Source organism: Gardnerella sp. DNF01144, from assembly GCF_049244245.1.
Lineage (GTDB): Bacteria > Actinomycetota > Actinomycetes > Actinomycetales > Bifidobacteriaceae > Bifidobacterium > Bifidobacterium piotii.
Genome location: NZ_CP058390.1, coordinates 173,014 through 230,684, shown reverse-complemented (window position 1 = coordinate 230,684; position 57,671 = coordinate 173,014). Strand labels below are relative to the sequence as shown.

Annotated in this window: 43 protein-coding genes, 3 tRNA genes, 1 other RNA gene and 2 pseudogenes (1 of these 49 running past the window's edge); 17 read left to right on the top strand and 32 right to left on the bottom strand. The window is 39.9% G+C overall.

Annotated elements, in window-relative coordinates:
- Nucleotides 1-334, top strand: the end of a protein-coding gene (locus tag HXT36_RS00875; RefSeq protein WP_421778874.1) for a Panacea domain-containing protein. It extends 749 nt beyond the left edge of the window; only the last 334 of its 1,083 coding nucleotides appear in the window; its start codon lies off the left edge, out of view; its stop codon occupies nt 332-334.
- Nucleotides 335-430: 96 nt separating this feature from the next.
- Here HXT36_RS00875 and ssrA read toward each other — a convergent pair.
- The 8 genes and pseudogenes from ssrA to guaA all read right to left on the bottom strand — a co-directional run bounded on the left by ssrA (nt 431) and on the right by guaA (nt 8,336).
- Nucleotides 431-827: a transfer-messenger RNA gene (ssrA, locus tag HXT36_RS00870) on the bottom strand.
- Nucleotides 828-972: 145 nt separating this feature from the next.
- The gene (locus tag HXT36_RS00865; protein ID WP_421778872.1) at nt 973-2,655 is read right to left on the bottom strand and encodes an alpha-amylase; all 1,683 of its coding nucleotides are present in this window, start codon (nt 2,653-2,655) and stop codon (nt 973-975) included.
- Nucleotides 2,656-2,895: 240 nt separating this feature from the next.
- Entirely contained in the window at nt 2,896-3,579 is a 684-nt protein-coding gene (locus HXT36_RS00860; RefSeq protein ID WP_004132507.1) for a peptidase E, read from the bottom strand.
- 264 nt (nt 3,580-3,843) lie between these two features.
- Nucleotides 3,844-4,893, bottom strand: coding sequence for a hypothetical protein (locus HXT36_RS00855; RefSeq protein WP_421778870.1), 1,050 nt, complete (start codon nt 4,891-4,893; stop codon nt 3,844-3,846).
- The gene (locus tag HXT36_RS00850) at nt 4,893-5,969 is read right to left on the bottom strand and encodes a YaaC family protein (RefSeq protein ID WP_004132509.1); all 1,077 of its coding nucleotides are present in this window, start codon (nt 5,967-5,969) and stop codon (nt 4,893-4,895) included. The genes HXT36_RS00855 and HXT36_RS00850 overlap by 1 nt, the downstream gene beginning before the upstream one ends.
- A gap of 206 nt (nt 5,970-6,175) precedes the next feature.
- Nucleotides 6,176-6,388: pseudogene (locus HXT36_RS00845) on the bottom strand (endonuclease); the annotation flags it as partial.
- Nucleotides 6,384-6,578: pseudogene (gene mobC / locus HXT36_RS00840) on the bottom strand (plasmid mobilization relaxosome protein MobC); the annotation flags it as partial. The pseudogenes mobC and HXT36_RS00845, both read right to left, overlap by 5 nt.
- 195 nt (nt 6,579-6,773) lie before the next feature.
- Entirely contained in the window at nt 6,774-8,336 is a 1,563-nt protein-coding gene (gene guaA / locus HXT36_RS00835; RefSeq protein ID WP_004130224.1) for a glutamine-hydrolyzing GMP synthase, read from the bottom strand.
- A 373-nt stretch (nt 8,337-8,709) separates the two neighbouring features.
- On the opposite strand from guaA, the gene HXT36_RS00830 reads away from it, so the two are divergent.
- The 3 genes from HXT36_RS00830 to HXT36_RS00820 all read left to right on the top strand — a co-directional run bounded on the left by HXT36_RS00830 (nt 8,710) and on the right by HXT36_RS00820 (nt 14,539).
- On the top strand, nt 8,710-11,187 hold the full coding sequence (locus HXT36_RS00830; protein ID WP_116438546.1) for a phosphoketolase: 2,478 nt from the start codon (nt 8,710-8,712) through the stop codon (nt 11,185-11,187).
- 286 nt (nt 11,188-11,473) lie between these two features.
- Nucleotides 11,474-13,132 (top strand): phosphate acetyltransferase, encoded by a 1,659-nt coding sequence (gene pta / locus HXT36_RS00825; RefSeq protein WP_016831852.1) that lies wholly within the window; start codon nt 11,474-11,476, stop codon nt 13,130-13,132.
- A gap of 177 nt (nt 13,133-13,309) precedes the next feature.
- On the top strand, nt 13,310-14,539 hold the full coding sequence (locus HXT36_RS00820) for an acetate/propionate family kinase (RefSeq protein ID WP_004574964.1): 1,230 nt from the start codon (nt 13,310-13,312) through the stop codon (nt 14,537-14,539).
- Nucleotides 14,540-14,654: 115 nt separating this feature from the next.
- On the opposite strand, the gene aroA is transcribed toward HXT36_RS00820, so the two are convergent.
- The 5 genes from aroA to HXT36_RS00795 all read right to left on the bottom strand — a co-directional run bounded on the left by aroA (nt 14,655) and on the right by HXT36_RS00795 (nt 19,679).
- The gene (aroA, locus tag HXT36_RS00815; RefSeq protein ID WP_421778866.1) at nt 14,655-16,034 is read right to left on the bottom strand and encodes a 3-phosphoshikimate 1-carboxyvinyltransferase; all 1,380 of its coding nucleotides are present in this window, start codon (nt 16,032-16,034) and stop codon (nt 14,655-14,657) included.
- A gap of 50 nt (nt 16,035-16,084) precedes the next feature.
- Nucleotides 16,085-16,978, bottom strand: a complete 894-nt coding sequence (locus HXT36_RS00810; RefSeq protein ID WP_032817998.1) for an energy-coupling factor transporter transmembrane component T family protein — start codon at nt 16,976-16,978, stop codon at nt 16,085-16,087.
- A gap of 2 nt (nt 16,979-16,980) precedes the next feature.
- The gene (locus HXT36_RS00805) at nt 16,981-18,546 is read right to left on the bottom strand and encodes an ABC transporter ATP-binding protein (RefSeq protein ID WP_421778864.1); all 1,566 of its coding nucleotides are present in this window, start codon (nt 18,544-18,546) and stop codon (nt 16,981-16,983) included.
- A gap of 199 nt (nt 18,547-18,745) precedes the next feature.
- The gene (locus HXT36_RS00800; protein ID WP_016635674.1) at nt 18,746-19,348 is read right to left on the bottom strand and encodes an ECF transporter S component; all 603 of its coding nucleotides are present in this window, start codon (nt 19,346-19,348) and stop codon (nt 18,746-18,748) included.
- A gap of 257 nt (nt 19,349-19,605) precedes the next feature.
- A tRNA-Pro gene (locus HXT36_RS00795) sits at nt 19,606-19,679 on the bottom strand.
- 135 nt (nt 19,680-19,814) lie between these two features.
- Between HXT36_RS00795 and HXT36_RS00790 the strand changes: the two genes are divergently transcribed.
- Complete coding sequence (locus HXT36_RS00790; RefSeq protein WP_421778862.1) at nt 19,815-20,867, top strand: ABC transporter permease; 1,053 nt, start codon at nt 19,815-19,817, stop codon at nt 20,865-20,867.
- A gap of 137 nt (nt 20,868-21,004) precedes the next feature.
- On the opposite strand, the gene glgX is transcribed toward HXT36_RS00790, so the two are convergent.
- Nucleotides 21,005-23,128 (bottom strand): glycogen debranching protein GlgX, encoded by a 2,124-nt coding sequence (gene glgX / locus HXT36_RS00785; protein ID WP_016786800.1) that lies wholly within the window; start codon nt 23,126-23,128, stop codon nt 21,005-21,007.
- A gap of 224 nt (nt 23,129-23,352) precedes the next feature.
- On the opposite strand from glgX, the gene HXT36_RS00780 reads away from it, so the two are divergent.
- The 5 genes from HXT36_RS00780 (at nt 23,353) to HXT36_RS00760 (ending at nt 29,180) form a co-directional block, all read left to right on the top strand.
- A complete protein-coding gene (locus HXT36_RS00780) occupies nt 23,353-23,805 on the top strand; it encodes a YraN family protein (RefSeq protein ID WP_421778860.1) in 453 nt (150 codons plus the stop codon).
- Nucleotides 23,805-25,490 carry a YifB family Mg chelatase-like AAA ATPase gene (locus HXT36_RS00775; RefSeq protein WP_421778858.1) on the top strand — a complete coding sequence of 562 codons (1,686 nt, stop codon included), beginning with the start codon at nt 23,805-23,807 and terminating at the stop codon, nt 25,488-25,490. Before HXT36_RS00780 ends, HXT36_RS00775 begins: the two co-directional genes overlap by 1 nt.
- The gene (locus HXT36_RS00770; RefSeq protein WP_119529439.1) at nt 25,487-27,022 is read left to right on the top strand and encodes a DNA-processing protein DprA; all 1,536 of its coding nucleotides are present in this window, start codon (nt 25,487-25,489) and stop codon (nt 27,020-27,022) included. Before HXT36_RS00775 ends, HXT36_RS00770 begins: the two co-directional genes overlap by 4 nt.
- 61 nt (nt 27,023-27,083) lie before the next feature.
- A complete protein-coding gene (locus HXT36_RS00765; protein WP_421778856.1) occupies nt 27,084-29,027 on the top strand; it encodes an FAD-binding protein in 1,944 nt (647 codons plus the stop codon).
- 66 nt (nt 29,028-29,093) lie between these two features.
- Nucleotides 29,094-29,180 (top strand) — tRNA-Leu (locus HXT36_RS00760).
- A gap of 103 nt (nt 29,181-29,283) precedes the next feature.
- On the opposite strand, the gene HXT36_RS00755 is transcribed toward HXT36_RS00760, so the two are convergent.
- The 8 genes from HXT36_RS00755 to HXT36_RS00720 all read right to left on the bottom strand — a co-directional run bounded on the left by HXT36_RS00755 (nt 29,284) and on the right by HXT36_RS00720 (nt 39,603).
- A complete protein-coding gene (locus tag HXT36_RS00755; protein ID WP_421778854.1) occupies nt 29,284-30,141 on the bottom strand; it encodes a Nif3-like dinuclear metal center hexameric protein in 858 nt (285 codons plus the stop codon).
- Between the two features lie 58 nt (nt 30,142-30,199).
- Nucleotides 30,200-33,226: a DNA polymerase I gene (polA, locus tag HXT36_RS00750; RefSeq protein ID WP_016799040.1), complete on the bottom strand. Its 3,027-nt coding sequence runs from the start codon at nt 33,224-33,226 to the stop codon at nt 30,200-30,202.
- Nucleotides 33,227-33,322: 96 nt separating this feature from the next.
- Nucleotides 33,323-34,111: an ANTAR domain-containing response regulator gene (locus HXT36_RS00745; RefSeq protein WP_421778852.1), complete on the bottom strand. Its 789-nt coding sequence runs from the start codon at nt 34,109-34,111 to the stop codon at nt 33,323-33,325.
- A gap of 214 nt (nt 34,112-34,325) precedes the next feature.
- Nucleotides 34,326-35,426, bottom strand: a complete 1,101-nt coding sequence (menA, locus tag HXT36_RS00740) for a 1,4-dihydroxy-2-naphthoate octaprenyltransferase (protein WP_421778851.1) — start codon at nt 35,424-35,426, stop codon at nt 34,326-34,328.
- A gap of 56 nt (nt 35,427-35,482) precedes the next feature.
- The gene (locus HXT36_RS00735) at nt 35,483-36,256 is read right to left on the bottom strand and encodes an energy-coupling factor transporter transmembrane component T family protein (protein ID WP_421778850.1); all 774 of its coding nucleotides are present in this window, start codon (nt 36,254-36,256) and stop codon (nt 35,483-35,485) included.
- 14 nt (nt 36,257-36,270) lie between these two features.
- Entirely contained in the window at nt 36,271-38,115 is a 1,845-nt protein-coding gene (locus tag HXT36_RS00730) for an ABC transporter ATP-binding protein (protein ID WP_421778849.1), read from the bottom strand.
- Nucleotides 38,116-38,240: 125 nt separating this feature from the next.
- Nucleotides 38,241-38,822, bottom strand: a complete 582-nt coding sequence (locus HXT36_RS00725; RefSeq protein ID WP_415688190.1) for a tryptophan transporter — start codon at nt 38,820-38,822, stop codon at nt 38,241-38,243.
- A 151-nt stretch (nt 38,823-38,973) separates the two neighbouring features.
- Entirely contained in the window at nt 38,974-39,603 is a 630-nt protein-coding gene (locus tag HXT36_RS00720; RefSeq protein WP_115757230.1) for a tryptophan transporter, read from the bottom strand.
- 591 nt (nt 39,604-40,194) lie between these two features.
- Between HXT36_RS00720 and HXT36_RS00715 the strand changes: the two genes are divergently transcribed.
- Nucleotides 40,195-40,267 (top strand) — tRNA-Arg (locus HXT36_RS00715).
- 66 nt (nt 40,268-40,333) lie between these two features.
- On the opposite strand, the gene HXT36_RS00710 is transcribed toward HXT36_RS00715, so the two are convergent.
- Entirely contained in the window at nt 40,334-43,015 is a 2,682-nt protein-coding gene (locus HXT36_RS00710; RefSeq protein ID WP_018641228.1) for an ATP-binding cassette domain-containing protein, read from the bottom strand.
- A gap of 434 nt (nt 43,016-43,449) precedes the next feature.
- Entirely contained in the window at nt 43,450-44,817 is a 1,368-nt protein-coding gene (locus HXT36_RS00705; RefSeq protein ID WP_004132538.1) for a dipeptidase, read from the bottom strand.
- Nucleotides 44,818-44,933: 116 nt separating this feature from the next.
- Here HXT36_RS00705 and HXT36_RS00700 point away from each other — a divergent pair, with 116 nt between their 5' ends.
- Both HXT36_RS00700 and HXT36_RS00695 read left to right on the top strand, forming a co-directional pair.
- A complete protein-coding gene (locus HXT36_RS00700; RefSeq protein ID WP_421778848.1) occupies nt 44,934-45,590 on the top strand; it encodes a DUF3043 domain-containing protein in 657 nt (218 codons plus the stop codon).
- A 172-nt stretch (nt 45,591-45,762) separates the two neighbouring features.
- Nucleotides 45,763-46,548 (top strand): DUF4191 domain-containing protein, encoded by a 786-nt coding sequence (locus HXT36_RS00695; RefSeq protein ID WP_248901087.1) that lies wholly within the window; start codon nt 45,763-45,765, stop codon nt 46,546-46,548.
- 113 nt (nt 46,549-46,661) lie between these two features.
- On the opposite strand, the gene HXT36_RS00690 is transcribed toward HXT36_RS00695, so the two are convergent.
- Genes HXT36_RS00690 through HXT36_RS00680 form a run of 3 tightly spaced genes read right to left on the bottom strand, consistent with a single transcriptional unit; the run spans nt 46,662 to nt 48,768 of the window.
- Nucleotides 46,662-47,207, bottom strand: a complete 546-nt coding sequence (locus HXT36_RS00690) for a low molecular weight protein-tyrosine-phosphatase (RefSeq protein WP_004130272.1) — start codon at nt 47,205-47,207, stop codon at nt 46,662-46,664.
- 18 nt (nt 47,208-47,225) lie between these two features.
- Nucleotides 47,226-47,849 (bottom strand): dihydrofolate reductase, encoded by a 624-nt coding sequence (locus HXT36_RS00685; RefSeq protein ID WP_421778847.1) that lies wholly within the window; start codon nt 47,847-47,849, stop codon nt 47,226-47,228.
- Between the two features lie 46 nt (nt 47,850-47,895).
- The gene (locus tag HXT36_RS00680; protein ID WP_016805278.1) at nt 47,896-48,768 is read right to left on the bottom strand and encodes a thymidylate synthase; all 873 of its coding nucleotides are present in this window, start codon (nt 48,766-48,768) and stop codon (nt 47,896-47,898) included.
- Nucleotides 48,769-48,884: 116 nt separating this feature from the next.
- Between HXT36_RS00680 and HXT36_RS00675 the strand changes: the two genes are divergently transcribed.
- Both HXT36_RS00675 and HXT36_RS00670 read left to right on the top strand, forming a co-directional pair.
- A complete protein-coding gene (locus HXT36_RS00675; protein ID WP_032813037.1) occupies nt 48,885-49,304 on the top strand; it encodes an OsmC family protein in 420 nt (139 codons plus the stop codon).
- A gap of 177 nt (nt 49,305-49,481) precedes the next feature.
- The gene (locus tag HXT36_RS00670) at nt 49,482-50,720 is read left to right on the top strand and encodes a glycosyltransferase (protein WP_415696489.1); all 1,239 of its coding nucleotides are present in this window, start codon (nt 49,482-49,484) and stop codon (nt 50,718-50,720) included.
- 105 nt (nt 50,721-50,825) lie between these two features.
- Here HXT36_RS00670 and HXT36_RS00665 read toward each other — a convergent pair whose 3' ends face one another.
- From HXT36_RS00665 to HXT36_RS00655, 3 genes are all read right to left on the bottom strand, one after another.
- A complete protein-coding gene (locus HXT36_RS00665; protein WP_016635970.1) occupies nt 50,826-51,869 on the bottom strand; it encodes a universal stress protein in 1,044 nt (347 codons plus the stop codon).
- 211 nt (nt 51,870-52,080) lie between these two features.
- A complete protein-coding gene (locus HXT36_RS00660) occupies nt 52,081-52,845 on the bottom strand; it encodes a C40 family peptidase (protein WP_421778846.1) in 765 nt (254 codons plus the stop codon).
- Nucleotides 52,846-52,948: 103 nt separating this feature from the next.
- Complete coding sequence (locus HXT36_RS00655) at nt 52,949-53,938, bottom strand: CHAP domain-containing protein (protein WP_421778844.1); 990 nt, start codon at nt 53,936-53,938, stop codon at nt 52,949-52,951.
- A 157-nt stretch (nt 53,939-54,095) separates the two neighbouring features.
- Between HXT36_RS00655 and HXT36_RS00650 the strand changes: the two genes are divergently transcribed.
- Nucleotides 54,096-54,350 (top strand): hypothetical protein, encoded by a 255-nt coding sequence (locus tag HXT36_RS00650; protein WP_032813038.1) that lies wholly within the window; start codon nt 54,096-54,098, stop codon nt 54,348-54,350.
- A gap of 35 nt (nt 54,351-54,385) precedes the next feature.
- On the opposite strand, the gene HXT36_RS00645 is transcribed toward HXT36_RS00650, so the two are convergent.
- Nucleotides 54,386-55,825: a sensor histidine kinase gene (locus HXT36_RS00645; RefSeq protein WP_421778842.1), complete on the bottom strand. Its 1,440-nt coding sequence runs from the start codon at nt 55,823-55,825 to the stop codon at nt 54,386-54,388.
- A 154-nt stretch (nt 55,826-55,979) separates the two neighbouring features.
- Between HXT36_RS00645 and phoU the strand changes: the two genes are divergently transcribed.
- Nucleotides 55,980-56,660, top strand: a complete 681-nt coding sequence (phoU, locus tag HXT36_RS00640; RefSeq protein WP_415701796.1) for a phosphate signaling complex protein PhoU — start codon at nt 55,980-55,982, stop codon at nt 56,658-56,660.
- A 135-nt stretch (nt 56,661-56,795) separates the two neighbouring features.
- Here the strand turns inward: phoU and HXT36_RS00635 are convergent, their stop codons facing one another.
- The gene (locus HXT36_RS00635; RefSeq protein WP_004130287.1) at nt 56,796-57,536 is read right to left on the bottom strand and encodes a phosphoglyceromutase; all 741 of its coding nucleotides are present in this window, start codon (nt 57,534-57,536) and stop codon (nt 56,796-56,798) included.
- Nucleotides 57,537-57,671 lie beyond the last annotated feature (135 nt).

Sequence of the window (57,671 nt, the reverse complement as noted above, 5' to 3'; positions counted from 1 at the left end):
TAAACGCCAAAACTTTCAACATAACCTAGAAGCAGTAAAACAACAAAACACGGCTCAAAACACGAGTACAAACAGCAACACAAACAACACTAGTAGTAACACGACTCAAAACACAACTAGTAAAAGTAGTAGTAAAACTAGTAACACGACTACAAACAGTGGAAACACTGCAAACAACGCAAAGGCTACGCCTAGCGGAATGGCTACACACAGAACGAACACTACAACTAGCAGGAATCCTGCGACTAGCGCAAAGAGTGAAGCCAGCAAAAAATCTGCATCCAGTAGAAAATCTTCAGCCAGCAAAAAGTCCGCAAAAAACGAAGCTAGTTAACGCATTTTGCGCGACTTTACAGCAATTCATGATATGTTAAACAATAGAACAACAACAAAAAAAAACGCCACTGTTTGAGCAGTGGCGTTATTGCGTTTGTGGAGTCGCGGGGAATTGAACCCCGGTCCGGAAACCGTACCCTCGGTCTTCTACGTGCGTAGTCTGCTGGCCATTCGGCAGTTTTTCTGCCCCCATGTTATCGCAGACAATTCATGGCGAGCATATCTACAGTAAAAGTCCCTGAACTACCCTGCAGCTCGGCAATTCAAGCAAGTCTTCTAATGACGTTTAGCACCACTCCGAAGACATGAGTGGGTAAACGGAGCAGCTGCTCACTGGTTAATCCTGGCGCGAAGCTCAGGCAGCGAGAGCGAACTCAGTGCGATTAGATTTAGCACTTATTCTTTTGCGAAAGGACGTTTACGAGTGGACTTTCGCATTCTCGGCACGCTTCCCCGCGGCGAACAGATCACCGTCGAAACCGATCGACCCCTTTTGATTTATCAAACTATCAATTAAATACTGGCTAAAGCCAGAATAATCATTATAAATAAACGTTTTAACAGAGTCAACCTGTTTTAAAATATTGATTTATTTCAGACTAATCTAAAGACTAATCTAAAGACTAATCCAATAAATCACTTACCTTTAGTCTCACCTGTTTTAACACCATCACTATTGCCTTTGGCAAGCTTCTTCGATTTTTCAACAAATCTTCTACTAACAACAAACGTACAAATTGACACAACAAACACGCAAATAAATATTGTAACGTTTCTAGCTCTAGCATTTACAAGGCTTTTTACAGCATTAGCATGAAGAGCAACAGCAGATTCCGCATTAATAGTGGTCTCTACTTTGCCGCCACTAACGCTCACAGTTTTAGTGCAATCTTTAGACTCATAAACATTGCAATATTCACCATCTGGCAAGTCAGTTTTATAACTCACTTTTTGCGGATTTTCCGTGTTGTTAATCGCAAGAAAACCCTTGTTTCCTCTGCTAAATGCAACGTTATTATCGTCGTCATCTTGCCAATTAGTAACCTTAGTGCCTCTAACAGCGTTGTAGAATCCAATCATTCCGCGAATCGAAGTTAGCCTTTGCGTGCATTGCCACTTAGAATCCTTCGCACAACTCACATCAGGAATCGAAGTTTGCGTAGCTCCAGGCGCTCCCTCATCTCGTTTTGTAAACTCATAACCCGAAAACACATTTGGAGTTCCGTACGGGTACGCCAACATAAACGCGTTTGCAAGCTCATACTTTTTGCCATCTTTATACGTCAAAACTCTGCTTGCATTGTCTCGCTCAGTATCCCAATTTGTAACAAAAATCGCAGCCTTTTTGCTTGGAATCAGCTTATCTGTAATATGTTTAAGATTCTCAATAGACCCATAAAAATAGTTTCTAAGCCTATAGGAGTACTCAAATTCGTTCACTTCACCAGTTTGCAGATACTGGTCTGGCTGAATTCTAGGGTCTTGCTCTGGGAACCCTATTGTTTCTTGCATCCACCAAATCTTATCTGGCGTTGTTCCAGCAGCCTCTGCAGCCGCAGCTTTTATGCCTTTTACATCTTGCGGAGACATGTGTTTTGCTGCATCAACTCTAAACCCAGCAACTCCAAGCTTTAGCATATGCGTAAAGTACTCTCCCAAAGTTTTTTGCACATGAGGATTAGAAGTGTCTAAATCCAACAGACCAACAAGTCGATGCGTCCAAACGATTTCTGCTTTTCTATACGTGTTTATATCTTCTGTTGACTTGTGAAAATCATCTTTTGTGTACCCTGCATCTGGGAACGATTGATTTGCAGCATCATATTTGCTTCCACCAACGCCAAGTGTGTCTTTGTTTGCAAAACCAGTTGTGTGGTTTATTACTGCATCTGCAATAATTCCAACACCCGAAGCTTTGCAAGTTGTAATCATCTTTTTAAACTCGTCTTCTGTGCCGAGTTTTGAATTTAGCTTATAGCTTACAGGTTGATAACTTGTCCACCATTGATCGCCCTTAATATGATCTTGCGGAGGTGAAACTTGCACGTATTTTACGCCCTCTGGGCCGTACGTTTTTTTGCATTCCTTGGCTATGCTTTTCCAATTTTGCTGGAATGCTGTTACGATTACGCCTTTTTCTGTAATTTTTTGAGATGATTTTACGCCAGCACTTGCAATCGCTGGGCTGCTTGCGACTACTGCTCCCGCCAAAATAGTAGCAGCACAAGATGTTATAGCCGCAACTCTTGCCAACACAAACTTTAACTTTACAAGCGCCTTTTTATTGAAGCTCGTAAATACTTCTATGCCGTGGATCATCGTTGTTCCTTTCTGCAAGAATTGCGGCTTTGCTTTGTTCTTACTTCACTCCTTATATATAGGACTATATTAGGACTATATTAGGCTCATCTATTCCCATTCTTCTTTTCCAAACGTACGATATATCCCAAACCATTCAAAATACTATGTTCTATTTTTTCTAATCTCACTAAATCCATCTAATTATAGGACGTTTTCAAATTTTTAGTCCCGTCTCAGTCCCAGTATCGGAGAATTTTTTTAAAATAAAACTTCTTTACTCAAACCTTTATCACTCCAAGAAAGTTTATATGCGTTCTTATTATGGTTAGATTTAATAACATTGATCTCGTAATTATCCCAAATAACTGCTACTTGATTCTCTATTGCTATAGCATCTGCTATCTGTCCAGAATAGAATTCATCAAAACCTACTCTTTCTGGCTCATCATAATGAGGACAATGTAAATAAGGAATAATGCCTAAGCCTTTAACCCATTTATGTTTTGGGTTTTCTACATCTTCTATAAATTCACTATCACTATGACCTGCAATAAACCAACATATAGAGCCTGCACTTAAGCCTGAGAGTATCTTTCCGCTTTTATAAGCTTTAATTAGTGCCTTATCTACAGAATATTTTCTCCAAACTTGCATCATATAAGCAGTATTTCCACCACCAACATAAATTATGTCTGCATTTTCTATCTTTTGATTAACCTCTTCCTTGTTTACTTTTGCGTTAGATAAATACAATGTATCAGTTTTACATCCCAAGCTCTCATATAAATTACTTATGGTTTCTATATAAGCATCAGCATCTTTACTCGCTGTAGGAATAAATAAAAAATGCGGGTTTTCTTTATTTGATGACTCAACAATAAATTTATCTATATCGTACGTTTGATTTTGATATACTTCTCCTCCTCCAATTGCTATAATCATAAATTTCCTCCTATGTTTAAAATCTGTTTCTTTAGTAAAAATCTTAAAATCCTTATATTTAAATAACTAACCAAATCCCCAATATAACAATTAAGATTTTCAAAAATTCTTATATAACATCCGTACTTACAACTTTAATACTACATAGCTTTGCAAATTAAATAAGGTAATTCCTACGCTAATCCTACATCTTCTTTCCACACTCTTTTTCTCAAGTAGCTTCCAAGTTTTTCTTCAATCAAATGTCATAGTATAAATTCTTTCTTACCTACCATATTTGTCTCTATCATACAATGATTCTATATAATTATAGGGATTCATTTCTTCATCAATCACACTAATTTTACACTCTAGAGTTGATCCATTTTCATTCATATAACTATGTCGAACCGCTGTACAATAACCAAATTCTTTTTTATTATATAAATTTTCCTCAATTACAACTAAATTACTCACAGCAGGATCTTTCTTCAAACCTGGGTAAATAATAAATTCCCTTCCTTCTCTAAGCATATTAGAAAAATTAGATTTAATAGAGATAACATTTTCTTCCCCTACTACTCCAATCTTTATCCCTTTAAATGCCATAGCTAAAAAGTCCGTGCTAATATCGATTATAGTTTTAATAGAATATAAAAGATAGAAAAACCTCAACACCCCTCTGCTATCTCGCTGAGAATATGGTTCATTATAACCTCGTAAATCTTTTAAACTGTTAGGGACATTTTTATATCCAGATTTATCAATATCGTTACCTACTGCATATAATAATTGGATTATTTGCTCAACCCCTATCTCATTTAATAGAGATTCATATTTAATTATTTCTTTCTCATAAATTCGTCTAAGATTACTTCTCTTCCAATAATTGAAGACGTCCTTAAAAATTTCTGTGTCTATGATGGTCGAAACATCTAAATCAGTCGAGTATGGAAGTTTAAAGTTGTATTTAGATGTTGGACTTAGTGCTACTTTTAAGTTTTCAGGTAAATTTCCTATCGATTTTAAACTTTGCTCATAAAAGTATTTCATAACATTATGTAACTGTTTGAATATTTCAAGCTCTTTTTGATTTAACGGGGTAACAGATCGTAGAAAATTATCTTTCGAATCAGTTTGTTTACTTAATTCATTCATTATTAATACAATATAAAAATCAGATTCATTTCGTATCCCTTGGAGAAGCAAAGATTGATTCGAAAAATATTCCCCAGTCTCCTTCATTTTTGAAATTTGTTCTTGAAGATCTTTAGAGAGATTTAGACTTGTAATATCTTGACATAGTTTAAACATATATTCTAGATAAGTACTCATCAATGTAACCTCCTCAAATTTAATTCCGCTTCAATTAGTTCTCTTATATCTTCTTCACTTAAATTTTTACACTTGTCCTCATTTAAGTCGAAGTGCATGTTATACATATTTTTTTCACCTGTTAATAAATCTAGCATTAAATTTGGAAGCTGTCGTCTAGATACTCTAATAAGCTTCTCTACAAAATTTCTTTCTCCACTATTATCTCTTTCTACAAATGGATTCCAAAATTCTGGGTTATATCTACATAACATTCCCAGCATAAATAACAACATTAAGAATAATGAAAAATATGGAAAAGAAATTTGTTTACCATCTTTCGTATAACCAGCAAGAAAAAAACTTTCTCCCATGGTTGTTACTTCATGTAGCTTCTGACCATGAATTTTCTTTCTAATAATCAATTCATTATTTCTATTTTTTTCGAAAGGAAAATAACTTTTACTAAAGTCTGGAATTGATTTTAATAGGGTCGTTACTTGTGTCTCATTAAAAATATCTAGATTAACTCTATACTGAACTTCATTATCTAATATAATTTCTTTTATTGGTATCGCATGAATATTCTCTTGTCCATAAAGATCTGAAAAGTCATTTGATAACTCAACAATCGAACCAGCAATTTCTTCAAAAGACCATTCGATATTAGATGAGAATTCTTGTTTATAAGGATTATACTCATTTATAAATATTGATAATCCACCAGTTTTATTATCATTGATATTTAATGTTACGTCTCCAATTTTATCTATTCCTGAAAGTTTTCTTAACTTCATTCCATGATTTGTAATTTTTAATAATTTACCATATACTAGACACAGAGTTCCATGAATCAGATTAGTAGAACCATAATATATTAATAAAGGAGAAACTTGTAAACTAGACTTTCTTGAAAGACTAAAATATTCATAAGCTTGTGATAAAGATCCAGAGATTATATTTATTAAATCATCTGATGGCTGGCTATTATGATTTTTACTGAAATATTTTTTTATATTTTCTGGGTAAGTATATTTTAATAAATTCTCCCAAATTTCAACTTCTGGTTGTTCTGAATAAATTCTTTTTATTTTCATTATTTTCCATCATTTTTATCAAACATTAACCTCAAGTTATTACATATTATTATATCAGATAAAATCTTTATTTCATTTAAAAAGTGTTGTATCTCTACTAAACCTTAGTTTAATTACTAGTCTTTTTTATGATAGGACTATTACAAAGTCCATTTTCATCCTTTAAAAAATAATAAATAAGCTTTTATGAAATTAAACTTTCATAAAATAAAATATTGTACTAGATTTCCAGACAAAACTGCAACTTTAGTATCATTATCCTCTCGTGTTTTCATAAATTGAATTTGGGCAGTAGATGGGTAGCATTTGAATGAAGATACCAAAATTTTTTAATCAATTTTTTCACTTTTAGTTGTATAGTCTATTGCCAAATTTAGAGTTGATTTTATAGGATGTATTTTTGTAATTGCTGTACTAATCACTAGATCTTTCTTTTGATCTATTAAGAAGTATGGAATGAATCTGCCATATTTCTTTTGATAATTTTTCTATTTTTTCTCTAATATAATCAATATCTTTCTTATAAATTACTCCCGTTGTATTGGTTACTTTTGCAATCTGGTTTATGTTATTTGTTACATTTGAAAGTAGCCATTGGAGATTTCTAAATAAATTAATCCTCATAATATGTACGCAAAAAGACCGCAGCTTGAAACTACGGTCTAATTTTTTGTCCACATGTAAACCACTTGGAACTATTATTCAATTTATTCTTTTTAACAAATGTTCCCATTTTAATCCCAGTTACAGTTTTTAATCTTCTGTAACCATTGATTTTACAAGTTTTTTGATTTTTTTTTGCGATTATTCCCACTCGATTGTTGCAGGCGGCTTAGATGTAACGTCTAACACAACGCGATTAATCTGACGGCATTCGTTTGTGATTCGAGTAGAAATCTTTGCCAATACATCGTAAGGAACTCGCGACCAATCAGCGGTCATAGCATCCTCAGAGCTTACTGGTCGAAGCACAATCGGAGAACCGTATGTGCGCTCGTCTCCTTGAACTCCAACAGAGTGAACATCTGCCAAAAGAACAACTGGGCATTGCCAAATATCGCGATCTAATCCAGCTGCAGAAAGCTCTTCGCGCGCAATAGCGTCTGCCTCTCTAAGCACAGCTAAACGCTCGCGAGTAATCTCGCCAACAATGCGAATTCCCAAACCAGGACCTGGGAACGGCTGACGCCACACAATAGCATCTGGAAGTCCAAGCTCCGTACCAATTGCGCGAACCTCATCCTTAAACAGCGTGCGCAAAGGCTCAATAAGCTTAAACTTTAAGTCCTTTGGTAAGCCACCAACATTGTGATGCGACTTAATATTTGCAGCACCGTCTCCGCCGCCAGACTCAACAACATCTGGGTAAAGCGTGCCTTGTACAAGGAACTTAACTTCTGCTCCAGTTTTACCAGCTTCTTCAATAACTTGACGCTGAGCTTTTTCAAATGTGCGAATAAACTTTTCTCCAATAATCTTGCGCTTACGCTCTGGCTCACTCACACCTTTAAGCGCATCTAAAAAGTCATCGTCTGCATCTACTGCAATAAGCTTGATTCCAGTTGCCTCAACGAAATCATGCTTAACTTGTTCGACTTCGCCTTTACGAAGAAGACCATGATCAACAAAAACGCAAGTAAGCTGATCTCCGATTGCTTTGTGCACAAGAGCCGCAGCAACAGCGGAATCAACTCCTCCAGAAAGTCCGCAAATAACTTGTGCATCTCCAACTTCGGCGCGAATCTTTGCAACCTGATCTTCTATAATGCTCGAAGGATTCCAATCATTTTCCAATCCTGCACATTCATGCAAGAATGTAGAAATAAGCTTTTGGCCTAAAGGCGTATGCTTGACTTCTGGATGCCATTGCACTCCGTAAAGCTTGCGACTTTTATCTTGCATAGCTGCAACTGGAGCGCCTTGAGTGTGCGCAAGCACCTCAAATCCTTCTGGCGCACTCTTAACTGCCACTCCGTGGCTCATCCAAGTGTTTTGCTCTAATGGAGAATTTGCAAGCAATCCTTCTGCTTCATCAACAGTTGCATGCGTTTTTCCATATTCACCCAATGCAGCTTTGTCTACAACGCCGCCAAGCTCGTGAGCCATAACTTGGAATCCGTAGCAAATTCCAAGCACTGGAACGCCTGCTTCAAAAATCTTTGTGTCAATTTTTGGCGCTCCTGGCTCATAAACAGAGGCAGGTCCGCCAGAAAGAATTATGGCTTTTGGATCTTTTGCCAGCATCTCCTCTACTGGCATGGAGTGTGGAACAAGCTCCGAATAAACGTTTGCTTCCCTCACTCTTCTAGCGATTAGCTGGGCATATTGGGCACCGAAGTCAACTACAAGTACCGGACCGTTTGCCATGATTCTCCTTATATATAAAAAACACATTTATAGGTGATTCAATTTATACTAATGGCGCTTTTAGACGTTGCGTTGTGCGAAACGCCGTAACTTAACAAATTATAAAAATTGTAAAAATAAACAACCTTGACATAACAAGAAAGTGAACATCAAACATAACATAATTGATACTTTTAAGGTGATTTTTGTTAACACTTTAACACATTTTTTCAACAAATTCGCACGTAGTAACTAATCAAACGCACAAAAGTCAAAAGCTGTTACTATACTGAAAAAGATGGAAAAAGAGGCGAATACATTTGTTTTTTGGCCTCTATAACCAAATGGTAATGATTAAAATCGCACTGAAAAGTGCTTGAGTACAGGAGTACACATGACGAGTCCTGTTATTGGCACCCCTTGGAAGAAGCTTAACGCTCCAGTTTCCGAGGCGGCCATCGAAGGCGTAGACAAGTATTGGCGCGTTGCTAATTACCTCGCTATCGGTCAGATTTATCTTCGCAGCAATCCTCTAATGAAGGAGCCATTCACTCGCGAAGATGTTAAGCATCGTCTAGTCGGCCACTGGGGTACAACTCCAGGCCTTAACTTCCTTATTGGACACATCAACCGCTTTATTGCTGATCACCAGCAGAACACCGTGATTATCATGGGTCCAGGCCACGGCGGCCCAGCTGGTACTGCTCAGTCTTATCTTGACGGTACCTACACTGAGTACTATCCAAAGATCACCAAGGACGAAGCTGGTTTGCAGAAGTTCTTCCGTCAGTTCTCTTACCCAGGCGGCATTCCTTCTCACTTTGCTCCAGAGACCCCAGGTTCCATCCACGAAGGTGGCGAGCTTGGTTACGCTCTCTCCCACGCTTACGGCGCTGTTATGAACAACCCAAGCTTGTTCGTTCCAGCAATCGTTGGCGATGGCGAAGCTGAAACTGGTCCTTTGGCTACTGGTTGGCAGTCCAACAAGCTCGTGAACCCACGTACCGATGGTATCGTGCTTCCAATCTTGCACTTGAACGGCTACAAGATTGCTAACCCAACCATTCTTTCCCGCATTTCCGACGAAGAGCTTCACGAGTTCTTCCACGGCATGGGTTACGAACCATATGAGTTCGTTGCTGGCTTCGATGATGAGGATCACCTTTCCATTCACCGTCGCTTTGCCGATATGTTTGAAACCATCTTCGATGAGATTTGCGATATTAAGGCCGAGGCTCAGACTAACGATGTAACTCGCCCTTACTACCCAATGATTATCTTCCGCACTCCAAAGGGTTGGACTTGCCCGAAGTTCATCGACGGCAAGAAGACCGAAGGTTCTTGGCGTGCACACCAGGTTCCACTGGCTTCCGCTCGCGATACCGAAGCTCACTTCGAGGTTTTGAAGAACTGGATGAAGTCCTACAAGCCTGAAGAGCTCTTCGACGAAAAGGGTGCTGTTAAGGAAGACGTTCTTTCCTTCATGCCAAAGGGCGAACTCCGTATTGGCGAAAATCCAAACGCCAACGGTGGTCGTATTCGTGAAGATCTTAAGCTTCCAAATCTTGAAGATTACGAAGTCAAGGAAGTTAAGGAATTCGGTCACGGCTGGGGTCAGCTCGAAGCTACCCGTCGTCTTGGTGTTTACACTCGCGACATCATTAAGAACAACCCAGATTCCTTCCGTATCTTCGGCCCAGATGAGACCGCTTCCAACCGTTTGCAGGCTGCTTACGAAGTAACCAACAAGCAGTGGGACGCAGGCTACCTTTCTGGCTTAGTCGACGAGCACATGGCTGTTACTGGCCAGGTTACCGAGCAGCTTTCCGAGCACCAGATGGAAGGCTTCCTCGAGGGCTACTTGCTCACTGGTCGTCACGGCATTTGGAGCTCTTACGAGTCCTTTGTACACGTTATCGACTCCATGTTGAACCAGCACGCAAAGTGGCTTGAGGCTACCGTTCGCGAGATCCCATGGCGTAAGCCAATCTCCTCTGTGAACTTGCTTGTATCCTCTCACGTATGGCGTCAGGATCACAACGGCTTCTCGCACCAGGATCCAGGCGTAACCTCCGTGCTCTTGAACAAGACCTTCAACAACGATCACGTAATCGGCATCTACTTCCCAGTGGATTCCAACATGTTGCTTGCTGTTGCTGAAAAGGCTTACAAGTCCACCAACATGATTAACGCCATCTTCGCTGGCAAGCAGCCAGCTGCTACTTGGTTGACTCTCGACGAAGCTCGTGAAGAGCTCGAGAAGGGTGCTGCTGAGTGGAAGTGGGCTTCCAACGCTAAGAACAATGACGAAGTTCAGGTTGTTCTTGCTGGTGTTGGCGATGTTCCACAGCAGGAATTGATGGCCGCTGCCGACAAGTTGAACAAGCTTGGCGTTAAGTTCAAGGTTGTTAACGTTGTTGACTTGCTCAAGTTGCAGTCTGCTAAGGAAAACAACGAAGCTTTGACTGACGAAGAGTTCACTGATCTCTTCACTGCCGATAAGCCAGTCCTCTTCGCTTATCACTCCTATGCACATGACGTTCGCGGCTTGATTTACGATCGTCCAAACCACGACAACTTCAACGTTCATGGCTACAAGGAGCAGGGCTCCACCACCACGCCATACGATATGGTTCGCGTGAACGACATGGATCGTTACGAGCTTACCGCTGAAGCGTTGCGCATGGTTGACGCCGCTAAGTATGCCGACGAAATCAAGAAGCTCGAGGACTTCCGCCTCGAAGCCTTCCAGTATGCAGTCGACAAGGGTCTTGATCACCCAGACTACACCGATTGGGTATGGCCAGGCGTTAAGACCGACAAGCCAGGCGCGGTTACCGCTACCGCTGCAACTGCTGGCGATAACGAGTAGTTTTAAGCTATCAACGCTAAAATTGCTTAGCTGATTTTTAGGGAGTCAATCGAAAGGTTGGCTCCCTAAAAAAATTAGTCGCACAAAAAAATTAATAATAAAACACATAAAAAATCAAAATTTCCGCTTGTTGTTTTGCAAATAGCCTTAAAATAGCTAAGGATTCTTCGTTCGATATGCAATTTTCAACGTTGAAATACGAAGAATAGTAAAAACGAAAATGCAAAGCAAAATAAAAATGCAAAGCAAAATAGAATAAACACAGACGCATCAAAGGAGAAAAGTCGTGTCGTTAGTTAACGTAACTATTATTAGCGCAGATTGCGCACAAAGTCGCAATGTTGTAGCACTAGGAGTTACAAAAGCTCTCTCTAATCATTATTCAACAACTGTTTTTAGACCATCTGCAAAACATGATGACGCGTTTACAAGCGAATTGATAGCCGCAAGCAACACAAAACCAACGCTGGAACAAGTAATCGCAGCATGCCCATGCGCAGTTCGTAAAAACAAAGACACACTAAGAGGAGACATTGTAGCTAGCTACAACGAGCTGATTAGCGCAACAAACGCTCAAGGATGCGTTATTGTAGCAAGCGATTCCACTTCCGTATTTGACCCAGACTTATTTAGATTCGACGCATCTGTTGCAGCAGACTTAGCTTCCCCAGTGTTCTTAAGCGTTTGCGCAGAAGGCAGAGATAGCAAGCAAATCTTGCAAACAATCGAAGCGCAATGCGCAAGCGTTAGCAAAGAATACACAAAAGTATTTGGCGTATTTGTAACTGATTGCAAAGAAGACTTAGCAAAAGAATTAAAAGAAGACTATGCTCAAAGCAATAATGGCACTCCACTTTGGACTTTGCCTTCTATAAGCGAATCAGAGTTTAATAAATTCAGCGATTACGTTAAAAACGAAGAAATCATTAGCGCTTTGAAACAGCCATTTGCCGCTCCTACTACCCCATACGCCTTCCAATACAGCCTGCTTGGAAAAGCTAAAGCAAATAAGAAAACAATTGTGCTTCCAGAAGGCGAAGAAGACCGCATTCTAAAAGCAGCTGATTATTTGTTAGAGCGAGACATTGTAAACCTCGTTATTGTTGGAGAACGCGAATCTATTCTTGCAAGAGCACAAGAGCTTGGATTAAAGTCTCTTAGCAAAGCAAGCTTCCAATCTATGAGCGACGAAGAGATTCTTAGCAAAATGATTAGCAAGCTTTGCGAATTGCGCGCAAAGAAAGGAATGACAGAAGAGCAAGCTAGAGAACAACTTAAAGACGCAAGCTACTTTGGCACAATGCTAGTGGTACTTGGATTAGCAGACGGACTTGTTTCTGGCTCTGTTAACTCAACGGCAAATACAGTTCGCCCTGCTCTTCAAGTTATTAAAACTAAGCCTGGATCTAAGCTTGTTTCTGGCGCATTCATTATGTGCTTTAAGGATCATGTAGCAGTATTTGCAGATTGCGCAATCAACCTTAATCCAGACGCTCAGCAACTTGCAGATATTGCGCTTCAATCCGCACAAACTGCTAAAGCTTTTGGCTTAGATCCTAAAGTTGGAATGCTATCTTACTCCACTCTTGGATCTGGAAAAGGCCCAGACGTTGATCTGGTAGAAGAAGCAACAAAGATTGTAAAAGAAAGCGACCCAGACTTAAAGGTTGTTGGATCTATTCAGTTTGACGCTGCGTGGTCAGAAACTGTTGCTGCATCAAAAGCTAAAGGCAATGATATTGCAGGCCACGTAAATGTGTTTGTGTTCCCAGACTTATGCGCTGGAAACATTGGATACAAGGCCGTTCAACGCTCCAGCGGCGCTTTAGCTGTTGGACCAATCCTGCAAGGACTAAACAAGCCTGTTAACGACTTGTCTAGAGGCGCATTGGTTCAAGATATTATTAACACTGTTGCTCTTACAGCTTTGGAAGCGCAGTTCTAATAATCGCAAGCAATAATCGCAAGCAATAATTTAATAATCGCAAGTTCTTACAATGATTTGCAAATGTAATAATAAGTAAATACAAAAGCATTTATTAGCATTCATTGTAGGAACTTGCATGTACACTTAAACGTGGCAATTTACTAGCCTTATCAACACTTTATGGAGGATGCCCTCATGGCAAAAACCGTTCTTGTTATCAATTCTGGTTCTAGTTCTATTAAGTACCAGCTCGTCGATTTGGAAAGCGGCGAAGGCATTGCATCTGGTATTGTAGAAAAAATTGGCGAGCCAGTTGACGGACACTACAAGCACGTATTCAATGGCGAAAAGCATGAGTTTGACGAGCCAGTGCACGATCACGAGCAAGGCTTAAAGCGCGTACTCGGCTTCTTCGAGGAATATGGTCCAAATCTTTCTAAGTCTGGAATCGTAGCTGTTGGACACCGCGTTGTTCAGGGTGGCTTAACATTCCCTAAGCCTGCATTAGTGAACAAAAAGACCATTAATAAGGTGAAGGATTTGGCTGTTTTGGCTCCACTTCACAACGGTCCTGAGGCTGTTGGCGCTGAAGTCATGACTGAACTTTTGCCAGATGTTCCACAGATTATGGTGTTTGACTCTTCGTTCTTCCACGATTTGCCACAGGTTGCTGCGACTTACGCATTGAACAAAGATATTGCAAACCAGTACCACATTCGTCGCTATGGCGCTCACGGCACTTCCCACGAGTACATTGGCTCTGTAGTTCCAAGCGTTGTTGGAAAGCCTGCAGAAGGCTTGAAGCAGATTGTTTTGCACATTGGAAACGGCGCTTCTGCTTCCGCTCAGATTTCTGGCAAGCCAGTTGAAACTTCTATGGGCTTAACGCCTCTCGAAGGTTTAATGATGGGCGGCCGCACTGGAGATATTGACCCAGCTGTAGTCTTCCACCTTATTCGCAACGCTCACATGAACGTAGACGAGCTTGATACGCTCTTTAACAAGCGTTCTGGCATGATGGGCATGACTGGCCACGGCGATTTGCGCGATATTCATAAGCTCATCGCAGAGGGCGACGAAGACGCTAAGCTTGCTCTTGGCGTGTACGTTCACCGCATTGTTGGCTACATTGGCAACTACACAGCTCAAATGGGCGGCGTGGACGTAATCACATTCACCGCTGGCGTTGGCGAAAACGACGAGATTGTTCGCGCTCGCGTATGCGAAAAGCTTGCTCCATTCGGCGTTAAGCTCGATAAAGAGAAGAACTTGGTTCGTTCTAAGGAGCCACGCATTATTTCCACTCCAGATAGCTCTGTGATTATTGCTGTAATCCCAACTAACGAAGAGTTGGCAATCGCTCGAAAGTCTGCACAAATCGCAGAAGCTGGAGTCGATTCTTACGGCAACAAGTTTGAGCGCTAAATCGTAGTGTAAAACAACGTAACGTAAAAACGTAACACATAAATAATCCCGAGTTAAAAAAACTCGGGATTATTTGTTATTTAAGCTCACTATTTAGTCTCACTATTTAAGCTCACTATTCAAGCATCTTATTCCACATACCAGGAAAATCAGGGATTGTTTTGCGCGTAGTGGCAATATTTTTTACTCTTATATTAGATATACGAAGACCTAACATTGATGCAAAAGTTGCCATTCTGTGATCCGCATAAGTCTCCATCACTTCCCCATGCATATTTTTGCTAGGAATAATACGAATTCCATCATCTAGCTCATCAGCGCCTATTCCAACGCGATTTAGTTCCGTAACTATTGCACTCAAGCGATTCGTTTCGTGGCCTCTTAAATGCGCAATACCGTGCAACTCGCTTACACCATCTGCAAGCGCAAGAATCGCAGCAATACTCGGCGCAACCTCGCCAGCAGCAGCCAAATCAAGCGACTTAATTGCGTGAATTTTGCCACTACCAGTTACGCACAATGTTGAAGAATCCGCAGCCGAATGCTCAAAAACAATTTCTGCGCCCATTTGCTCTAGAATCCCAGGCAACAATCCCCCAGGCTGAGTTGTTTTAAGCGGCCAATTAGGGATTTTAACGCATCCGCCAGCAATCAACGCTGCTCCAATAAAAGGCGCTGCATTAGAAAGATCTGGCTCTACAACAACTTCATCTGGCAAAGTCAAATCATGCTCTTTAATACGCCATACTCCGCTTTCTGGCATATCTACTACTCCGCCAGCTTTGCGCACATCTTCCATTGTCATTTGAATATGAGGCATACTAGGCAATTTGCTTCCAATATGCTCGATTTGTAATCCTCCTGGAATTCGAGATGCAATTAGCAGAAGCGCAGATATAAATTGAGACGATGAAGAAGAGTCAATGCGAATAACGCGATTATTGCAAGAATTTTGCGCACTATTTACACCATATGATTCAAGATTTTTGGGCGGAATAACGCTAAATGGTAAGAATCCGACTTTTCCGTGATATACGATTTTTGCGCCTAGCTGTTCCAATCCATCTAGAACAGGCTTCATTGGACGAGCATACGCTTGCTCATCTCCATCAAATTTCACACAATTATTTGCAAACAAGGCTAAAGCCGTTACAAAACGCATAACCGTTCCAGCCAAGCCACAATTAACAACCGCACAATCATCTACGCTAAAAACGCCATTTTTGGGCGGAATAACACAAACTGTTGTGCCGTCTCGGCCTAGCGAATCGCATTTAACTCCAAATACGCTTAGCGCGTTAATCATAAGTTCCGTATCTCTTGATCTCAGCAATCCCTTTAGAACAACTGGCTTTTTACCAAGAGCTGCCAAAATCAAATATCGATTAGACAATGATTTGCTTCCAGGAATATTCACTGTTGCATTCAAAGGAGTATTGCATGATGGAGCTTGCCAAACATCATCATGATTATAAGGATTCATTATTCCGCTCATATTATGAATACTATCTATAAATATGTACGCATTGTAATTTTCACAATGCTTTACATATGAATAAACGCATTATGCCAATATCCTGTTTGTATTGAAGCATATAAAGCAATAGTAGGAACAGCAATGCAAATTGCATAAAATATCCAATCGTATGCTGTTAACTTCGATTTTCGCGCTGGAACACGTTTAATACTACTTCCAAAAGCCCTAGCTTCCATAGCTGTAGCAAGTTTCGTACCTCTGCGAATAGATAACACGAGCAAACCAAAAGATTGCGAAAGCATGCGCTGCAACGCTTTACCATCCGATATACCACGAGACCTTCGAGCTAAACCAAAAGCACGCCAATCATTTTGCAATAGACTAAACATTCTCAATCCAGCTAATGCTCCGTACACAAATCGTGGAGAAAAATGCAAAATCTGCACTAAGCCGTCTGCTAAATCAGTTGGATCTAATCCAATAGCTAATATAACGCCTGGAACTGCTACAGATGCAACACGAACAAACGTACAAATTGCCAAATACAATGATCCTTGGCTTATATGCATCCAGCCAAACTTAAATATATCATCTCCAGAACTTTGACCATATAAAAGAACCGATATAAAACTACCCGAAGCAGCAATCCAAACTGGCCAAGTATGGCGTAAAACATACCAAGGAGTTACTCCAGCAATTGCAAATAACAGTATATCTAAACCGAATGCAATAGAAGCTGAAACAATATCTAATGTAACAAACATAGGTAAGCAAAGTAGCAGCGCTCCAATAAAACGGCTTATTGGATTGAGCCTACGAATAAACCAAGAAGGCGAAACTAGTCGTTCACTTTCTAAACGTTTAGAAGATGCAGTTACATCAATATGCGAAACTTTTAATAAATTTTCAAAGTCTTTAACTTGGATTCTAGACGATTCTTCTACACTACTAGTTTTATTCACTTCTACTCATTCCCTTCACTATAGTTATGAGCGGATCCTGCGATTTTTCGTGACTCAACTCTTATTACTCTGGCATCTAAAGACTTTACAAGCTCATCATCGTGAGTAACAACAATCACCGCTGAGCCACTATCGCGTATTTGCGCAATAAGTTTCACCATTGCTGTCCAAGTTTTAAAATCTTGTCCAAAAGTAGGCTCATCCATAATAACAACGCGTGGAGCAGCAGCTAAAAGCGTAGCTACAGAAAGTCTACGTTTTTCTCCTCCAGATAATGTATAAGGATTAGCAAGAGCAAAACGCTTCAAATCCATACGTTCAAGCATGCTATCGGCAATATCGTAAGATTCCTTTTCGCTTTTTCCTTGCTTTTTAGGCCCTACAGCAACTTCGTCTCTTACAGACGATGTTATGAATTGATGTTCTGGCTCCTGAAACACCATGCCAACTCGCCCTAGTAATTCTTGACTTTTCCAAGTAAAAAGATCATTTTTACGTCGTTTTGGCACATACTTTTCCATCATGCGCACACTGCCAGCAATCGGCTTTAATAAGCCTGCAAGCGTTAACGCTAATGTGGTTTTACCAGCACCATTAGGTCCCATTAAAGCCGTTACTTCGCCAAAACGAAAAGCTACATTAACATGTTCCGCTAGTGGCAGAGTTCTTCCAAAAGAGCAATCATTCGTATAGAGCGCAACAGATTCTTCCGTATCTTTGATCTCGTCATCGCAATGTTTAGGAGCAAAAGATTTAACTGTTCTTCCTGGAACCCAAGCACCACCTTTTGCAAGCATATCGCCATACTTTTCAAAAACATCCTCAGGCTTACCGTCTGCAATAACGCATCCTACATTTGAATCATTATTATTTTCATCTTTTCCAATAACAATAACTCTATCAATCAAATCCAGCCACACGTCAATATGATGTTCAACTACAATCATTGTAGAGCCTGTTTTTTTAAGAATATTCGCTACAGCATCATGAACTTGCTGAACGCCTTTAGGATCTAAATTAGCTGTAGGCTCATCTAAAAGAAGCAATCCAGGATGCATTGCAAGCACTCCTGCTAAAGCAAGACGTTGCCTTTGACCTCCCGATAAAGATTGTGTTGAGCGTCTAAGACCCTGACTTCCTTGAGTAATATTGTCTAAGCCAACAGCTTTTATCGAAAGCTTTACGCGATTCCAAGTCTCTTCGCTGTTAACTCCAAGATTCTCACTTCCAAAAGCTACATCGTCGCCTACTCTTTCAAGAATGATTTGAGAATCTGGGTCTTGCATAACAAGTCCAACTTTTCCGCGAGCATCTCTAGCGTGAACACCACCGACTAGAAGGCTACCTTCTTCCATACCTTCTGTTTCGTCACCTAAAACACCTGCTAAACCAGCCATAAATGTGCTTTTCCCAGCGCCAGAAGCACCTAAAAGCAAAACATGCTCACCAGGCTTAATATCAATATTTACATTCCTCAACACAAAATCTTTGCGAGTAGCGTGTCTCCAACCCCAGTCTTTAGCAACTACGCTCGCTGGAGTCCATTCAGTCTTATTCACAAATTGCATACAAACAAACTTTCATTGCATAGCAAAACTTTCATTGCATAGCAAAATCTAAAATATAAAAATTGCATAACACAATTTCAAAAAATATAAAGTAAAACAAATACGAAATATAAGCATCATACGAGTAAACTACCGTGTTTTTGCATTTTGCGCATTAAACACGATAGTTTACAAGTTGCAATGAGTATTTAGATATAACTCACACTAATGCTTGAGGACGGCCTGATTCAAAACGATCAAGCACACCCGTTGCAGCTAATGCCTTTTGAACAAACCACACTACAACGCCTGCAACAATAAGACCAGAAATAATAGAAGTAATGAGATTTGCAACAATATATTGAGCGCTCCAGCCTTGACCGCCACTAACCCAATTGTAAATAAAGCAAGCTACGCCTGCTAACGATCCAGATATTGCAGTGGAAAGCAAATTCCATGTTTTGTACATAAAGAAAATGAATGCAAGTTCAGCGCCAACGCCTTGAATAATACCGACGATTAACGATCCGCCAACACCCCACTGATTTCCTAACATAAGTTCCACAAAAGCAGCAAGAGTTTCGGCAAACAATGCAGCACCAGGCTTACGCACGATTATTGCAGCTAAAGGTCCAGCAAAAAGCCAAAAACCATTAGATAAACCTTCAGCACCAGGCAACAAACTTGCAAAAAGATTAGTAGGAGCTGCGCACACAATATCCCAAGCCCAGAATAATACGCCAGATGCAACAGCGATAATAGCAGCTATGACGATATCAAGAATACGCCAGCGATTAGAATGTTCCATTGAAACATTAGTCATAATAAGTGCCTTTCTTCAATATTGAAAGATTTGGGCACGGGAAAAGAGCGACATCCGTTGCTAACATTACTTAGCACACGTTCAATCGGTCGAAGCTTTCGCTTCCTCTCAGCCAAAACGGCTCCCGAGTCAAATATTTATAATCACAGTGTAAGAATCTAACACAAATAATGCACCAAAAACTCACCTATACAAGAATACACATAGAGTGCTTTTTTGTATAGTAGATGTTCAAAAAACAAGCAGATATAAAAAAGTCGGGGTGACAGGATTCGAACCTGCGACATCCTGCTCCCAAAGCAGGCGCGCTACCAAACTGCGCTACACCCCGATGCTTTCTAGCTGATTACCAGCTCCAAGCACAATCAAATACAATAGCGCACATTGCAGACAAACGCAAATTTGCAACACGCGCGATAGAATAGAACAAGCATTGAAAAATAGGAAACGGATTTTAGAGGTTAATATGGGGCGTTTTCAACGTGCAGAAGCAGCTGGATTAATCGCTTTTCTAGCGTGCGCATTATTTGGCATGATTGTAATGTCTATATACATAAACACAATGCCCGCAATATGGCAAGTTACACAACGCTTGTTTACAATGGCGTCTGGAGTGGTTGCGTCTTGTAGCATGTGCACTTTTGTAGTCGGATATTTAAGAACACACAAAGGAATACTTAAAAAGAATTGGTTGCAAATCGCAAAACACGCTTTTGAAATAATCGCTCTTTCTACAATTTATGGCGCAACAATGCTACTTATGTCTTTTGCTCTTCTTTCTATAATCAACAGCATTATTGGAAGAAGTGCCGTAAACACTTATCTTCCTGTTCTTTGTTGCGCATTAAGCGGAATTGTTGGATACGCAACTCTTGTACAAGCAGAACTTTTAGAAGCAAAAACCGTTGCTTCACTTCTTCCACTATTTGTGATTTCTGGAGCTGCGACTGCTGGATTAACTTCCGACGACCCGTATTGGTACAACAATAACTTCTCTCAACTAGGAGACAGAACAACGTTTGCAGCAAGCATGTTTAATGCAACGCTAATTCTAGCTGGAATATGCATTATTATTACAAGCTACTTTGCTATAACCGAGTTTGTTGCAACACAGCACGAAATCTTGCAAAATAAGGGCAATAACGCTACAAAGCATTTTAAGACTCGAACAACCATTATGGCGGCTTTGCTGATTCTTGGGGGAATAGCATTTATTGGAATCGGAACGTTCCGCTACACTCCTCATCCTGTTATACACGATTTATGCGCTAGAGGCGTTACTGGTCTTATTTGCACAATGCTTATATGCCTTCCATGGCTTGCTCCTAGGCTTTCTAAAACATTCTACGTTGCTTCGGATTTAGCTGTTATTCTTACTGCTTGGGTTGGAAACCAATGGGTTCATGGTAATAACACTTTAACAAATGTAGAAGCTTTGTCTTGTTTACTATTTTTAGGGTGGATAATAGTGTTTTCAAGGCAAGTCGCAGCTATGCAAAGCGACCGTTTAAGGTCTTAAGTCAAATCTTAAATAATGAATTAAACAATGTATTAAATAATGCATTAAATCAAAGTATTAAATCAAGATATTAAAAATGTGACCTACAACCAGCTAAAATCAGCAAAATCGTAGGTCACAATTAATTAATTTGCTTATTATTCTTGCTTCTCGCTCATAAGAAGAAGGAAGCTTCTTGATTGAGCAACAATATTAAAACCAGATTCGTAATGCAATTGCGGACCTTTTGGATTATGAGTGTCTACAACAAGAGTCCACTTTTCGCCATAACGCTTATCTGGCAAAGTGAAAGTTATAGGCTCGTAATGCGCGTTGAAAATAAGAATAAAGTCGTTATCGACCATTCTACTTCCATACCAATCGGTTTCTGGAATATCTGAACCGTTCAAATAAATCATCACCGAAAGCGCATGAGTATTACTCCAAGCTTCCATATCCATTACGGAACCTGTGTGATCAAACCACTCTACTTGCGGAATCTCTGAAGCATCATCCGAAGGCATACGACCAATAAAGAACCTACGCCTATGCAAAACAGGGTGATCCAACCTTAAATGAATAAGCTTAGAAACAAAGTCAAACATATCTTTTTGAGTGGAATCGAAATCCCAATTAATCCAAGAAATAGCATTATCTTGGCAATATGCGTTGTTGTTTCCATTTTGAGTACGCATAATCTCGTCTCCAGCGCAAATCATAGGAATGCCCTGGCTCATTAGCAAAGTGGAGAAAAGATTTCGCATTTGGCGCTGACGAAGCTCGTTAACATCGTGAATATTTGTAGGGCCTTCTACCCCGCAATTCCACGAACGATTGTCGTTAGCGCCGTCGTTATTGCCTTCCTTATTTGCTTCATTATGCTTTTCGTTATAGCTCACCAAATCGTTCATAGTAAAGCCGTCGTGAGCAGTAATAAAGTTTACGGAAGCTACAGGCTTACGACCATTTTGCTCATATAAATCGGAGCTTCCCATAAGTCGGCTTGCAAACTCTGGCAAAGTCGAAGGCTGCGAGCGCCAAAAATCGCGTACACAATCGCGGTAGCGGCCATTCCACTCGGACCAGCTTGGAGGGAATCCGCCAACTTGGTATCCGCCAACGCCAATATCCCAAGGCTCTGCAATAAGTTTTACGCTAGAGATAATAGGGTCTTGCTCAATAATGTCGAAGAATGCAGAAAGCTTATCTACTTCTTGGAATTGACGAGCTAGCGTTGCTGCCAAGTCGAATCGGAATCCATCTACGTGCATTTCCGTAACCCAATATCGCAAGCTATCTGTGATTAATCGCAAGGCTTTAGGAGATCGCATAAGAAGCGAGTTTCCTGTGCCAGTAGTGTCAAAATAATGACGCTGATCGTTGTCTACTAAGCGATAGTAAGCACGATTGTCAATTCCGCGGAAGCTTAAGGTTGGACCTCTATCGTTTCCTTCTGCAGTGTGATTGTAAACAACGTCTAGAATAACTTCCATTCCTGCAGCATGATATGCCTTAACCATTGCCTTAAACTCGTTTACTTGCTCACCGCGCTGACCAGAGCTTGAATACGAGTTTTGAGGAGCAAAGAAGCCAATCGTGTTATATCCCCAATAGTTGCTTAAGCCTTTATTTTGCAAGAAAGAATCGTTTACAAATTGATGAATAGGCATAAGCTCAATGGCAGTAATTCCAAGCTTTTTTAAGTAAGATATTACGCTTGGATGAGCTAATCCAGCATACGTTCCGCGTATTTCTGGAGGAACATTACGATTTAGATTCGTCATTCCCCTAACATGAGCTTCGTAAATCACGCTATCGTGATACGGAATCATTGGGTGCTGGTCGTTCCCCCAATCAAAATATGGGTTTATAACAGCAGCTTTCATAGTGTGATCTGCAGAATCCAAAGTGTTCATTGCTGCTAAATCATCTGGATTTGCAAACCAATAAGAAAACAGGCTCTCGTCGCCGTCAATATTGCCCTCAATCGCTTTAGCATATGGATCTAAAAGCAACTTGTTTGGATTACACCACAATCCATGATTTGGATCATACGGACCGTGAACTCTATAGCCGTATCTTTGGCCTGGCTGTATACCAGATATGTAAGTATGCCAAACGTAAGAATTCTGCTCAGTCATATCGATGCGCGTTTCGTTGTCTTGCTCGTCAAACAAGCACAACTCAACATGCTTTGCTACTTCGGAAAACAATGCGAAGTTTACGCCCGCGCCATCGTAGGTAGCTCCAAGCGGATACATAGAACCTGGTCTAATTTGCATAATTCAAGTATTGCATATATTTATATAGTTTTCATCAATACATAAGGCGATTCTTAAAAAAGATTAAACTTTTGCATAATGCAAGCTTTTTTAGAAAATAAAAAAATCCTTTATTAAACAGTATGATTTTTCCCTAGATTAAAGGCAACACGCCGAAGTATAGCCTTTAACCACATTGCTCTAAAAAGCTAGAAAAAAGATTTTGAGCTTGATGAAATTGCATCATGATAAACGAAGAAGACATGATATTAGATATACAACAAGAAGAGCTGCTAAGCCGCGTAGCAAAAGTCGAAGAACAACTATGCGACTTTTCAATACCAAATAAAACAATAGGCAGCCTTGGCGAAGAATACACGTCACTAAAACTAATGCTTAAAAATTGGATTTTGCTAGATAGAAATTGGCATAGTCGTTTTGGAGAGCTTGATGTTGTAATGATGAATACAGAAGGAATAATCGTATTTATTGAAGTAAAAACACGACGAAGCATAAGATTTGGTACCCCTTTAGAAGCAGTAACAGAAGAAAAACGCATAAAAACGCATAAAGCTGCATTTAATTGGCTAAAAAATCACAAAATGTTTAAGCATAGAAGAATACGATTCGACGTTGTATCAATCCTTATTTCCAAAAACAAAAACATTCAAATACACCACATTTTAGGAGCATTCTAATGATTATTGGCAACGCATTATCTGTAGGACTACTTGGGTTAAAGGCCTTTACAATACAGTTGCAAGCATTTATATCTAGCGGACTGCCTGGATTCTCAATTATTGGACTTCCCGATACTTCTTTAAGCGAAGCAAGAGAACGAGTTAAATCGGCATATATGTCTTTGCGATGCGACTGGCCAGACACAAGGCTAACAGTAAATCTTTCTCCTGCTTCTATGCCAAAAAGTGGAGCATCTTACGACCTTGCAATCGCAGCAAGCATACTAAGCGCCAGAGGAATTATTCCACTTAATGAGCTAGAAAACACTATTATTTTAGGCGAGCTTAATTTAGACGGATCCGTTTTACCAATTCAAGGAATGCTGCCAATCGCACTATACGCTAAGCAAAAAAATATTACAAAAATGATTATTCCATACGGAAATCTTGAAGAAGCAAAGCTAGTAAATGGGATCGAAGCAATTGGGATTAAGCATATTTTGGATTTAGTAGACGAGCTAAATGGAAAATTAGAAGACGAAGCTAGGCCGATTGCCGAAAAGAACAGAGAACGCGCACTAAATGCGATTAACAAGTACGACCACATTAGAGTAGAAGAAAGAGAAAAAGCTGGCGATTTGCACAATGCTAATAGCAACGCAATTAAATTCCCGAGCAAAAATATGGCAGATAGCGTTGAGCCTGTAAATAACGATAAACCATTAAACGAAATTGGTGATATGTCGGAAGTATTAGGCCAAGAGCACACAAAGTGGGCTTTGCAAGTGGCGGCAGCTGGAGGACACCATGTTATGATGATAGGCCCTCCTGGGTCTGGAAAAACAATGCTAGCTTCTAGAATGCCGAGCATAATGTGCCCTCTTAACGAGCGAGAGCAGCTAGAAGTGGCATCTATTAGGTCGCTTTGCGGAACACTTCCCTACTACGGAATAACGGACGTTCCGCCTTTTGAAGCACCTCATCACACTTCTTCTGCAGCATCTCTTATAGGAGGCGGCGCAGGTTTAGCCAAGCCTGGAATCATAACTCGCGCGCATTGTGGAGTTTTATTTATGGACGAAGCTCCAGAATTTTCGCCACGAGTTTTGCAAACACTTAGAGAACCATTGGAATCTGGTCATATTGCTGTTTCTAGATCTAAAGGAACAACGCTGTATCCTGCTAAATTCCAACTCGTTATAGCAGCAAACCCGTGCCCATGCGGATATGCGTACGGAAACGGAGAGCGATGCACTTGCAAAGAGAAGGAACGCATACGCTATTTTTCTAGACTTTCTGGACCAATTTTAGACAGGATTGATATTCAAATGGATGTTCCACCAGTAGAAAAAATCATAACCAGAAAAGCCATGTTGGAAAACGGCGCAAGTCAAATGTCGGAAAAGATTTTGACTAGCGCAATGATGCGTGAAAACGTAAAGAACGCAAGACTTGTTGCACAAGATCGTTTTAAGAAACTTGGTTGGAGTTGCAACGCTCAAGCTTCTGGAACATGGCTTAGAAAATACACATCTCAAAAAGCGATTGAGCTTATAAATAAGTCTCTTGAAAACCACAAGTTGAGTTTACGCGGCGCAGATAGAGCACTTAGACTTGCTTGGACTTTGGCAGATCTTTGTGGTCACACTTGCCCAGATTTAACCGATATGGCTCAAGCAATTAGCTTAAGGACAAGAATATGATTAACACAAATGATGTAAATAATGCAAACAGCACAAACAATTTGACCACGCAAACAAGTGATATTTATGCAATAAATGACGATACTTTAGCGCGAGCAATACTAACGTTTTGTGTAGATGGAGCAGACGCAATAATGTACACGCTTACTATAGGAACTGTTAATGCTGCAAGCATTGTAGATGCGCTATATTCTATTTGCGAATCAATCACTAAAAACGCAAGCAGAATAAGTAATAAACAATTAGAGCTTGACTTTACAACAAATAGTCATCAAAAAGATTCTAGCGAAAATAAACAGCAAGAATGCAATACCGATTCAAGCACAAACGATTTAGACAATGTGCTTACAAACATTATAAAAAATCACCCACAAATCAAGGTTTTAGAAAAATGCTTTTTGGAAGGTCTTAAAATTTGGGGCGGTAAAAGTGCAAACAATAAAAACGAAGTAAATAATTTTGCTGTATTGCATAAATCTGTTAAAAAATGGTGCCTACGAATGAAAAAACTACCTTTTTGGGATGCAAACAAACTCAAAAAATGGTTTAGCTCAAGTGGATCGCAATGGATTATATCTCCAAAAAGCAAGTATTGGCCTAAACAATTACAAGATTTAGCAACAAAATGCAAGGTCGCTCCCCCACTTTGCTTATGGGGAATTGGAGACCCAAACGCTCTTATTCAATGCAAACAACCACTTGCAATCGTTGGATCTAGAGGATGCAATGACTACGGGTACGAACTTAGCTTTACTTTCGCAAAATCGTGCGCTAAAAAAGGGCACACAATTGTTTCTGGCGGAGCTTACGGAATTGACGCTGCAGCACATTGGGGAACATTAGACGCATTGGATTGCCACGCAATAAACGCAAGTCCTGTAGGTAAAACAATAGTCGTTTTTGCTGGAGGACTAAACAATATGGGACCAAGCAGCAATGCTCAACTTTTTAACGCAATACTTGCAAGCGGAGGCGCATGCATAAGCGAGCTTTGCCCCGAAACTATTCCAGAAGCACGCAGATTCTTGCTAAGAAACCGCCTTATTGCAGCACTTGCCAGCAAAGTCATAGTTTCTCAAGCTAGATTAAGGTCGGGAGCGTTAAACACAGCAAATTGGGCATTGGAACTAAACCGAGAATTGTATGCTGTTCCTGGAGATGTAACTTTGCCAAATAATGCTGGATGCAACATGCTTATTCATGACGGAAAAGCTATGATGATATGCTCACACAGAGATATAGAAGACATCTACCCTAATTCACACCATTATTTACCACATTCACTAAGTAACAACGAAAGCATTCCAGACACTTGCAATGATTTACAAAAGCTTATATTAAAAGCGATTCACAAATGCAAGCACAACAAAGTATGTGCAAATATAGACAATATTCACGAAGCTATTGCAAAATCAGAAACAAATGGCGATTTTTCAATATCGCAAATATCAGGAGAGCTTGCGATTCTTGAGTTAGATGGATTAATCAAAAGTCAAAATGGCGTTTTTAGCATAAATCGAAAAAAGACTTAAGTCTTAAATAAAAGTCCTAAAGTCTTAAATAAAATGCGAAAAATATGAGAAAATAAGTGTTATGCAATCAAACTTTGAGCAAAGCGAATCAAACGCAAAAAGTCAAGAAAAAAGCGAGCAAATAAAAATAAATAACTCGTTTTACAACGTTTTAATTATTGGAGCTGGAGCCGCAGGACTTTCAGCTGCATTAGGCTTAGTAATGTCTAAAGAGTACCAAACGCTAAAAACGCACGGAAAACAGCCTAAAATACTAGTAATTTGCAAGCTTCAAGCGTTAAGATCTCATACAGGCTCTGCCGAAGGCGGAATTGCAGCATCATTAGGAAACGTAGAAAAAGATTGCTGGCAATGGCACTATTACGACACTGTTCACGGAGGCGACTGGCTAAGCGATCAAGACGCAGCAAAAATGCTAGCAAAAGAAGCTAGAGACACAGTTATTGAACTTGAACACTTTGGAGTTGCTTTTTCTAGAACAAAAGACGGTCACATTAATCAAAGATTCTTTGGGGGCCATACTGCAAACTTTGGAAAACAGCCAGTTAGGCGAGCTGCGTACGCTGCAGATAGAATCGGCCACCAAATTCTATACAGCTTGTGGCAAAAATGCTTAGAAGAAAACATTGAAATTAGCGAAGAAATTTACGTTACAGATATTGCAATAAATAGCGAAACAAACAGCGTAGAAGGAGTTATAGCTCTAAACGAAAAAACGGGAAGCGTAGAAAAAATAAGCGCAAATAATGTTCTTATTGCAACTGGAGGCGCTGGAAGACTATTTGCAACAACTTCTAACTCCTGGGATTTAACTGGAGACGGAATGGCTTTAGCGCTAAATGCTGGATTGCAATTAGAAGACATAGAGTTTATACAATTCCACCCAACTGGATTAGCACACACTGGAATATTACTTTCGGAAGCCGCGCGAGGAGAAGGCGGAGTGCTTAGGAATTGCAAAAACGAAGCTTTTATGAAGAACTACGACAATACGCACGCGGATTTAGCACCAAGAGACGTAGTTAGCAGGGCGATTATAGCAGAAGTTGATGCTGCTCGAGGCGTAGAAGACACAACTAGCAACGTTGATAAAAAAGATTGCGTTTGGCTAGACATGACTCATATAGAAAAACAGCATATGTTGGAGGCTCTTCCGCAAGTTGTTGAGACGATTGAAAAATATGCGCATTTAAATCCTTCAAAAGATCTTGTACCTATTAAGCCTACTGCACACTACACAATGGGTGGAATACCAATCACTCTTAACAGCCAAGTCTATAAGTTAGATAGAGGGAAAAAACAAAGTATAAAGGGATTATACGCTGCTGGAGAATGCGCTTGCTCGGGAATACATGGCGCTAATCGCCTTGGCGGAAACTCGCTTCTTGACGCTTGCTTATTTGGAAAAATCGCAGGAAAATCTATTGCAAAAAACTTGCAAAATCAAGAAGAGACTCAAAATCAAAATAATTTGCAAAACAAAATCCAAAAAATAGACGAATTAGCTAAAAAGCGAATCCAAAAAATACTATCACTTATGCAAAGCGAGAATGATTCAAAAGATGAGCAAAATCCATACGTGCTTTTAGATGCTCTAGAAGAGATTATGGAAACAGCTATTGCAGTAAGATGCAGCGAAAAGAGCATTAAAGAAGCTTTGCAAAAAATAGATACGCTTATTATTCCAAAAGCCAATATGCTTATTTTGCATTCTAAAAATCTTGTTTTTAATCAAGAACTAACAGCTATTTTGGAATTGAAAAACTTGATTACATTTGCAAAAGCAGTTTTGCAAGCATCGTTAGCAAGGCATGAATCTAGAGGATCTTTTACAAGATTAGACTATCCACAACATAACAACAGCCAAAATCCGCAACATTCTATAGTGGATTTAAGCGGAAAAGTGCAAAATATTCCAGTTGCAGTAGTGGATTTTGACCCAAATCATCCAATTAACGCGCAAAATGCTAGCGAAATTAAAGAAATTATTACAAAAATCAATTAATTTGCAACACGCCGAAGCAAAGAGTTGAAAAAAATGTTATAGTTCTATCTGTTGTCTAAAACACCCGTCCGGGTGGCGGAATGGTAGACGCGCTAGCTTGAGGTGCTAGTGCCTATTTGTACAGGCGTGCGGGTTCAAGTCCCGCTCCGGACACAAAATAAAGTCTTGTTGAGAAATCAGCAAGACTTTTTTGTTTCGTATTCGCAAACACTAATCTCGTAGCTAATCACACTAACTAATCACGTATCTAATCACGCTAGTTAATCACGTAATTCCAAGGGTCAAAAGCTCTACCAATCCAAGAAACGTCTAATGATTCACCAAAATTCTTATATATAGAATCGTGAATATCTTTAACAGCATACTTAAACCACAAAGATTCAATAGCGCTATGAGGAGTGTTTATAAGCATAGGCTTAATAATATTAGAGTGCGTTAGTTGCGATTCATAAATAGCTTGCTCGTACGCGTCCGTTGCAGGATGGTGTCTTAAATCACTTGTTACATACACGTCTGCGCCACAAGCGCGAACTTCATCGAATAATGAATCGCCAGAACCTGGAAGAACAGCTATTTTACTAACCATTGCATCAACATCTCCGCACACTTGAACGCCTAGCTTAGTAGCAGGTAAAGCGTTAAAAACGCGCGTAGCAAACTCTTTAAGCGTTATTTTTTGCTCAAGCACTCCAACTCTGCCAAGACCAAGAGAAGGGTCATTATTGCTTACTGGAACAAGAGGATGCAAATCCTTAAGACCAAAAGCAATAGACGCAGCATCTGCCACTCCCCTAAAAGCCGCGTCCGCATTAGTGTGACCAACCCATAATCCACAACGATTTTCAATAAGCGTTTGAACTATTTTTCCGCGAACAGAAAAACCAGAAACTTCGTGAACCGACTTAAAAAACAAAGGATGGTGCGAAACAATCAAATCCGCTCCCATTTTGCACAATTCTTCAACAGCTTCTAAAGTTGGATCCGATAAGCAAATAATTTTATTAACTTTATGCGAAGGATTCCCAACGATTAATCCTGGGCTATCCCAAGACTCAGCAAGACTTAAATGATATAAGTCTTCTAAAACATTAACAATCTCACCTAAAGTTGCCATTATTCCTATCCTTTACAACAAGCCTACAGTGGTATTTACAATAATTCTCGCAAACACATCAATGCGCAGCAAGCTGCCAATCAGCACCAACTCCAGTAGAAACACTAAGCGGAACAGAAAGCTCAACAGTATGTTCCATAGCATTTTTAACAATGTTTTCTACAACATCCGCCTCACCATGAGCAATCTCAAGAACAAGTTCATCGTGGATTTGCAAAATCACGCGACTCTTAACATTAGCTTTTCGCAAATCATCATCTACTCTAATCATTGCAAGCTTCATAATGTCTGCAGCGCTTCCTTGAATAGGAGCGTTTAGAGCAGCTCGTTCTGCAGCTTCTCTAGATGCTCTGTTCGTAGAATTTAACTTTGGGAAATATCTTCTTCTACCAAACATTGTTTGAGTGTATCCAAGCTTTCTAGCTTTATCTACTAAAGACTCCAAATAGTCGTGTACTGCACCAAAAGTGTTGAAATACTTTTCTTTAAGCATCTCGGCAGCCGCAGGACTAATGCCTAGTTGCTTTGCAAGACCGTACGTGCTGAGTCCGTACGCTAACCCGTAGCTCATTGCTTTAACATGACTACGCTGATCTGCGCTAACTTGCTCTACTGGAATCCTATAAACTAAGCTCGCTACAAACTTATGAAAATCAACTCCAGACTGGAAAGCATCAATAAGCGTTTTATCTGCAGAAGCATGAGCCATAATTCTAAGTTCCACTTGCGAATAATCACAACTCATAAGCTGCTCATAGCCACTTCCTGGAACAAATGCCGCTCTAATCTCTCTTCCCGCAGCATTTCTATTAGGAATGTTTTGCAAGTTTGGATCCGAAGAACTTAGTCGGCCAGTAGCAGCAATAGTTTGCTCAAAAGTTGTGTGAATCCTACCATCTTTATATCTTGCAGCATCAATAAGGCTTTGAACGATTTGCTTTAATTTATTAGTTTCACGATACTTAAGCAAAGCGCCTAAAAATTGACTTGGCTTCTCATCTGGATCAATTTTTGAATACAACTCTTGTAAAGCCTCGGCATTAGTAGTATACGAGCCACTTTTTGTTCTACGAGTAGGCTTTAGACCCATGTCTTCAAAAAGTAATTTCTGAATTTGCTTAGGACTTTGCAAATTTATTGGCTTAGCTGCAACGTCTAGCGCCATTTTTTGAGCAAAATTAGCTTCGCTTGCAAAATTATCTCTCATAGACGTAAGTCGTAGCATATCTACAGCAGCGCCCGTATCTTCCATCTTCCTTAAAACTCTAGAAACAGGCATTTCAACGTCTACCATTAAGCCAGTTTGCTTGCGCTCATCTAACTCTTTCGCATATTGTTTAGAAAGCAAACGTATAACCAGAGCTGTTTCTAGCATGCTTTTTTCTAATTCTTTGTTATCTTGACTTTGCGAATCTTGATCTTTAGAATCTTGCTCTTTAGAATCTTGGCTGCTATCAATATCAAAATCAAGTTTGCCTTGCGTTGGCTCAGCGTTTAATCGCGAAGAGTCTATATGAATATTCAAAACATGCTCAGCCATATCGCAAAGATTTTCGTTCTTAAAATCTGGATCAACTAAGTAAGATGCTAAGCGAGTATCGACTAGCGGGCTAAAAGAGTAATTATCTTCTACAATTTTTAGAGACGCTAAAAGAGCAATATGCTTTTTATAATCATGCAAAACTACTGAAGACTCATGCTTTTTTATAAAATCTCTTAGTTTATAAGCTATTGCGCTATTGGATTTAAGAACATTTGCATACACAATTGCAGCGTCGTTACCAGCTAGGATTATTAATGCTTTTGCAAAAATACCAAACTGGCTAGTGTTGTTTTTTTCTTCTACAGCAAACACTACTAATTCTTTATTCTCTTTTATTGTTTTTGCGCATTCTAAGTCGTTTCTTATAAGATTTGCGCTATTTATATACGAGTCGGAAAAGTCGCAAGAATCCGCAACACAAGATTTTGCAATACTAATCCAATTATCTGCATCAGACTCGGAATTAATATTATGCACGTTTATTTTATCTAACAGAGTTTTAACGTCTTCTATATCATCTGAATCATTTGATTCCGTAGAACCACCATTTTCTGCATGCGCACTTCCAGCAGAAATCATTGTTTTAATATTCTCATCTAAAAGCTCTTTGGTTCCGCGAGTAAACTCTTTTAGAATCTTTCTTCTAGTACGCGTACCAAATTCAAGATTTTCAAACAACTCTCCAACAGACGCAGCGTTTACATTGCCAAAATCAAGATCGTTAACGCTAACTCCAAGGTCTAAATCTTTAACAAGAGTATTAACTTTTTTGTTTAATCGAATCTGATCAATGCTTTCTCGTAAAGACTCGCCTTTTTTACCTGTGATTTTACTTGCGTTTTCAATAATGCCTTCTATGCTGCCAAATTGATTAATCCACTTAGCAGCATAACCATCTCCAACTCCTGGAACTCCTGGAATATTATCAGACGTTTCTCCACGCAATGCTGCTAAATCTGAATACTGACTAGGCGTAACATTGTATTTTTCAACAATCGCATTAGGATCCATTTGCTTTAGATCCTTAAAATGCCTGCCTGGGTACAGCACGTTAATAGTGTTATTAATTAGCTGAAAAGCATCGCGGTCGCCAGAAAGCACAAGCGTTTTATAACCAGCATTAGCACCCATAGTTGCCAAAGTAGCAATAATATCGTCGCCTTCGTAGCCCTGCTTTGTAATGTACTTAACACCTAACGCACTAAGCATTTTTTGAATAACGGGCAGCTGAGCTATAAGTTCTTCTGGCGCAGCTTCACGAGTACCCTTATATTGCGGCAAAAGCTTGTTTCTAAAAGTTCCACCTTTAACGTCGAAAGCAACCGCAAGCTTATCTGGTTTCTCTTTTTCTATGACTTGCGAAAGCATAGTAGCAAAACCCCATATTGCATTAGTTGCAAAACCAGATTTTGTGGAAAAATTGTCTGCCGATATTGCGTAAAAAGCACGAAACGCAAGTGAGTGGCCATCTACCACCAACAACGTTCCCTTATAATCCTCATTATTCAAAGAATCCTCGTTTGCAACGATGCTGGTATTCACTTAACACCCACCTGCGTTTTTGTAAAATAAACTTTTGAAATTATTTATGCATAGCTCGCGCAAGAAACCGCGATTACCAAAATTATTTTGACTTTACTACGCTTCGTCAGATGGCTTTTCTTCGCCATACTTAGCAATGATAGCCAACGCAAGACGCTTCTTTGGAATACGCTGATCCATAGAAGTTTTTTGAATCCAACGGAAAGCACCCTGCTCCGAGAAGCCAGCTTTATCCATAAGCAAGCCTTTTGCTCTATCTACAAGCTTGCGCTCTTCTAGAGTATCTTCTGCTTTCTTAAGCTTTTCTTCTGCTTTACGAAGCTGATCTTGAGCATCTTGAAGCTTGTTTTCTGTGCGCTCAACACTATCGAGCAAATCGTTAATCTCGCTAAATCTGCCCATTGCAACTTCTAGAGCTGGCAAAAGCTTTGACTCTTCGTAAGGCTTTGTAACATACGCCATTGCTCCAGCGCCAGTAGCGCGCTTAACAAGATCTGTTTGCGAAAAAGCTGTTAGCATAACAACAGGCGCAATATTTTCATCGCAAATAGTAGCAGCTGCTTGAATTCCATCCACGCCAGGCATTTTAACATCCATGCAAACAACGTCTGGGCGATTTTCACGAGTAAGATCAATCGCCTCCTGCCCATTAGCAGCCTGGCCAACAACCTTATATCCGTTATCTTCTAGCATTGCTACAAGATCCATACGGTTTACTGCTTCATCTTCTGCAACAACAACAGTTTTAACGCCGTTTTCTTTTTGCTCGCTATTTTTATTATTGCTTTCTACGCCATTCGACGATTCATATGCATTACGCAATTCATCATCCGTAAGCACAACAGACACCTTCCCCATCTCTTCATCGCTGTTTTCAGCCGACATTCTAACCTCATTTCCTTACCAAAACACAAGGCAACAGCGCTATGCATTAACTAACACATACATTCGCACACTTAATACTCATACTCGCCATCTTTGCGTTTATTTTTTAGGCTAGCATCATGCAAGTTTTATGCACAAACACTAAAAGCACACTGTGCGCGTTGCCAATGATTTTACTCGCATGCGTGTATAAAAATACGCTCTAAACCGCTTTTTAATGCGGCAAAGCACATGCAAATAATGACAATACAAAAGTCAAAGCACCGAGCATTGCTAACTGTACGCACAACGGAAAAGCACTAACATAATTCCCATTAATAACTGCGTATATTAGCGAGCACGCTTTTTTAATAAACACGCAAGTAATCAATAGTAACAGAATGCAAGAAACAATAAACACACCTTTATTAAATAAGATATTGCTTAATGCAAAAACAGTTTTATGTGGGTTATTAATACTTAAAAATACGCCTATAAATCGAGAATCGAACACATATAACAGCACATAAGATGATTGTAAAATCGCCACTAAAACAGCAACACAAGTAAATACAACACTACCCTTGCGTTTGCCAAGCAAAGCCATTGCAGTAATCTTTTTATGTTGCGTATCGCTTTCTATATCTCTTAAATTATTAATCATCATAAGGCAAGCAGAAAATCCGCCTGGAATAAAAGATAATAATACGCAAAAAACAATTTGCTCAATGCTTGATGCAGTTATTAAATCTTTAGAAAAACCACTTGCATAAAAAAGAGCACACAATGTTCCTAAAAACGCTACTGGTCCAAAGAACAAAAATGCGCTAAGCTCTCCCCAACCCCTATATCCATATGGGTGTGATCCTCCTGCATAAAACCAAGCTGCTATAACGCAAATTAATCCAAGAGGAATAAACATCCAAATTCCGCTTCTAATCGTAATAACTAGTCCAAAAACGCACGATATTAGAGCAGATATGCAAGCAGCATACAACACTGATTTTGGCTTAATACCAGCGTTTGCAAGTCTCCAAGACACATCGCATAATGCTTTGTTTTCTGCGCTTACATCTCGCTTAGACCTTTGATTATCTAATCCGCGCAAACCGTCACAATAATCGTTTGCATAGTTTACTGAAATTTGCATAAAAACAGCAACACACAAACACAAAAACGCTTGCAAAGCAAAATTTTCAACATTGTAAGTCTTTACAAGTATTTGACCACTAAATAAATACCTTGCAAAAATCGAAATTGCCATAACAACTGGCACGATTCCAATTGGAAGAGTATAAAGTCTTGCACCTTTAAGCCAAAACTTAATATTAGTCATTAAAATCGCCTAAATTCTAGAATTTTTTAATTGATTCTAGATTAGTTTAGACTATTTTAGATTATTTGTGGAGCAAATATAGACACAAGTATTGGCAAAGCAATCATTAATGCAGACACAATAATAAGAACAAATCCACGCCAGCCAAAAGGATACTTTCTAAAAGAAGACTTACGCGTGCGCAAATAGAATCCGCGCTCTTCTGCTGCCAGCGCACAACTATCTGCTTTACGAACAGACAAAACTAAAAGAGGCACAATCAAAGGCATCATAAGCTTAATCTTTTTGAAAGGATTCTTAGTATCGAACTCCACTCCCCTTGCCATTTGAGCTTCTGTAATTTGAGACATCTCGTACGCAAAAATAGGAACAAATCGCACAGCTGTAGTGATTGTAAAAGCATAGCAATATGGAATGTGTAAGTATTGAACAACAGCGTTAGCTAAATCGTTTAGCTTTGTAATGCTAAGCACGCTTACAAGAGGCAATGCAAAGCAAAAAAGTCTTAAAGATGCTCTCAATGCAACAGAAATTCCCTTTGTGCTAAACCATAAGAACATGTAGTTTCCGCCTTGAGCAATAACTGTTTGCAAAAAGAACATTACAACGCCAAGAATAAGCATTGCACGCACAAGAGGAAACAGCGCTTTAAAAATACCAGCCATAGCCATGCCAGCAAGAATAAGAGCTGCAATAATAATAAGAACAGTGAATTGTTGAGCTATAAAAGCAGACACAACAACGCTTACAGCTAATATGAGCTTTGCAATAGGATTTGCTTTGTGAAGCAAAGTTGAGCCTTCGTTATACGTTAAGATTTTAGTTTGCATAATTACACCTTGCTTTACAAATTGCAACTCTTTTTAAGAGCATTAACCAACATATCCCTTTTATACAAGCCCTTACAAGCGTCAAAACCATTTTCGACTAAGCCTTGAGATACAGCACACAAAAGTGGAGCGCATAATGCAGCTTCTTTGCAAATCGCATTGTTTTCAAAAACGCAACTTATGCTTCCGTCTTCTAGAATTTTGCCATCATTTACTACGATTAAGCGCGTTGCAAAGTCAAGAACCACTTCCATATCGTGGCAAACCATTATCACACAGCAACCGTGGTCTCTAAGGTCTTCTACAACTTGCATAATACGCAAGCATTCCATGTAGTCTAAGCCACACGTTGGCTCGTCTAAAACAAGAATCTTAGGTTTAGTTACAACAGTTGCAGCCAAAGCAACCATTTGACGCTGGCCTCTAGAAAGCATAAATGGGCTTGCTTTATGGTCTAGATTTAGCTTTTCAATAACTTGCATAGCATGATCATTAGCATCTTTAACAGACTCACCTAAAAGAATGCAACTAAACGCTACTTCTTCTAAAACAGTATCTTTGCAAAGTTGACGATCTGGATTTTGGAAAAGCGTAGAAACATAATGAGCAATTTGGCTAATCTTCATATTGCTAGTGTCTTTGCCATCAATAAAAATATTGCCGCCGCTCGCCTTAAGCAAACCGTTGATTAGCTTAGTAACGGTTGTTTTTCCAGCGCCATTTCTTCCAACAAGAGTTACTAGCTCCCCAGCATAAGCTTCGAAAGACACATTTTTTAGCGCACTAACGCCACTTGGGTACGAAAAACTAACGTTTTTAAGCGAAAGACATGGAGAAGTGTTTTTTGATTGATTTTGCGCGGAAGATTGTTCTGATACTTGCGATTCGTGGGAAAAATCGCCAGCAACCGCCGATGTGTTTAAATCGCATTCGCTATTATCAAATTCACCATGAGAAGTCAAAGATTTTCTACTATTAATCGTATTAACAATAGTATTTACTGTATCTTCTACAGACACAGGCAAATCGCTTTTAGAGCAAACATTCTCACGCTGTAGATCATTAACCAAATGCGTAGTGCGCGGATAATTTATTCCAATAGAATAAAGCAAATCCATGTTTTTTAGCGCTTTGCTAACAGGCAAATCAAGCGACAAAGTGCCATTAGAAAGCACAACTAAACGCTTGCAATACTCGCTTAAAAGCGCCACTTTTTGCTCAATTACAACAACCGTTATTCCAAAATTCTTGTTCAAATCTTTAAGAATCGAAAAAATCATTTTAGAAGAAACAGGGTCTAAAGCGCACGTAGGCTCATCTAACACCATAACTTTAGGCTTTAGCGCAAGAATAGCAGCGATCGCAACTTTCTGCTTTTGACCTCCAGAAAGAGTGTCTAAATCGCGGTTACGCAAGTCACTAATTCCAACAATTTGCAAAGCTTCATCTATTCGACTTGGTATTTCGCTATGCGCAACACCAAAATTTTCTAAGCCAAAAAGAATCTCATCTTCCACATTTGCAGCAACCATTTGCGCATCAATATCTTGAATAACAGATCCAATTAAGCAAGCAATGTTAGTTAAAGCAAGATTTTTAGTGTCTTGACCAGCAATCTTAACACTTCCTAAGAGTTCGCCAGAATAATGATGCGGAATCGCGCCAGAAAAAAGCGAAGCAAGCGTTGTTTTTCCAGACCCAGAAGGGCCAATAATACCAACGAATTCGCCAGACTCTATGCTAAGACTCACATCTTTTAGTGCAAAAGTGGAATCTTGTGCCTTTGAAGAGTCTAAAGAATCATCTTTATTCCGATTCACATACTTAAAAGACACATCTTTTAACTCAAGCAAAGGCACAATAATTCCTAACTCTTAAAACCAATAAATTGATTACTAATTATTGATTATTATCTAACGATTATATAATTTACCAAACATTCCTAACACATATTGCGTAGTACATATTGCAAACACAAACTGTGCTACTTGTGCAAAACGAGTCGAATTGGAGTGTAAAGAACTTCAACAACAACAGCATTAAACACAGCAGTTCCAAAAATGATTGGAAGCATAACAAGAATCGTCTTAGGAGAATGAAGAACAAAGAAAGATGCAGTAGATGCAAATATTAAACCAGAAACAACTGTAGTTATAAAAGTTGCTATAAGTGGGAAAATACTGAACTTTCTAGCAGCATCCTTAGGGAAAACGTGAATATAAGCCATAATCATCAAAGTCATAACAATTGCTGCTGGAATATCGCAAACATAATTAAGACCAGGAATAGATGCGTTAAATTGCATTAAAGTAGCAGCCAAAGCACCAATAATCGCACCCTGAATAACATTTGGGCGAACCAGCAAAATCGCAAGACAGAACGATGCGATTAAGAAGTTTGGTTTAATGTTTCCAATTGAAAGTGCTTTTGCAACTGTAAAGTCAAGAATACATCCTGCTGCAAAAAGAACAGCAACCAACACTAAAGACGTAACATCTAAAGCGTGCTTTTTAACACTTACAGCATTGATCATGCTACCTGCATGTTCGTTAATTCCCTGATTCATAATCTTCTCCTTTATGTTGCGATAATCAAGTTTTAATTATCGACTTTTGATATTTATTTATGTTTACTTACATTCATTTATGTTTGTTTATATTTGCTTACGTTGATTCAAGTTAATTTATTTCTCATTTTCAATGGCGATTTACTTGTGCTTACTTGTGCAAAACGAGTCGAATTGGAGTGTAAAGAACTTCAACAACAACAGCATTAAACACAGCAGTTCCCAAAATAATTGGAAGCATAACAAGAATCGTGTTTGGAGAGTGAAGAATAAATAAGGATGCGATTGTTGCAAAAATCATTCCAGAAATAACAGTTGCAACAAACGTAGATATAAACGGGAACACGCTGAACTTTCTAGCAGCATCCTTAGGGAAAGCTTTTAGATATCCCATAAGCGCTAACGTCATAATAATTGCTGCTGGAATATCGCAAGCGTATTCAAGACCAGGAATCGAAGTGTTAAATTGAATCAAAGTAGCAGCCAAAGCGCCAATAATCGCACCCTGAATAACATTTGGTCGAACAAGCAAAATAGACAAGCAGAACGATGCAATAACAAACTCTGGCTGAATATTTCCAATCGAAAGCGACTTTGCAACTGTAAAGTCAAGAATGCATCCTGCTGCAAAAAGAACAGCAACCAAGACTAAAGACGTAATATCTAAAGCGTGCTTTTTAACATTTACGCCTTTTAGCAAAGTAGCTGCTTGATTAATTTCGGACTGTGCAGATGCTTGCTCTGTGTTGGTAGCTTCTACGTTAGTTGACTCTTGATTCATGATTTTCTCCTTTACGTAAATTTTTACGTTGTTTGTTTTTCAACAATTTTGGTTTAGATTGTTGTTGGTTTGTAAATTGTTATTGGTTTTAGATTGTTTTAGATTTGGATTAAAACCAAATAGATTTTGCGTTTTAGGATATAAAAAAGACCCCTAGGTTTACCCTAGAGGTCTTTTATAAGCCTAAACAAGCAGCTTCTAAAACTTTAGAGTAAACTACGCCAAAGAGAAGTCTGCCACCACCACATACGAGCAGCATCAAAAGTATCGCGAGCTTGAGCATTCATGTTACGCATGATAGCCGCCTCCTTAAATACTTTAGCTGCAAAGCTAAATGCCTATGTGGTCAATCACAAACCTAACACCGTAAAATTTACGATATGCGTTTGTGTTGTGTTCGATGCTAACACTATAAAAGTACAAATGCAAACAAAAAGATAAAATTAGCAAAAAATCACACAAAACACGTAAAAATATCCACACTTAAATCGGCGCAATTCCAGGCAAAACGCCGTAAGCGCATAAAACGCATGTCTAATCTTATATAAAACAACCTCAATCCCTAGCAACGTGTATACTTTCACAAGTTGCGGGCTTGTAGCTCAGCGGATAGAGCGTCTGCCTCCGGAGCAGAAGGCCGTGGGTTCAAATCCCATCAAGCCCACAAAATATCCCAAAATGGCTTTATTTCAACGTTTTCAGCATGTGTCTCGCATGGGACACATCAAAATTAATTTCCACCAAGAAGCGCAAACGTACCGTAGTAAACAGATGCAATTAATGCAATTGCAGGAATAATTAAGCACACAACCATAAACACATAGTCGCGCTTATTTACGTGACTTATGCGTGCATGAGATCTTGGATTTTCTCCTCCAAAACCGCGCGCTTGCATTGCTGTTGCTAAAGTACTAGACCTACGAATCGAAAGAACAAGAAGAGCAAAAGCTTGAGGCATAAATGCGCGAATCTTACTATCGTCTCCAAGGCCGCGAGAACGCCTAGACGCGCTAAGAGCTGCCCAATCGTCTTGTAAAACGCTAAAAAGCCTCATTCCTGCTAATCCGCCATAAACAAACTTATCTGGCAAGTGCATAACTTGACTAAAAGCATCTGCTAAATCAGTAGCATCAATACCAATAACAGTAACAATTGCAGGAACACCAATCGCTAAAATACGAATAAACGTTGCAATTGCAAGAGTTGTTGAGTGCTCGCTTACGTGAATAATTCCCCAATCAAACAATGTTGCTCCGCCAGATTTACCATACAACCACACTGCTAGAGCAGATCCAGGCGCACCAACCCAAACAGGCCAAGAAAGCTTAACAACACGCCAAGGATTCATTCCAACAATCCATAAAATTATAAACTCTAAAACAAGCGCAATAGTCGAAGAAAGCCAATCAAGAGTAAACAGCAAAGGAATGGAAAGCATAAAAGCTCCAAGCATGCGGTAAACAGGATTTAGTGATGCCAAAAATGGGGAGCAACTTGCAGCTCTTTCTTTCTCATCACGCTTATTTACAGCGCTAACTTTTATTCGAGAAATATTCGTTGCATTAGTTGTAGAAGACAAGCTTTGCGATGATTCTAAATCTTCTTTTGCTTGCGACTCGCCAGCGCGTGTTAAATCGTCAGAATCACTATTTTTATGCTCACTAGTATGCTCACTAGTCGGCTCGCTTGTCTGCTCACTAATAGGCAAAAGTTCAACTAAACGCGCGCCAAGAGCGTCTACTAGCTCTTTATCGTGAGTAACAACAATAACGCTAACGCCGTCTGCTCTAAGGCTTGCAATCAGCTTTATAATTTGCATCCACGTTTTTCGATCTTGGCCAAAAGTTGGCTCATCTAAAATCAAAACCCTTGGAGCTGCAGCCAAAGATGCAGCAACTGTAAGCCTGCGCTTTTCTCCTCCAGAAAGCGTGTACGGATTGGCGTTGGCATATCTGCCTAATCGGAATCGCTCTAGCAATTCTTTAGCTTTTGCTCGAGCATCCTCCTCGCTCATGCCTGTTCTAATAGGACCTAGCATAACTTCTTCGAGAACAGTTCCGCAAGCAAATTGGTGTTCTGGATTTTGGAAAACATACGATATTCTTTTAGCGAGTTCAGTTGACTTCCACTTTATAGGGTTGCTTGAATCTAAGCCTTCACAAAGATTCTCGCTTGCTACAACTTCCCCTTCTATTGACGGAATTAATCCTGCCAAAGTTAAAGACAAAGTTGACTTTCCAGCACCATTTGCACCAACCAAAGCCGTTATTTGGCCAGAATTGAACTCAAGATTAATGTTTTTAGCTATTGGAGTATCCGTATGACTAATCGCAAGGTTTTTTGTAGATAAAACTACTTTCCCATCTCCTACAGAAGGATCGCAATCAGGCTCTCCTTCAACATGAATCCTACCTATATTGCTATCTTTTGAATCCTTATACTTATCTGGGAGCCATATTCCAAGATTTTCAAAGTCAAGATCCTTGCGATTAAACACCTCGTCTGGAGTTCCGTCAGCTACGATTACTGTTTTAGCACTCTCGTCTCTTGCAATATCGTCATCGTGAACAAAGTTTTTGCTATCTTCGCTATTACCGCTATTACCGCTATTTTCAAGCCCCAAAACAATTACTCGGTCAATTAAATCAATCCACGGTTGAGCATGATGTTCCACAAGAACCATTGTTGAGCGAGTATCGTCGAGCACTTTTCCAACTGCTGAAACAATTTGCTCAACGCCGTCTGGATCCAGATTTGCTGTAGGCTCGTCTAAAAGAAGAACACTAGGCTTCATTGCCAGCGCGCCAGCAAGAGCCAGTCGCTGCATTTGACCACCACTTAAATGTGCAGTAGATCGATGAAGTTGCAAGCCATCTAAGCCAACCTCTTTAAGACTTTCGTCAACAATATTCCAAATCTCTTTGCGCGGAACATTCATGTTTTCTGGACCAAACGCAACGTTATCTCCTAAACGTTGAAAAATCGCTTGAGATTCTGGGTCTTGTAAAACTAAACCAACGCGTCCGCGAGCCTTATGAACTGGTACATCGTCTACAAATACTGCGCCTTCACTCACTCCGCCATCTTCGTCTTCAACTAAAACATTATGCGAAGAAGAGTTACTATTTTTATCGTTTGAATCACTTTTAAGAATAATATCGCTGCCGATTAATCCAGCAGCACCTTCAAGAATAGTGGACTTGCCTATGCCCGATGCTCCTAATAGCAATACTCTCTGCCCTGCTTCAATAGTCAGGTTCAAACCACGAACAGCAAACGCTTTGCGAGAGGCATGACGATAACCCCAATTCTCAAAACGCAACTGAGCAGCACTAAAAGCCGATGGAAGGAAAGTTTCAGCTTTGTACTGGTTAGTATTGTTCAAAACCTGCGTTTTAGATTCATCGGGCATAGCAAATCCTTTATGGCAATGATTTTTATTTAATTATTTATTAAATTATTTTTAGGATTATTAGACTTTACTATAGATTTTTAGAATCTTAACAAATCTTAGAATCTTAGCAAATCCTACAATCCCAAAACGCCTACTTGCTTAGAAAAATCTAAACAGCATACAGCATTTAATTGCTATATGCATAGAAGACGCTTGTTGACATGATTGTGCCTTTTTACTTTTAGGCACGGGAAAAACAGATCTCCGTGCGCCAGTATTACCTGGATTCACGTTCAAGCGGTTTCTCTCAGCTTTACGAATTAACGCAAAGCACCCGTGTCGAGTGAAAATTTTACGGCATTGTGTAGACTCGCGCACAAAATCCATCAAAATTCATATACCTAGGTACTTTATGCGCGAGTTAGAACTTACAATATTACTTCACTGCTTTATTACTTCGCTAAACGGCTAAGAAGCAAAGCTTCCGTTACAATATTTGACTTCAAGCCAGAAAGAGAAATCGACTCGTTTGGGCTATGAGCATTAGACTTTGGATCTTCTGGACCTGTAACCAAAACTTGAGCTTTAGGGAAGATTCTTTGCAATTCTGGAATAAATGGAATCGAACCACCTTCGCCCTTATTAATAGGATCCACACCAAAAGCGTCTTTCATAGATGCGAGCGCATCTTTAGTTGCAACAGCATTTGGATCCATAGCCCAACCCATGCCATTATCTAAAGGCTCTACAGTTACTTGCGCGCCAAACGGTGCATTTTTAACCAAAAAGTCACTCAATGCTTTTTGTGCTTCCTCAGGACGCTGGCAAGGCGCAGTTCTAAGCGAAAGTCGCAAGCGTGTCTCGTGAGCAATAACGTTAAAGCTTTCCTCTACTGGATGAGCGTCCATTCCAATAACAGTCAAGCTTGGCTTAGTCCACATACGAGCAGCAAGCGATCCAGTTCCTGCAAGCTTGTATGAATCCACTACCGAAGAATCGGCTCTAACTTGCGACTCGTCTAAATCGCGTTGCAAGCCACCAACAGGCTCTTGCGATTCAATTCCAGGAACATTCAAATCGCCGTCTTTGTTGTAAAGAGAAGCAACAAGCATTGAAGCAAGCGTGTATGCGTCTAAAATAGGACCACCAAATTGACCAGAGTGAACTTGATGATCAAGAACCTTAACCTTAACGTCTACAGTAGTGTTTCCGCGCAAGCTAGTCGTAAGACTTGGAACTTCGGCAGACCAATTTCCAGAATCTGCAACAATAATCACATCGGATTCAAACTCATCTTTGTGAGACTCAATAAAAGGAATAAAGCTTGGAGAGCCCATCTCCTCTTCGCCTTCAATGAACACTTTAATGTTTACGCCTAAATCTTCACTTAAAGCGCGCAAAGTACCATAGTGAATAGCAATTCCACCACCATCGTCCGCGCTACCGCGACCATACAAGCGCCCATCTATCTCGGTTCCTTTAAAAGGATCCGTATTCCACTCGCTTGCATCTGGAACAGGCTGAACATCGTGATGAGCGTAAAGCAAAACAGTTGGAGCACTTGGGTTTACAATCCTAGATCCAACAACCTCGAATGCACCTGGAGTGCCATCTGGATTTTGCGACTGCTCAACACGAGCATCAACACCAACTTCGCGCAATACACTAGCAACGTATTCAGCAGAAGCACGCATATGATCCCCAGTAATGCCTTTAGCAGAAACAGCTCCTAAAGAAATCTTCTTATTTAATACGCCAATAACGTCTTCCCAAGCGTTTTGCACACGTGAGCGCACATCGTCAACCTCTAGAACAGCCATAAGTCCTCCAAAAAACACTAGATTAGTAAAAACAATATTTGAATTACTATTATCAGACTATTCATAACCAACGAAATTGCTAATAACGCGTCTAGTCTGTTGGGTAATCTGCAAACATGACATGGAATCCATTCGTAAAAAGAGACGCTGATAATAACGCACAAAATGGCGATCAACCATCAGCCAATAAAAATAGCGAAAATAAAGTAGAAAATAAGCCAAAAACTCGCACAAAAAACGCTCCAACGCCAAAGCAAACCGAAGCTGCAGCGCAAAATCTTAGACCGCTAGTTCCAACAGATAGAAAAGCTAGCGCAAAGGCTGCGCGAGCACGATTGCGCGAAAGAGAAAACGCACAATACGAAGCTATGAAAAATGGCGATTTAGCGCATATGCCAAAGTCGGAGCAGCTTCCTTGGAGAGTTTATATTCGCGATTACGTAGACGCGCGCTTTAATATTGGCGAGTTTTTTGTTCCATTTGCAATCGTAATTATGATTTGCATCTTCTTTACACAAAACTTCTTGTCTACTAAGTATATTGCTCTTTATTTTGCGCTTGCTATTATTCTTTACGCATATCTTTTTGCTGCGATTATTGACGTTTTAATAATGTGGCGAAAACTTAGAAAAGAACTTGTTAAAAGGTACGGCCAAGCTGCTGTTGCTAAAAGCTCTAGGTCTGCAATGTATGCTTGCAGTCGCGCAATACAAATGCGCAGATGGAGGCTACCAAAGCCGAGCACGCCAAAGCGCGGTAATTGGCCAAAGTAAAACGCTAGTATACCAACAAAGATATGATTTATAGAAATGTGTGTTTGTAGCATGCTACTTAAGGCTACTTAAGTAATAGTTGCACAAATGTGGTAGTAAACCCGTTGTAGAAAACCTTGCAATAAGCACAAAACAAAATTAACGCGAATATCGTATAGGGGATAAACGCAAAATGGCAAACGAGAAGTCAAAGAACACTAAGAAATCGGGCATGATTTCACAAATTGTGCGCATTTACAAGTACACGCATACAGACGATAAGCAGCTTCCGCTTTGGCTTGGCCTGGCTTTCGTAGCCCCTGTAGTGCTATGCGTTATAGTTGGCGCTATTTTACGCTGGTCCATTTTTACGTGGATTATGATGGTTGTAACAGCGCTTATGCTTGGTCTTTTGCTTTTTACTGTTGTTTTAACAAAGCGCGCAGATAAAGTTGGATACGCAAAACTAGAAGGTAAACCTGGAGCTGCAGCTGGAATTTTAAGCGCAATCAATAAAGGTGGTTTTACTTTCCCACAACAGCCAGTATGGGTTGATCCTCGCACCAAAGATGCAATTTGGCGTGGAACTGGTTTTAACGGAATATTTCTTGTTGGAGAAGGCAATTACGAACGCTTGACTCATGCTATGGAACGCCAAGAGCATGCTATTAAAAGTGTTACAGCTGGATCCAATATTCCTGTTTACCGCATTTGCGTTGGAAATGGCCAAAATCAAATTAAGCTTAAGGATTTAAGGAGTAAAGTTCTAAAGTCTAAAACTTTGATTCCTACAAATCACAAGTTTGCTCCTCTTGCTGCAATTCATCCAAATCGCAGATTCTTCCTAACTAAAACAGAGCTTGCGATTCTAAACGACCGTTTACGCACTTTGCAAGGAAAGCTAGGGTTTGGAATTCCAAAGGGAATTGACCCAACTCATACTCCACGCGTGAGCCGCAGAGCTTTAAGAGGAAAATAAATCTAGGCTTTTAGCTCATAAAATTAAACCAGACGTTCCAAGTGGTTCGTCTGGTTTTAATATATTTATACGCGATTTTACTTGCGATTTTACTTGCGATTTATATGCAAATACTATTCTCGCGTTATACGCGACTGAACCCAATCAACAATGTACGGAGCGCACTCCTCCACTTGATCCATTGCAATCTCAAACTCTTTAGGACCACCATACCAAGGGTCTGCCAAATCTAAAACAGCTTCACGACCAGCTTGTGGCTTTTCTAAAGACGGATCAAACGACCTATACATGTGTACAAGACTACGCTTTTGCGGCGGAATAATCCTAAGCAAAGATTGCATATGCGAAGCCGTCATTGGAAGAAAAAGATTCGTCTCTTCTATTTCGTCTCGCTCAATCCTATGCGCAAAATGGCTTAACGGCAAAGAATATCCCCTACTTTTAAGCTCTTTTTGCGCACGCCTATCAATCGGATTTCCGTATTCTTCGTCGCTTACGCCGCATGATTTTACAGCAACAACATCGCTTAATCCTCTAAGCTTAAACTCGTTACGCAAAACAATTTCTGCCATTGGAGATCTGCAAATATTCCCCGTGCAAACTGTCATAACAACATACGGATGCTTAGCATCTACGTGAATTTTGCTTAAAGATTCCATACATATCCTTAATCTAGCTTATTTTTTAGATTTAACTGGCTCATAAACCATAAACTTATATTTTGTATTGAATTGTTTTTCGCCAACTTTTATAGGCGATTCCTGCCAATCGCCATCGCGCGCAACTTTCCACAATCCATCATCTACAAGTTTTTGAATGTTTGGAGCAAAGGTATCTGCTTCTACTCTAGCGTCAATTTGAGTTACATAAGATGCGTCAACAATTTGTGACTTAATCACTTCTCTAAAAATTGCGCCGCCACCAATAATCCAAATTGCTCTGCCATCTTTTGGCAAATCCAAAGAATCTACATGCTCAATAGGATTATCTTCAATCCACTTTTTTGCGTAGCATATTGCGTCTTCAATATTTGTAAAACTTTTTGCTCCATTTGGATTAAAGTCTGGATTCCTAGAAACAACAATATTTTCGCGACCAGGAAGAGGCCTAAATTTTTCTGGCATAGAATCCCAAGTTCCTCTGCCCATTATTACTGGGCAAGAGATTGTCATTGCCTTAAAATAGCGCAAATCTGGGGAAAGTCGCCAAGGCATACCGCCATTAACGCCCATCGCGCCTGTACGGCCTTCAAAATCGTATGCTTGCCCCCAAATTAAACGAACGGGAATATCGTTAGTCATAAAACTCCTAAGTAAGCCTACTAATCAATCACTAAATAAAGTAAAATCACACAGCTACAGGAGCCTTAATCGTAGGATGATGCTTATAATCAACAACCTTAAAATCGCTATAGTCGTAGCTAAAAATAGAATCAGCTTTGCGAATCTCAAGCTGCGGATACGGGTACGGCTCGCGCGAAAGCTGCTCAAGCACTTGCTCTACGTGATTATCGTAAATATGGCAATCGCCACCAGTCCACACGAACTCTCCCGGTTCTAATCCTGCTTGTTGAGCCATCATCATTGTTAAAAGCGAGTAAGAAGCAATGTTGAATGGCACGCCAAGGAACATATCGCAAGAACGCTGGTAAAGCTGGCAAGAAAGCTTGCCATCGGCAACATAGAACTGGAAAAGCGAATGGCACGGAGGCAAAGCCATATTCTCTACTTCTGCAGGATTCCATGCGCTAACAATCATTCGACGAGAATCTGGATGATTCTTAATAAGATCCATAACGTTTGCAATCTGGTCGATTGTGCGATTTGGATTTTGCTCGGTTGGAGCTGGCCAACTACGCCACTGAACGCCGTAAACAGGCCCTAAATCGCCATTTTCGTCTGCCCACTCATCCCAAATATGCACACCGTTTTCTTGCAACCAACGCACATTGCTAGAGCCTTTAAGGAACCAAAGAAGCTCGTACGCAAGCCCCTTAAAGAACACAGTTTTTGTTGTTATAAGCGGGAAACTCTTGCTTAAGTCAAAGCGAATTTGCTGACCAAAAAGAGATATTGTTCCCGTACCAGTGCGATCTGATTTTAATGTGCCTTCCATAAAGATTTTTCTAACCAAATCCTCGTAAGGAGTAGGAATATTAGACACTGGTTTTTGCGGCACGCGCGCACGCAAATCTGCAAGTTCTTGTTGAGTTAAAGCCATACGTTTATTCTATCATTAGCTAAATTCAACACTACCAATGCATGTGCAAATATACTTATACTGTGCATCTCTATATAATTGTTTTAGCTAAGCACAACAAACGCAAAGGAGCAAGAATGGCTAGAAGAATATGGGTTGAGCGTTTAGAAGACGGCTCTTGGATTGCAAAAAGCGAAGACGGAGCAACACTAAAATTTGGCAAAGGCGAAGGGCAATTTTCTCCCGTAGAACTAATGCAAATAGCTCTAGCTGGTTGCACAGCTTTAAGCAGCCAATACGCTGTTGAGCATGCGATTGGAGAAGGAAAAGGCGCGCGTGTAGTTGTAAATGGCACTTACGACCCAGAAGAAGGAACTTACTTAAGATTCCAAGAAGACTTAACAGTAGACGCTACAAGCGCAAAGCCTGCACTAACTAACGAAGATGCACAAGCACTAAAAGAGCGTATGGAAAAGCATATTAGCAAGGGTTGCACAGTTAAGCACACTCTTGAGCGCGGAGCACTTGTACAAGTTAGCGTAAATATTCGGCATTAATGGGAAGATTTGCACCAGCGCTCTTAGCACGCGGAAAAATGGCCACTAGCCGATGATTCAAAAACGCCACTAAAGTGGCAAAAAATAACAATTTGTGGCACAATGCTAAACACAATGCTACACTTTTAACGTTGTTAGAGCTATTTATGTAAGCTATTTATGTAATCGGAGGAAACTTTGAAAATCGCGATTTTTACAGAAACGTATCCACCATACATAAACGGCGTAGCAACACAATCCTACATGCTTAAAAAAATGTACGAGGAACTTGGTCATGAGGTTCTTGTTGTTACAGTTGGCTCCGAAAAACAACGTAAAACCAAGCTTGTAGACGGCGTTGTGTACGTTCCAGGCATTCTTTTAAAAAAGCTTTACAAGTATAGGGTTGCAATTCCAATTGGAAACATGCGCAAAAAGTTCCCGATTAACTTTAAGCCAGATGTTATTCACATTCAAAACGAATTTGGCATTGGAGAAATAGGCCTAGAAGTGGCCAAAAAAGAGCATGTTCCTGTTGTTTACACGCTACACACCGAATACGATAAATTCCTGTTTTACATTGGTCTAAAGCATTTTACTGAGTTTTCTAGGAATATATCGGCAAAATATTTTACGCGATTTTCTAAAAACGCAACAATTATTACAAGCATGTCTGCTAAGGCTCAAGCTTATATTGACCGCCAAAAAGTTGATAAAAAGGTTGTTGTTCTTAGCAATGCTGTTGAATACAAAAAGTTCTTGCCAACACCAGAACGAATTGCTTTTAGAGAAGAATTCCGTAAAAAATACGGCATTGCAGATTCTACAAAGCTGTTTGTTTTTGTTGGAAGAATCGGAGCCGAAAAGAACATTAGCGAGTTGATTGACAACTTTATGTATTGTGATTTTCCTCGCGATTTAGCTAGACTTGTTGTTATTGGCGGAGGCCCTGATTTAGAGGACTTGCGCAATAAGGTAGCAAGCAAAGGATTTGAAGATAGAATTTACCTTCTAGGCCCTATTGAACACACGCAAATTCCTAAGTATTTGCACGCAATGGACTACTACACTACCGCTTCCTTATCGGAGATGCACTCGCTTTCTATGCTGGAGGCAATGGCCTCTGGCTTGTTTGCGCTTGTTAAGCACGACGCTCCTAATGAAAATCAAATTATTAGTGGCAAAAATGGTTACCAATGGGATTCTAAAGAAGACTTTAAGCAAGTATTTAGCCGCGTTCTTAATATGAGCAAAGAAGAGCAAGAGCAGCTAAAAGCAAATGTTCTTGAATATTCAAAAAACAATGACTTTAAAAAGCAAGCTCAAGAGTTAATTAAGATTTATGAGCGCGCAATTAGCATTAACAATCAAGAGCTTGCTAAAAAGCGAGCTGCTCGAGAAGAAAGGCGCGCGCGGTTCTTGCTTAAGAAAAACTAAAAGCATATTAACAATACAAGTTTGAAAAAATCGCGTATAAAACACAATTAGTGCCTTATACGCGATTTATGTTTTAGCTCTTAGCGTTTACTTAGCGTTACTACTTTAGTGAAGCGGATCGATTGTTTGCTCAATTTGCTTAGCTTCTTCAACACCAGCCTTTGGAACATCAACTTTATGAACACCATTAATAGAGTCAATAGGCGATGCATTGCTACTCGCCATAGACTGCTGAGCTACTTGCGCAGCGCTTAGTTCCACATACTTGCGCGGAACCACATACACTGGTCTAGACGAATGCTGAAGCAAACCTTGACTAATAGAACCAAGAAGCAGACCAGTAAATCCACCCCTGCCCCTAGATCCAACAACAACCAAATCGTTGTTTAAGCTAGCTTGAGTCAAAGCGTTTACAGCAGAACCAGGAACTACAGAACGATGAATCTTTAGGTTTGGCAAGCGTTGCAAAATCGGCTTTACACGCTCGTCAAGATCTTCCATATAAGATCCCATAACTGCAGTATCTCCCTCAGCTCCTTGAACGCTAGGAACAGCAGAAATCACATCTAATTGAGCATTCCAACTATCTGCCAAATCTGCAGCAATCTCAAGCGCTTTTAATCCCCATTTAGATTCGTCGGAGCCAACAGCAATCTTAGAAATCTTATTGTTCAAGTGGATTCTATGACCATCATCATCTGTATATGGAACAACAACAATTGGGCAATAAGCGTATGCTGGAAGTGAAGAACTTGTTGTGCCAAGTAAACGCTCTGCCAATCCGCCTTTACCACGGTTTCCAATAACAATAAGTTGATAGTTTCTAGAAAGCTCCACAAACACAGAAGACGGGTCGCCAGTAACAATCAAAGTTGTTGCATCCACACCCTGCTCTAAAGCTACAGCTTTGGCTTTAGAAAGAATCTCCTGAGCGTCTTGATGAGCAACATTATCGTCTCCAATGGCTGTATAAGTTGCATCAAAAGACACAGCAGCATAACTTGGCAAAGAGTATGCGCAAACAATTTGAAGTTGCAATCCAGCATGCTTAGCGTAGTTTGACGCCCACCAAACAGCCTTATAGCTTGCATGAGAACCATCAACGCCTACAAGAACAGCTTTTTCTTGTGTAATAACATTCTGTGTCATCTAGATCCTCCTAGCATTGCGCGAATTTTGCAATCTTTACTTAAGTACTACAATAGCCGTTTAATTGTTTTGAGTCTATTGCAACACAGAAGATTTGTAACTTATGACTCACAACTTTCAAATTAGCGCTAAAAACTTGCGACTTACGCCAAAAAAACTTGCGCTAAATAACTTACGCTAAACAACTTGCGACTTACGCCAAAAACTTATGCTAAAAAACTCGGCGAATGGAATAAGCAGATGTAAAAACATAAGGAATAGGGCTATATTTTGTTCCGCCGTATTGCGAATTAATAACCATTCCATTGCCTACGTAAATCGCAGCGTGAGTACCATTTGCAATAATATCTCCTGGAGCTGCTTGAGCAAGACTTGGAACAGCTGTACCAACTGTTGCTTGCGCGCCAGAAGTTCTAGGCAAAGAAACACCCATATTTGCAAAAATGTATTGCACAAAGCCAGAGCAATCCCAACCAGCAGGAGTTGTTCCACCAGAACGATACGGAACTTTGTTTAAGAATTGAGCAGCAAAATTAAGCATTGCTGAAGCAGAAGAACCATCTGGAGGAGCAACAAAATAGCTTTGAGATGTTCCTCTAACACCAGAACGGCTTGCTGCGGAATCGTAATCGCCATCATTATTGCGAGCAGCATTACGAGCATTTTCTGCAGCCGCCTGAGCAGCAGCCTGAGCAGCCAACTCTGCAGCACTTTTAGTTTGAGGAACATTTAAAGACTCAATCCCGCCCCAATGCGAATTAGAATCAACGCTTGTAGAAGTAGATTCTGTTAATAAATCGCGCTTAACAGATGTGACTTTCGGGAAGGAACGCGTAGAAGTAACTGCAGACTCTTCTGCATAAGCACAAGCAAAAGGAACCATAGTAGCAAGAAGAGTTGTGCATACAGCTCCCGCAACTATAGAAGAAAAAATCTTATTTTGTTTAATATTTTGATTAATCTTTTGCTCAACCATCACTAGCGATGTTAACACATTAACAATACAAAGCACCTAAAAACGCGTAGTAAACCAACAAAAGTTGATGAATCTAATATTATGCGAGTAATGCTTAAAAGATTTAGTAGTGAATAAACTCAAAAGCGGAAGCATCTTTAGCGCTAACAACTCTTGAATAGGTTCTACCATGATATTCGGCGCTAGATTCAGATGTTTCTATAGAACCATCTTGATTAATCTTTTCCACAATAGCAACGTGGCCATAAGCGCGGTTAACTCCAGCCTGACCGCGGCCAAACACCATTATGTCTCCAACATGACGTGGAGTATTATCTACCCAATAACCGAGCTTGCGAGCAGTCCAGCCCCACATCCATCCGTCTCCCATATTGGAGCCAACTGGAAGGCCAAGCTGATGCCTGCGAACATAAACCCACCAAGTGCATTGGCTAAATTCGTAAGCATTTCCCGAATCGCCAGAATCGTGATTTGGATTAAAACCAGATGGAACAATCTTTGCATCTGAATCCAAGAAAACAGCAACATTCGGATTATTTGCTGCAGACTTAGACATTTCCGACACCTTAAAATCGGAATTAGAACCCAAATCCCACTTAGACTTATGAGAAGACTTAGTAGAAAATGCGCTTAAATCAGATTCAAGGCCAGCAACTGCGCTGCTAAAGTTCAAATATTTATTAGCGCGATTAATGCTTTCTCGCATACTAGAACGAGATGCTGCTTGATCAGAAGAATCGTCTACAAAACTCAACTTAGAAGAATAAGGTTTAGAAGCCAAAGAATCCATGTTATTAGGCTTGTTCAACGTCATAGAAGTTAAAGCAGCTCCGACTAATGCAAACAAAGAAGCGGAAATAATCATACGATTCTTACGCTCTTTAGCAACGCGTGCTAAACGAAGCTGGCGACGAGACAAAGAAACAGCAAATTCTTGATTTATATCTTTTAGACTTACAACAGCACCATTATTTTCTAAAACGGCTGCAGCACGATTATTAGAAGATGCATGCGAACCGCGCACAGAAGTAAAAAGCATAAAAGGCGAATTAAACCGCCCCTTTGCTTTAGCACCATGCTCAGCATGCTTCATAAAATCGCTCCTAAAATCTTCTAAATGTATTCACAAATTCACACTTACAAATCTAAAGGATACAATGTGGTACGGATACGCAACACAATACGCAACACAATACGCAATGTAATTCTTAAAATTGATATTGAACACGCAAAGATGTATGGTTAATCATATGAAGCTAGCACCAATTATTAATCCAGATGCACGCAAAGAAGCACCAAAGCCATTACGCGTGGACTTGTGCAAAGCATTTATGACTGGAACGATTATTTGGCTCATAGCATCATTAATCACAGTTATTCTTGCGATTTTACACTTTCTATTGTGGTTCTTTGCTGTAATTTGCCTTAGTGGATTTGTAATTGGAATTTTGCTTTTAATCTGGGAACACTTTGATCGCTGGGATTATAGAAGACTAGGAAAGTAAAACGCTTAATACAATTAAGAGAACTATTTTGCACACTACTTTGCAAGCGGAATAGCAAAATTAACAGTAGTTCCCTGCCCAGGCCTGCTCCACAATGTTATGCTACCGTGATGCGTAAGAGCCACGTGCTTAGCAATAGCAAGACCCAATCCAACGCCGTCTTTACTAAAGTCATTTTGATTACTCGACCTATAAAAACGTTCAAAAATACGCGGCTGATCTTTTAGCGGAATACCAATTCCAGAATCAACAACGCGAATCACAGCAAATCGATTATCTTCTGACTTTAAAGCGCAAAGAGCAACAACACTATTTTTGTTAGAATAGATAATAGCATTTTCAACAAGTTTTCTAATCGCACTGCTTATTTGACTAGAATCCGCTAAAACATTAAGTGAAGAATCTGCTTTAACAATTACGCGAACATTTTTACTAGACGAAAGAGCAGAAACAAGATTTTTAACATCTTCCAACACTCTCAAAACGTTTACAACACTAGCTTTTGAAGTATCAATAGGACTTTGCGCTCGCATAAGAAGAAGCAAATCTTCTAACATATGTTCCAAGTGTTTAGACGATTTTTGAGCAGACGCAGCAATATCTTTAATACGACTTGCATTAACATCTTTGCTTTGCAAAACATTAGTAAGGCTGGAAATCATGCGTGTTGAGCTAATAAGTTGATTGGAGACATTGCTTATAAAATCGTTACGCGTTTGCTCAAAAAGATGCTCCGCACTGGAATCGTTTATAATAACAATAACTTTTCCTGCTCCAACACTTCCAACTGTAATATTAAGCCAATTAGGTCTAGAAATTGTAGAAGGATTAGGCGCTGAATCGTTAGATTGTGTTGATGAAGAATCGAAAGCAGCCGAAGATTGTAAATACGAAGTTTTATCTAAATTATCTACATTATCTAAATTATCTACATAAAAATCGTTATCTTCACTAATAGTTACATATTGTTTGGGAGTAAAAGTCACTAAATCAAAACTTTCATAGCCTCCAGAAGATCGCACATTATTTACAGCTTGCAAAACGCGCGGCTGAACAATCGAATCGTCTAAAACAACTCCAAGAGTGTAGCTTTGTGAACTTGCGCGCAAAACGTCGTTATTTTTATCAACAACAATCGTAGCTCCTGGAAGCATAGCTAAAACAGCGCAAGCGTCGGAGCTAATGTCTTCGGAACTATCGTCTATATCAAAGTCGGAATCGGAATCAAAGTCGGAATCGCCTAAAACTTTTTGCATTTTCTTATGAAAAATGATGCGAAAAATGCGCTTAAAACCACGCCTAAAAGTCATAAAAATACGACTAAAAGTAGAATCAAAAAATGGAACAAAAACATTACGAAATGTTGATAGAACAAAGTCAAAAGCAAACATAACAACAACAATTGCAACACAAAGTGCAATCAAAGCGAAAACAACAAACACCATTAAAGGCGAATATGGCGAATCTTGAAGCATACTCTTAAAGAATACTCTAACGCGCTCACATTTAAGCGACTAATACGTTTAACGCACGTGCGCACAGTAGTCTATACTTGATTAGGGCAATCTAAACAAACGCGAATATGCTCCAATGCAATTTAGCGCGATTGAACGCAAGAAAGGACACACCATGCGAGTGATTTTCAACGAAGAGATGAAGGCAGTTGCATTAAACATTGAACGCATGGCAGAGTTTGTTGCAAGAGCCATGAACGATGCTGGAAGCGCTCTAGTAAACGCAGACTTAGAAGCTGCGCAAACGGTTATAGATAACGACGCAAAGCTAGACGCACTAGAAGCAAACGTTATAGATCAATGCTTAATATTGCTTGCACGTCAAAATCCAGTTGCAACAGATTTGCGAGAAGTAGTTGCAACTATGAGGCTTGCTGCAACTTTTGAGCGCATGGGCGATTTAACAAGTCACGTTGCGCAAATCGCAAGAAGAAATTGGCCTGATTGCGCAATACCAAGTCAAGCAAAAGAAACTGTTGAAAAAATGGTTGACTTTTTGCATGTTCTTGCAGGTCAATTAACAGACATGCTTTCAAATAGAGACGTTAATGTAGCAGATGCAATTATTCACGGCGACGACGTAATGGATAAGTTGCACGAAGATATTTTTGCTCTTGTAGAAGGCGAAGATTGGAACGGCACTAGAAAACAGTTGATTGACTTGGTGCTTCTAAGCAGATTCATGGAACGCATAGGCGATCATTCAGTTGCTGCAGCAAGGCAAGTTGTATTTATTGTTTCGGGATTTGACCCAACTAAGAAACCAGAACCAGATAAAGACACAGTTGTAGCATAAAACACAAGTGGCGTAGAACATAATTTTTAAATAGAAACCTAAAAAAGTAGCTTGTAAAACAAAAGTAGGCTTGCAATTAATTTTGCAAACCTACTTTTTATTTAAGTTAATTTAAGATAATTAAGCTAATCAAACTCACTTTTGACCTTGAGCAGCCACGGCAGCAGCACCAGCAGCAGCAGCTTCTGGATCCAAATACTCGCCGCGAGGCTTGATTGGCTTAAAGTTCTCGTCCAACTCGTAAAGAAGAGGAATAGCCGTTGGAATATTAACCTTGGAAATCTCTTCTTCGCTCAAGTTGTCGAGCATCTTAACGATTGCGCGCAAGCTGTTGCCGTGAGCTGCAATCATTACAGTCTTGCCAGACTTAAGCTCTGGAACAATATCGGACTCCCAGTAAGGAGTTACGCGAGTCACAACATTTGCCAAAGCTTCAGTTTCTGGAACTGGGTCGCCTGCGTAACGAGGATCATTCGTTTGAGAATACTCGTCGTTTGGATCAATCTGTGGAGGTGGAGTTGCGTAAGAACGACGCCAAATCATAAACTTCTCATCGCCATATTCCTGACGAATCTCAGACTTGTTCTTACCTTGCAAAGCACCGTAATGGCGCTCGTTCAAACGCCAGCTGCGACGAACTGGAATCCACAAGCGGTCGGCTGCGTCAAGCGCGTAATTCGCGGTGTTGATAGCACGACGAAGCAAAGAAGTGAACACGATGTCTGGAAGAACGTTCTTCTCTTTAAGAAGCTCGCCACCATGCTTAGCTTCCTCAACACCCTGCTCAGTTAGCGGTACATCAACCCAACCAGTGAACTGATTGGTCTTATTCCATGCGCTCTGACCATGTCGGAGCAATACTAATTTATATGTCATAATTACCTAGTCTATTCGTTTCGTACGACTACTTACAAAAAGTAAACAAACACGAAAAATTTAATCAAAAAAGTCGCCGAACACTTGAATAGCATTCAACGACTTTTAAGATTAATTCAACTGATTATAACTAAT

Excerpts from the sequence above, each read along its gene's own strand:
- HXT36_RS00695 (WP_248901087.1), top strand. The coding sequence starts at position 45,763 with ATGGCAAACGAGAAGTCAAAGAACACTAAGAAATCGGGCATGATTTCA.
- aroA (WP_421778866.1), bottom strand. The coding sequence starts at position 16,034 with ATGAGCGGAATAATGAATCCTTATAATCATGATGATGTTTGGCAAGCT.
- HXT36_RS00765 (WP_421778856.1), top strand. The coding sequence starts at position 27,084 with ATGCAATCAAACTTTGAGCAAAGCGAATCAAACGCAAAAAGTCAAGAA.
- HXT36_RS00805 (WP_421778864.1), bottom strand. The coding sequence starts at position 18,546 with ATGCAATTTGTGAATAAGACTGAATGGACTCCAGCGAGCGTAGTTGCT.
- HXT36_RS00860 (WP_004132507.1), bottom strand. The coding sequence starts at position 3,579 with ATGATTATAGCAATTGGAGGAGGAGAAGTATATCAAAATCAAACGTAC.
- HXT36_RS00690 (WP_004130272.1), bottom strand. The coding sequence starts at position 47,207 with ATGGAATCTTTAAGCAAAATTCACGTAGATGCTAAGCATCCGTATGTT.
- HXT36_RS00720 (WP_115757230.1), bottom strand. The coding sequence starts at position 39,603 with ATGAATCAAGAGTCAACTAACGTAGAAGCTACCAACACAGAGCAAGCA.
- HXT36_RS00645 (WP_421778842.1), bottom strand. The coding sequence starts at position 55,825 with ATGCTTCAAGATTCGCCATATTCGCCTTTAATGGTGTTTGTTGTTTTC.
- HXT36_RS00700 (WP_421778848.1), top strand. The coding sequence starts at position 44,934 with ATGACATGGAATCCATTCGTAAAAAGAGACGCTGATAATAACGCACAA.
- phoU (WP_415701796.1), top strand. The coding sequence starts at position 55,980 with ATGCGAGTGATTTTCAACGAAGAGATGAAGGCAGTTGCATTAAACATT.
- HXT36_RS00725 (WP_415688190.1), bottom strand. The coding sequence starts at position 38,822 with ATGAATCAGGGAATTAACGAACATGCAGGTAGCATGATCAATGCTGTA.
- HXT36_RS00635 (WP_004130287.1), bottom strand. The coding sequence starts at position 57,536 with ATGACATATAAATTAGTATTGCTCCGACATGGTCAGAGCGCATGGAAT.
- HXT36_RS00675 (WP_032813037.1), top strand. The coding sequence starts at position 48,885 with ATGGCTAGAAGAATATGGGTTGAGCGTTTAGAAGACGGCTCTTGGATT.
- guaA (WP_004130224.1), bottom strand. The coding sequence starts at position 8,336 with ATGGCAAACGGTCCGGTACTTGTAGTTGACTTCGGTGCCCAATATGCC.
- HXT36_RS00865 (WP_421778872.1), bottom strand. The coding sequence starts at position 2,655 with ATGATCCACGGCATAGAAGTATTTACGAGCTTCAATAAAAAGGCGCTT.
- HXT36_RS00775 (WP_421778858.1), top strand. The coding sequence starts at position 23,805 with ATGATTATTGGCAACGCATTATCTGTAGGACTACTTGGGTTAAAGGCC.
- HXT36_RS00820 (WP_004574964.1), top strand. The coding sequence starts at position 13,310 with ATGGCAAAAACCGTTCTTGTTATCAATTCTGGTTCTAGTTCTATTAAG.
- HXT36_RS00800 (WP_016635674.1), bottom strand. The coding sequence starts at position 19,348 with ATGACTAATGTTTCAATGGAACATTCTAATCGCTGGCGTATTCTTGAT.
- HXT36_RS00655 (WP_421778844.1), bottom strand. The coding sequence starts at position 53,938 with ATGAAGCATGCTGAGCATGGTGCTAAAGCAAAGGGGCGGTTTAATTCG.
- HXT36_RS00735 (WP_421778850.1), bottom strand. The coding sequence starts at position 36,256 with ATGCAAACTAAAATCTTAACGTATAACGAAGGCTCAACTTTGCTTCAC.
- HXT36_RS00830 (WP_116438546.1), top strand. The coding sequence starts at position 8,710 with ATGACGAGTCCTGTTATTGGCACCCCTTGGAAGAAGCTTAACGCTCCA.
- HXT36_RS00755 (WP_421778854.1), bottom strand. The coding sequence starts at position 30,141 with ATGGCAACTTTAGGTGAGATTGTTAATGTTTTAGAAGACTTATATCAT.
- HXT36_RS00850 (WP_004132509.1), bottom strand. The coding sequence starts at position 5,969 with ATGAAAATAAAAAGAATTTATTCAGAACAACCAGAAGTTGAAATTTGG.
- HXT36_RS00685 (WP_421778847.1), bottom strand. The coding sequence starts at position 47,849 with ATGACTAACGATATTCCCGTTCGTTTAATTTGGGGGCAAGCATACGAT.
- glgX (WP_016786800.1), bottom strand. The coding sequence starts at position 23,128 with ATGCAAATTAGACCAGGTTCTATGTATCCGCTTGGAGCTACCTACGAT.
- HXT36_RS00705 (WP_004132538.1), bottom strand. The coding sequence starts at position 44,817 with ATGGCTGTTCTAGAGGTTGACGATGTGCGCTCACGTGTGCAAAACGCT.
- HXT36_RS00745 (WP_421778852.1), bottom strand. The coding sequence starts at position 34,111 with ATGTCGGCTGAAAACAGCGATGAAGAGATGGGGAAGGTGTCTGTTGTG.
- HXT36_RS00770 (WP_119529439.1), top strand. The coding sequence starts at position 25,487 with ATGATTAACACAAATGATGTAAATAATGCAAACAGCACAAACAATTTG.
- HXT36_RS00710 (WP_018641228.1), bottom strand. The coding sequence starts at position 43,015 with ATGCCCGATGAATCTAAAACGCAGGTTTTGAACAATACTAACCAGTAC.
- menA (WP_421778851.1), bottom strand. The coding sequence starts at position 35,426 with ATGACTAATATTAAGTTTTGGCTTAAAGGTGCAAGACTTTATACTCTT.
- HXT36_RS00780 (WP_421778860.1), top strand. The coding sequence starts at position 23,353 with ATGATAAACGAAGAAGACATGATATTAGATATACAACAAGAAGAGCTG.
- HXT36_RS00855 (WP_421778870.1), bottom strand. The coding sequence starts at position 4,893 with ATGAGTACTTATCTAGAATATATGTTTAAACTATGTCAAGATATTACA.
- HXT36_RS00650 (WP_032813038.1), top strand. The coding sequence starts at position 54,096 with ATGAAGCTAGCACCAATTATTAATCCAGATGCACGCAAAGAAGCACCA.
- HXT36_RS00660 (WP_421778846.1), bottom strand. The coding sequence starts at position 52,845 with ATGGTTGAGCAAAAGATTAATCAAAATATTAAACAAAATAAGATTTTT.
- HXT36_RS00790 (WP_421778862.1), top strand. The coding sequence starts at position 19,815 with ATGGGGCGTTTTCAACGTGCAGAAGCAGCTGGATTAATCGCTTTTCTA.
- HXT36_RS00665 (WP_016635970.1), bottom strand. The coding sequence starts at position 51,869 with ATGACACAGAATGTTATTACACAAGAAAAAGCTGTTCTTGTAGGCGTT.
- HXT36_RS00680 (WP_016805278.1), bottom strand. The coding sequence starts at position 48,768 with ATGGCTTTAACTCAACAAGAACTTGCAGATTTGCGTGCGCGCGTGCCG.